Raw genomic sequence first — 57,671 nt, 5'->3', positions numbered from 1 at the left:
TCTTTTTCCTGTTATAATAACACTGAAAAACTGATGGAGATTTGAATGTTTATAGGAAAGGTTAGCGGAACTGTTGTTGCCACAAGAAAAGACCCAAAACTTTACGGAAAAAAACTTCTTGTTGTAATTCCAGTGGACGAAAATCTTAAAGAAAAAAAGGATTACCTTGTTGCCGTTGACACAGTTAGCGCAGGCTATAAAGAGTATGTTTTGGTTGTTCAGGGAAGTTCAGCAAGAATGGCAGAGGGAATGAAAGACTGCCCTGTTGATTCAGCCATAATAGGCATTGTTGATAGTTTTGTTATAGATGGAAAGGAAATAAAATGAGCGTTATAGATAAAGTTAAAAATGCAGGAATTGTGGGAGCAGGCGGAGCAGGATTCCCCACCTATGTAAAACTAAACTCAAAACCTGACACCTATATTTGCAATGCAGCAGAATGCGAACCATTGCTCTACACAGACTACTATGTAATTAAAAATCAGATTACAGACATAATAAAAGGTTTAAAGATCGCAATGGAAACCACAGGTGCTAAAAATGGTTTCTTTGCAATAAAAAAGAAAAGAAGCAAGCTATTTCCACTAATAGAAGAAGAGATAAAAAGGCAAAAGGCTGATAATATCAAACTATTTCAATTAGGGGACTACTACCCGGCAGGGGATGAGCAATCCCTTGTTTACGATGTTACAGGAAGAATTGTGCCTCAAAAGGGGATTCCTATTGATGTAGGAGTTGTAGTAAACAATGCCCTTACACTTGCTCAAATTGCCAATGCTGTTGAAAACAATGTACCTGTTTATCAGAGGTATGTGTCAGTGGTTGGAGAGGTTGAAAATCCATTTGTGGCTATAGTCAATGTAGGAACTCCTTTCAAAGCATTAATTGAACACGCAAAACCAAAAGAAGACACTGTTTTAATTGAAGGCGGTGTTATGATGGGAAAGGTAAAAACACCTGAAGATGTCTTAACAAAAACAACAGGTGCTCTTGTGTTTTTAAATAAAAACAATCCAGCCGTAAGAGAGAAAACTGCATCATTTGATTCAGTGACAAGGTTTTCAAAAGCGGCTTGTTGCCAGTGTACAGAGTGTACAGTGCTTTGTCCAAGGCACAATTTAGGACACGATATTGAACCACACATGATTATGAGAACTTTAAACTACGGACTTGATTCAACCTCACACATTGCCCAGGCTGCTTATCTTTGCTGTCAATGCGGAGTATGCTCAATGTTTGCCTGCCCCTTTGGTTTATCCCCAAAAAGAGTTTATGCACACTTTCGCCAGAAACTTAAAGATTACGACATTCCACCAAAAGAGCATAGAGCAGACCCCTTTAATGAAGCTAAAAAGATTCCCACAAAAAGGCTAATGGCAAGGCTTTCAATTCTTCACCTTGATATAGAGCCTGAATTTATTGGAGAATTTGAATACAGTGGAGACTACATAATTCCCTTAACACAACACATTGGGGCACCGTCAATTCCAGTTGTAGAAGAAGGAGATAAGGTATCAAAGGGAGAACCAATTTCAAAGTGTGAAGAAAAATCACTATGTGTACCGGTTCATTCTCCCGTTAATGGAATAGTTAAAAAAGTAAACAATAACTTTGTTATAATAGGAAGTTGATATGAATAGTGCAATAGGAATGATTGAGTTAAACAGTATAGCAAGAGGATTCCAGGTTTGTGATAGAGTTTTAAAAACTGCAAAAGTGAAACTTGTAACATCACAGACAATATGTCCCGGAAAATACATAGTATTTGTTAACGGGGAAGTTGCAGAGGTTGAAGCAGCAATTGCAAACGGGATCGAAGAAGGGGATAGATATGTAGTTGATAGTCTTGTTATACCAAATGTTCACCCTGATGTTTTTCCCGCACTATACTCTACAAAAACAGTATCAAATGTAGAAGCGTTAGGGGTAATTGAAACATTTTCAGTTGTTTCATCTATCTATGCTGCTGACGCAGCGGTAAAAACCGCATCAATAGAGCTAATTGAAATAAGAATGGCGATGGGGTTAGGCGGAAAAGCTTTCACAGTTTTCACAGGTACAGTTGCGGATGTTGAAGCATCAGTTAAAAGCGGAGTTGATGCCGTAAAAGACAAAGCAATGCTTGTTTCCACAACTATAATCCCATCACCGCACCCTGATTTAAAAATTGAAATACTCTAAAAAAATTTCCTGTTAACAACTTTAAAATCCAACAAAAAATATTTTAAGAAAATGTGAAAAAAATCTTTATATTTTGTGAATAATATTATAAACTATTCAGCGAGTTGAAATGCAGGAGGAAGTTGATGAAAAAACTCGTAGTTTTACTGATGCTGATTACAGCAATTACGGTATTTGCGACAAACGGAGATAACATGATTGGAGTTACTCCGTCTTCAAGTGCGTTAGGTGGAGCAGGTGTTGGTGCCCCGGTTGGAGCAACTGATGAGATTTTTAGAAATCCAGCCTTTTTAGGGAATTATAAAGGCTTTAATATGAGTTTTGGCGCAGTATTGTTTTTCCCTGAAGTAAGAGGTAGATATTCTGATATGCAGCATGGCGATTCTGGGTTTATTAAAAGCCAGGCTGATACCTTTATGGTTCCAGAAATAGGAATCACATATCAGATAAATGAAAAATTTACTTTTGGTTTAGGAGCATTCGGTGTTTCCGGTATGGGAGTCGATTACAGAAATAGAGACCCGAGACTCTCAAATATGAACACAAACTTTCAGTTTATGAGAACAATTGCAGCACTCTCATACAAAGTAAATGAAAACTTAAGCCTTGGCTTTGCTCTTGATTTAGCCTGGGGTTCACTTGATATTGGAACATTTTTGCAGGATTTTCATACAGGAGATGCCTTTGAAGCAGGAGGCGGTGTCTCACAAGCATTCGGAGCAGGTGGACAATTCGGCCTTGCTTATCAAAAAAACAACTTTACATTTGGGATTTTATACCAGACATCCATTCCTATGAACTATGATAGAGTGCTTGACACAAATCATGACGGTATATTTGAAAAAATGAAGCTTGAACAGCCTGACGAATTGGCAATAGGTTTTGGATATAGACTTAATGCATGGAGGTTTATGTTTGATGTAAGGGAAATAGGCTGGGAAAACACAGACGGCTACGGACAGTTTTTGTGGAAAGACCAGACTGTTTATTGCCTTGGTATTGAATATACAATTTCAAAACAAACAACTTTAAAATTTGGGTACAATTATGCTAAATCCCCCATTAGAAATGCAGATAACCTTGATTTAATGACTCCTGAGCATAAGGTTTCTGAATTAAGTGCAACTTTTTCAGATTTTCAGGTTGCGTGGTTCAACCTATTAGGATTTCCAGCAATTACAGAAGACCATTATTCAATGGGAATTAGCCATAAATTTAATAAGACTTTCGGTATAGATTTTGGTTTTGTCTATCTCCTAAAAAGACTATTAAAGCTGTTTCTGTAAATAATTTTGCAGAAGTTGAGGCATCAAATAAACAGTATTCGTTTGCATTTGGTCTTAAATGGCATTTTTAAGACCATATCCCCTCCCACTTTCACAATAAAAAAGGGGGCTTAAAGCCCCCTCTTTTTTATTCTTTAATCACCTACCCTGCACTCCATAAATCTATTTCCAAAAACTGTTAATACTGGAGAGCCTTTTAACCTCAACCCTTTAAATGGCGTATTCCTTGCCTTTGATTTAAAATAGTCAGGGTTTATAGTTACCTCTTTATCGGGATTTAAAACAGTTAAATCAGCTTTCTTACCTTCCATAATTCTGCCCTCTTCAAGTTTTACTATTTTTGCGGGATTTATTGACATTAATTCAATAATCCTCTCCATTGGAATACCATGTTTATGGTATAAAAGGTCAATAATTACTGGAATTGCAGTTTCAAAACCAATAATCCCAAAAGCAGCAATGTCTATTTCACAATTTTTATGTTCGTTAGGGTGAGGAGCATGGTCTGTTGCAATTGCATCAATAGTGCCGTCTTTTATCCCCTCAATAAGTGCAAGTCTGTCTTTCTCACTCCTTAAAGGTGGTTTCATAATGTAATTGGTGTCAAAGGATTCAAGGTAAGAGTCGTTTAAATATAGGTGGTGCGGTGTTACCTCACAGGTTACCCTCTCACCCCTTGATTTAGCTTCCCTGACAAGGTTGAGGCTAAATTCAGTTGAAAGGTGCTGAATATGCAACCATCCTTTTACATAAGAGTTAACAATAATATCCCTTGCAACAATTATATCTTCAGCAATAGAAGGTATTCCTTTAAGCCCTAATTTTGTTGAGTAAAACCCTTCATTCATTACCGCTTTTTTAGTTAAAGTTAAATCTTCTGCATGCTCCATTAGAGGGATATTAAACGGAATACAGTATTCAAGTGCTTTTTTAACTAAATCACTTGTAGCAACAGGCAACCCGTCATCTGAGATTGCAACTATACCCTTTTGAACCATTTCACCTATTGACGCAAGTTCTTTTCCCTCTCTTTTCTTACTTACTGCGCCAACAGGAAGCACTTCGGCATACCCGGCATCCCTTGCTTTATCAAGAACAAGGGTTATAATGGCAGCATTGTCCATACAGGGAGAGGTATTGGGCATAGCACAAACATGGGTAAATCCCCCATTCATTGCCGACATAGCCCCTGTTTCAATCGTCTCTGCCCTCTCCCCTCCCGGCTCTCTCAAGTGTGCATGCAAATCAACAAAACCTGGAGCAACAATGCATCCCTTAACATCATAAATTTTATCCGCTTTACTTTCTTCTATTGATTCTGAAATCTCAGTAATCATTCCATCTTCAATTAAAATATCAAGATTTTTATTTAAACCTATTGACGGGTCTAAAACCTGTCCGTTTTTAATTAGATATTTCATTTATTCTTCCTCCTGCAAGCAAAAATAAAACAGCCATTCTTACATAAATACCATTGCTAACCTGCTCTAAAATTACAGAGCGTTTAGAATCTGCAACCTCTGAGTTTATTTCAACCCCCCTGTTAATTGGACCGGGATGCATAACTATTGCACCATTTTTAAGATTTTCCATTCTCTTTTTTGTTAACCCATACAGCATATTAAATTCCTGCAATGAGGGGAAAAAGCTCTCAACCATTCTCTCTCTTTGAATTCTCAACATCATTACAACATCTGCATCCTTTATTGCATTATCAAAATTGTATTCAACATTTACCCCTAATTTTTCAATTCCTGGAGGTATAAGTGTGGGAGGACCGGATAAAGTAACATTATTCCCCATTTTTTTCAAAAGCCAGATATTTGAGCGCACTACCCTTGAATGCTTTATATCCCCTGCAATAACAATATTTAACCCTTCAAGGGTACCCAAGGCTTCCCTAATTGTATATGCATCAAGTAGAGCCTGAGTTGGATGCTCATGGGCGCCATCCCCTGCGTTGACAACGGAAGCGTTAAGGTTGTTAGCAAGAAATTTTGAAGAACCGGGAGAAGAATGCCTTATAACCACTATGTGAGGCTCCATAGATTCAAGAGTTTTAATTGTGTCATAAAAAGACTCCCCCTTTGAAAGAGAACTTGCTGAAGCAGAAAAATTTAAAGTATCAGCCCCCAATCTCTTTTCAGCAATCTCAAAGGAAGACCTTGTCCTTGTTGAATTCTCCATAAAAAGGTTAAGTATTAATTTCCCCTTTAAAGCAGGAAACTTTTTATTTGTTCCTTTACATATACCCTTGAAAATTTTGGCTGTATCAAGGATTTGAGTGATATCCTCTTTTGAAAGAGGCTCTATCCCAAGTAAGTGTCTGTGTTTAAAATTTTTCATATTTCACCTCAATTTTTTTTCTTTAAAACAACCATATCTTTACCGTCTTCTTCGGCAACATATACCTGAACCATTTCATCTTTTGAAGTGGGAATGTTTTTCCCAACAATATCAGCCCTTATTGGCAACTCTCTATGTCCCCTATCAACCAAAACTGCAAGTTTTATATACCTTGGCCTACCAAAATCAAGTATTCCCTCTATTGCAGCCCTAACAGTCCTTCCTGTGTAAAGAACATCGTCAATTAGAACAACCTTTTTATCTGTAACAGGAAAGGGAATTTCCGTTTCTTTAAGGTAAGCATTTGTAACATTTGTAATTAAATCATCCCTGTAAAGTGTGATGTCAAGAAGCCCCACAGGTACCTCAACTCCTTCAAACTCTTTGATGTACCGTGCTATTCTCTTTGCTATGTGATCTCCCCTTGTCCTGATCCCAATTAACAACAAATCGTCTGTTCCCTTGGTTGCCTCTAAAATCTCATGGGTCATTCTCTTAATTGTTCTTTCCATAAGTTTTTCATCCATAATGACCTTTTCTTTAGACATACTTCCCCCTTACAAAAAAAGAGGCTGAATACCCAGCCTCTCATTTATAGATTATTAAATTGTAACCTGATTGTAATTTCTATCATCATCCCTCACCTCTTACCGGCATCGCTGTACCGGTTTAAAGAGTCAATTTATTTTACCTTCATTAAAAATATAAATCAAATATTTTTTAATTTTAATTTAACCTGTTAATCTTTCTAAGAATTAAGCAGATAACAAAAACCTCTTCTCCATATCTTTGCCTTAACTTAATTTTGTTTGACAAAATCTTTTTTATTTTGTATATTTTAAATAGAGATAACCATGCTGTAAAAATATAAGAGGAGGTGGAATGTTTAGTTATCCTCATAAGCACAAATTGCCTAACGGCGAGGAATTAACTATTGATTTGCTGAAAAGTGATCAATACAAAGAGTATTTTGATTTTCTTAACAGGTTAACCGATGATGACAAATTATATTTAAAGTATGATGTCACAAATATCGGATTTGTTGAAGAAAGGGTAAAAGCAATTGAAAAAGGCAACAGAGTATCAATTGTTGCCTGGAATAAAGACAAAAAAATAGTAGGTTCATCAACCCTTTACTGGACAAATTTTGGATGGAAATCTCATATCGGGAAATTAAGAATTATAGTTGATCCTAATTACAGAAACTTAGGGCTATCAAAGTATCTTGCTCAACAGATTTTCTTTAAAGCTCAAGAAATGAGAAACCTTGACCTTGTGGAAGCAGAGGTAATGGAAGAGCAAAAAGCTGCAATCCATATTCTTGAAGAATTAGGATTCAAAAAGACTGCAACCCTTCCAAATTACATTGTTGACACCAAGGGCAAAAAACACAATTTAATTATTATGGTAGCAGACCTTGAAAGTTTAATTGACAAATTTGAAAACATGGTATGGGACGAAGAGTTTAAAGGCGGTTAATACGAAAACTACAGCATGGTTATCTCTTATTTCAACCTGCTTAAAAAAGTTTTTAATTCTTCAGAACTAATCATTTTAAAGGATTCAATAATTTCAGGATAGTATTTACTTCCCGCAAGTGATATTATCTCTTCTTTTGCAGTTTCAAGGGATTTTGGTTTTTTGTATTTTCTATTTGATGTTGTCATTGCCTCAAAAGAATCCGCCAATGATATTATGTTTGCCTCAACAGAAACATTTTTTATCCCCTCTGGATAACCTGCTCCATCAGGACTCTCATGGTGTTGATAGATAATTCTCGCTATTGAATAAAAGTTTAAGTCTTCAAGAATATCTCTCCCAAAAACAACATGTTTCATTAGATAGTCAACCTCAAATTCCTCAAGTTTGGTTATTTTATTTATTAAAAGCCAGGGAATTTTAACCTTTCCTATATCGTGTACATACCCAGCAAGGTAAACTGATTGAATATCAATAAAATTCTTCATATACGGGAAAACTGTAACCAGCTTTTTTGCAATTAAATGGCTCAACCCTGCAACCTTTGCAGAGTGGTTTTTCCCTGTATACCAATCTTTTTCTTCAAGAAAATTTACAAATTGTTTTAAAAGAGAATTACCCTGCATATAAAATTCGCTTGTTTGCTGCCTTAAAGAAGGGTCTGATATGGAAAACTGTCTTGCAGTTTCTAAAAATATGTTGATTACATCTAATTCATCGTAAACATCAGAAACATTGAAAGAAGCACGATAGGCAAGTTTAATCTGTTTATAGGCTTCTGAAAAATCACCTTTTTGAGTAAAGTAATTGGCTTTAGTAAGGTAGTAGATATAGCTATATTTATTAAAAGCCTTTTTGCTTGCTTTTATTAAATCAAATGCACTATTCAATGCTTTTTCTGCTTTAGGGAAACTATGCATTGATGAGTGTAAGTTTGCTAATTCACAGTAATAAAAAAAATCAAATGGCTTACTATCCATTTTTTTTATCTCTTTAAGTATTTCTAACATAGTGTCAAAATATCTTTTTCTCTTTTCAGAGCCAACTTTTTCATTTTGAGCAAGTTTTTGCGCCGAGCGATTTGTAACCCTTGTTAAAATCCCCAAAAGGTGAAATTTAGGTTGAAACGTAAAAACTCCATGAGAAGAATCAAGGCCTGAAATAGCTGTAATTATCCTCTTTCCATTTAAATATGAAGATAAATAGTTTCCATTATCATAATCGTTTAACATTGAGGCAATGCTAAACCACCTGTAAGCAATATCTTTATCTGTTTTTTTTAAATCGGAAATTAAAGAAATATAACGCATAGATATTTCAGTATCACCAGAAAAAGAAAAAAGCAGGGCAAGAGCAGAATAAACAATTGATAAATCTTCTTCAGATAAACTCTCAAACAATTCTGTGGCAATTCTTCTCGCAAGTATAATTGATGATAAAAAATCTCCAGCAAGATAGAAATTACCGAGATACCTTCTAAAAACCTCTCTATTAAAAAATCCTTTCTTTAAATCTCTGTATACCTCTTTAAAAATAGAATCAATTAGAAAAGGAGATTTTTGCGAATACAGTTCAAAATCCCTCTTGGAGAGGGTTTTAATATTCTTCGATTTTCCAAGTTTAATCTTTTTCATATACTATAACCTAATTTTAAATTAAAAAAAATCAAGTTTTTTTAATCCTTCTCCCTTTTTATTGATGCACCTAATTTTATTAATTTTTCCTCAAATTTTTCATATCCTCTATCAAGGTGGTATATTCTATGCACCCTTGTTACACCTTTCGCAAATAGCCCGGCAAGAACCAGTGAAGCGCTTGCTCTTAAATCTGTAGCCATAACATCTGCTCCAGTTAAAGGTTTTCCCCCCTTAACTATGGCAGTATTCCCATCAAGTTTTATATCTGCTCCAAGCCTTACCAATTCCTGAACATGCTGAAACCTGTTTTCAAATATATTTTCTTTTATGTGGGAAACCCCCTTTGCTTTTAGCATTAAAACCATAAACTGTGCCTGCAAATCAGTTGGAAATCCAGGGTAAGGAGATGTTTCAATATCTACAGGATTAATTGTTGAACCCCCATCAACAATAAGTGAATCTTCTTTAACTTCAACATTAACCCCTGCATCTTTTACCTTTGATAAAAATGTGTCAAGATGGGAAGGAATAACACTTTCAATTTCAACCCTTCCCTTTGTTACTGCTGCTGCAATAACAAAAGTCCCTGCTTCAATTCTATCCGGAATAACTGTATGATTAATTTTTTTAAGGCTTTCAACCCCTTTTATTCTTAAACTTTTTGTTCCAATTCCTTCAATCTTTGCACCCATTTTTAGAAGGCAGTTACACAAATCAACAACCTCTGGCTCAATAGCAGCATTTTCAATTATCGTTTCTCCAGCAGCAAAAACAGAAGCCATAATTACATTTTCAGTACCTGTTACAGTAACTTTATCAAAATAAATAAAATTGCCCTTTAACTTTTTAGCTTTAAGAATTGAATAGCCTTCTTTAACCTTATAATCTGCTCCTAATTTTTTAAAAGCCTCAATATGCAAATCTATTGGCCTTGCCCCTATGGCGCAACCCCCCGGAGTGTACACATAAGCCTTTTTAAACCTCGCAAGTAAAGGGCCCATCAATAGAACGGAAGCCCTCATCCTTCTTATAATGTCGTATGGAATTTCACAAGGCTTAACATTTGAAGAATCAATATCTATTATGCCATTTTCTTTTTTAAAGTTATACTTTACCCCTAAAAGCTCCAATGCTTTAAGCATTGTTCTTACATCGGCAACATCAGGCACATTTTCAAGGGTTAAGCCATTCTCTGACAGAATAGATGCAGCAAGCAAAGGCAATGCTGAATTTTTTGCCCCTGAAATTCTAACCTTCCCCTTCAGGCTTTTCCCGCCTTTAATAACAAACTTTTCAAGCATTCTCTATAACTCCAACTCTGAAATGGCCATTTAAATCCTTCAAAAAATAAATATCTGATTTTTTGAATATCTCTCTTGTAAGGGATTCAACTTCTTTTCTTTGATTATACCCTATCTCAAAAACTATTATACCTTTTTCCTTTACAATTAAAACAGCCTTATTTAAAAACTCCTCCAAAAACTCATATCCTTTATCCCCGCCAAAAAGGGCAATGTGAGGTTCATTCAAAACCTCTCTTTCAAGGGAATATTTTTCACTTAATCCAATATAGGGTGGATTAGCCAGAATTATGTCTATTGAATGTGCTTTTAAACAATTCAATTTATCACAATTAATTAATGAAATATTTGCATTTAGATTTTCAGCATTTTTTCTTGCAATATTTAATGCCTTTATTGATATATCTGAAGCAAAAACAACAGCTTCTGGCATTTCTAAAGCTAAAGAAATAGCAATATTTCCACTTCCAGTGCAGCAGTCAAGAATTTTCCCTTTAAACCCATTTCCAAACTTTTTTAATACAAAGTCAACAATAACCTCTGTTTCAGGCCTTGGAATTAAAACATCAGGTGAGACAAAAAATTTTCTTCCCCAAAAATGTGTAAAGCCTAAAATATATGCGTAAGGAATACCATCTGCCCTTTTTTTAACAAAGGTTTCTAATTCTTTAGCAATTTCCGGCGTAAATTCAAAATCTCCAGTTATAACATCAACAAGAGGAATTGAGAATTTTTCCGAAATAAACCTTTGAATCTCCAAAAGAGGCTCTTTTATCCCCTTTTTTTTCAAAGAATCAATATATTTTAGAAACTTTCTTTTCATCAAATTTTAGTTTTGAAGTGATTTTAAAGCCTCAGCCTGATAATGAGCAATTAAAGCATCAACCATTTCATCAATATCACCGTCAAGAAATTGCTGAAGCTGGTATATTGTCTTTCCTATTCTATGGTCAGTTACCCTGCTTTGCGGATAGTTGTAAGTTCTTATTTTTTCACTTCTGTCTCCACTTCCAACCTGGTTTTTTCTATCTTCCGCCACCTCTTTCAACTGTTTCTCTTTCTCCATTTCATAAAGCCTTGATCTCAACACCTTCATAGCCTTCTCTTTGTTTTTCAATTGAGACCTTTCATCATGGCAGGTTACAACAAGCCCTGTTGGAATGTGAGTAATCCTTATTGCTGAATCTGTTGTGTTTACATGCTGGCCGCCAGCACCACTTGCTCTGAAGGTATCAATCCTTAAATCTTTTTCGTCTATGTGAATTTCCACATCGTCAATTTCAGGAAGTATTGCTACTGTTATAGCGGAAGTATGAATTCTGCCTCCAGATTCTGTTTGAGGCACCCTTTGTACCCTGTGCACTCCGCTTTCGTATTTAAGCCTTGAATATGCACCTTTACCTTCAATCATTGCAACAACTTCTTTAATTCCTCCTACTCCTGTCTGATGTATCTCCATAACCTCTAATTTCCACCTTTTTCTTTCAGCATACCTTGAATACATCCTGAAAATCTCTGCTGCAAACAAGGCGGCTTCTTCTCCCCCTGTGCCTGCCCTAATCTCCAGAATAACATTTTTCTCATCATTGGGGTCTTTTGGGAGCAGTAGCAATTTTAGCCTTTCTTCACTTTCTTTAATCTTCTCTCTGTATTCCTCAATCTCTTCTTCGGCTAATTGCTTTAATTCCTTATCCCCGGTTTCTTTAAGAAGGGATTTGGCGTCTTCAAGCCCCTGTTTATAACTTTTATACTTTTTATATTCATTTACAATAGGCTCAAGTTCAGAGTGATGCTTAGATAACTTTGTAAACGCATCCCTATCTTTAATAAGCTCAGGGTCGCTTAATTTTGCAGTAATCTCCTCAAACTCTTTTTCAATACCTTCTAATTTGTCAAACATACTTTAGTTAGAAAATTACTTTTTATTCTGATATTTTCTTTTAAATTTTTCTACTCTACCTGCGGTATCAACAAGCTTTTCCTTACCTGTGAAGAAAGGATGGCAGGCTGAACAGATTTCAACTCTGATTTCTTTTTTGGTTGAACCAGCTTTAAACCTGTTTCCGCAAGCGCAAATTATTTCTGCTTCGTAGTATTCAGGGTGAATTCCTTTTTTCATTATATCCTCCTCAAGTATTTTCCCATCAGGTTATAGATTATACTTTAATATCTCAAAACTGCAAAATATTTTTTTACGAATAAAACCTCAAAATTGTATCTACAACATACTGTTTTTGCTCTTCAGTTAACTCAGGGTAAATCGGCAATGCTATGGTTTCTTTTGCCGCTTTTTCAGCCTCAGGTAAATCACCTTCTTTATATCCTAAGTATTCAAAGCATTTCTGCAAATGTAAAGGTACTGGGTAATAAATAGCACAGCCTACATTGTTCTCCCTTAAATAATCAACAAGTTTATCCCTGTCCTTTACCCTTAAAATATACTGATTAAAAATGTGTCTATTGTTTCTTAAAACCTGAGGTGTGGCTAAAATCCCATCGCAATTTGCTTCATTAAACGCTTTATTGTAAAAATCGGCGTTTTTCTGCCTACCCCTATGCCATTCTTCAAGGTACTTCAATTTAATTTCAAGCACTGCAGCCTGAATGGCGTCAAGCCTTGAATTAAAGCCTACCTCATCGTGATAGTACCTCTTTGATTCACCGTGAACCCTTAAAGATTTAAGCCTTTTTGCCACATTTTCATCGTTTGTGGTTAAAGCCCCACCGTCTCCAAAAGCACCTAAATTCTTTGAAGGAAAGAATGAAAAGCAGCCTATCTTCCCCATATTCCCCGCTTTTTTATTCAAATTTCCGTCAATAGAACCAATTGACTGGGCAGAGTCTTCAATAACAGGAAGCCCCCACTTTTCTGCAATTGCAAGAATAGCCTTCATATCTGCTGTCTGTCCGTAAAGGTGAACTGGCAGTATTGCTTTAATTTTTCTTCCAGTTTTTTTGTTGTAAACCTCTCCATCTTTCTTTTCAGCATTTTCTTCAAGGAATTTTTCAAGAAGTTGAGGGTTTAAATTAAAATCGTCAGGATTAATATCAATGAAAACAGGTATTGCACATATCCTTGCAATTGCCCCTGCTGTTGCAAAAAATGTATAGGGGGTTGTTAAAACCTCATCATTCTGTTTAACATCGCAGGCCATTAAAGCAAGCACAAGGGCGTCTGAACCTGATGCACACCCTATGGCGTATTTTGTCCCACAGTATTCAGCCATCTTTTCTTCAAAAGACTGGACGTCTGGCCCTAAAATAAAATACTGTTTTTCATAGATTTCTCTCAACTTAGGTTCAATTTCTTCTTTAAGCGCTCTATACTGAATTTTCAGGTCAAGTAAAGGTACTTGCATAGTTTACTCCTTTTATAAAATCTCCAGATAAAACTTTACTCTATTTTTTATTAAAAATCCATAAAAATGAGCGTATAGAAGAAACTTTAAGGTAATCTTTAAATGCTTTTTGTATATAAGGCGGGGTATTTTCAAATTTATATTCAAGGAAAAACTGTAATTTACCCATTTTATGAAAAGATCGAAAAAGCCTTTTGTAAATTTTATACCTTTTCTCCTCTGGCAAACTTTTAGCATAGAAAAAGGCTTTGTCAAAATCTATAAAGTAAACTTCACCCTCTTTTAAAAGAATATTTTTTATATTCATATCAGGGTGATAAAGCCCTGTATCAAACAACTTTTCCATACTTTTAAATACACCTTCCACAACCTTGTTATTCAAATCAACCTCTGACAAATCCCTTGCGTTTTCAATCTTCTCTGTGGCAATAAACTGGGTATAAAAAAAGTCCTGCGTTTTTCCAGCAAACAATGGTTCAGGGACATTTATTCCCTTTTCGTTTAGTTTTAAAAGGATAAGTATTTCTCTAAAAGCTCTGGGGTTTTTACTCCAGTATTTATTTTTTAAGACATTTCTCAGAATCCCACCGTGATGGTATTCCCTTAATACATAGTTTTTCATTAAAAAAGAAAACTCTTTTAAATTTTTTCGCCCTTTTAAAGGGGAATCTTTTAAAGACGAGAAGATAAACCTTAAATCTCCGCAATTAATTTTTACTTTGGGATTTACCGCCAATGTTATATTTTTGCATTTAATGTGATAGTAATTGACTGACATAATTTTTTAAAATTGGAATATCTTTTTTTAGAATTGTCCTGAAATCTATTAAAAACCTCTCACCCTTTATTCTTCCTATTACAGGAATTTCTCTGCTTCTAAAATACTGCTCAATCTCCTCAGGAGATTTGTTTAAATTAAAGGTTAAAGCAAAGCTCCCTATCTCACGCTCAGGGGTTGTGCCACCGCCTATTTTTGAACTTGTCTCAACAATTTCAAGTTCACTATTCTCTAATTTAAAACCTGAAATAAACTCCTCAATCTCTTTCCTTATTGCTTCCGCTTGCTTAAAAATCATATTGTAAACAGGGATTTCATGGTATTTTTCTCTCAAAAGCAATTCCATATGTTTTTCTATTGCTGCATAGGTTATTTTATCCACCCTTAAAGCCCTTAAAAGGTGGTTTTTTCTAATTCTTCCAATGTATTCTTTTTTACCTATAATAATTCCAGCCTGAACACAGCCTAACAATTTATCCCCTGAAAAGGATATAAGATCAATTCCTGCATTCACACTCTCCTTAACAGTTGGTTCATCATTTATCCCTAATTCACTTAAATCGTAAATATTCCCGCTTCCCATGTCTTCAGCAAAAACAACCCCTTTTTGCTTACATAATTTTGCAATATCCTTTGCAGGCACACTTTTTGTAAATCCTGTAATCCTGTAATTTGACGGGTGCACTTTTAAAACAAGTCCTGTGTTTTCGTTAATTGCATTTGCGTAATCCTCAAGGTGGGTTTTGTTTGTGGTGCCAACTTCAACAAGCTTTGCCCCTGCCTTTTTCATAATCTCAGGTATTCTAAAAGAACCGCCTATTTCAATTAACTCTCCCCTTGAAACAACAACCTCTTTTCCTTCTGCAAAGGTGTTAATAATAAGCATAACCGCTGCTGCGTTGTTATTTACAACTGTTGCAGCTTCCACATTAAAGAAGGTTGATAATAGCCTTTCTGCATGGGAGTCCCTATGCCCTCTTTTGCCCTTTTCTATATCATATTCAAGGTTGGAATAACAGGTTGAAAGAGATTTAATATAATCTGCAACACTTTCAGGTAAAACTGCCCTACCTAAATTTGTATGGATAATTATCCCAGTACCGTTAATAACCTTTTTTAAGGAAGGCTTAATTACCTCCTCAACTTTTAGGGGAATTAATTCAAAAACCATTTCCGGAATTTTCTCTTTCAATTTCCCCGATTTAATTTCATCCCTTACCTTTTCAATAGATTTCCTGACAGAATCTTTTACAAGGGGGTATCCAAATTTATCTATTAAATCTTTTATTTCTTTTTTTGAGAGTATTTGATCAACAGAGGGGATTTGTTTAAACAACTCTTTCATGAACCAAATACCTCTCTGTAAACTTTATCAAATTTATCTTTCCCGCAGGCTAACATAAAGGTTAAAGGCGCCACCTGTTTTACATGAATTAAAATTTGCTCTGCCAGACTCCTTATATCCCATTGGGCATGTTTGTCTTCTCTAAGCCTTACAAAGTGATAAAGTTCTCTTGCGTTAACTGTAAATAAAACTCTTCTCTTATGAGCATTTGTAAGAATGTAATAGCATGCAGCATCGTTTATGTCCATAAACCTGTAGAATATTTCATTTGTTTTAGCAATTAAATTCTCAAACTCTTTAACAAGGTTTGCTTTTTCAAATGTTTCAGGGATTGTAACACCGTGAGATGGTGAGTAATTTTGTTTTAAAATTGTTGCTATTCTATGCCTTTTTAACTGAGCAAAGGCACTTGCAGAAAGGGTAATTTGAAAGGTAAAACTTGCCCTTTCAAACTCACGCAATAAACTGTGATACGGCTTTAAATTCCTGTAAATTTCAAGGAATAAACTTTTTTTTTCGTCAAATGAAAGAAGAGAGACAACTGTTTTGGCAGTTTGGTAACTTACATTGTAGTGAGAAAAAAGTATTGATGTTAAAATCTCCTCGTCAGGGTTAGGAGTGTTATCCACCATATAAACATCAGTTTTGGCAAAAATTATTGGAAAATTTTTCTCACTAACAAGAGATACCACCTTTTTCTTTAATTCTGGATAAAGTTTGTGATACTCCTCTGGCTCGGTGTATTTTATTAAAGAGGGTGCTATATAGTATGCCTCTTCATAAAGTTTTTTTCCTAATTCCTTCACTTCTTCAACTCTCTCAGCCTGTAGCCTTTGAATAATATATTCAAGCTCTCTTCCATTAACAGTCATACCAAGCTGTCCCTTTGTAGCAAGGGGAAGAGCATACCTTGCATCCTCTTTTGCCATTAAAAAGGCTTCTTTTCTGTCGTACCCTTCTTCAATTAACACTGTTTCAATTGCCTGATATGCTTTGTTGTAAAAATCATACTGCATATTCACGATTGAAGTAAATAACTCATTAAAGGGAGATTTAGAAAATTCTTTAGGAACAATCTTCTCATCTCCTATCTTTACATACCTCTGGGATTTTTCAGTATAGGAGGCAAGCCTGAAATTTTCCAAAAATTCTGTTGCATACCTTGAAATACCTATAATATCAAAGTTAAAGCACGCATGCTCTGCTACTGAAGAATGACCAAGGCCAAAAACAATATTTTCATTTGATTTTCGCGCCTTCTCAACATCTTCCCTTGCTTCTTTCCTTAATAGATTCACATCCTTTGAACTTCTGCTAATCCTTGCATAAGCGGCAGAAATAGTTTCAGGAGTTAACTGTTCTGGTGCAATTTTCCTGCTTTTTTTGGCACTCTCAATTAAATCAATATCAACATTGTATCCAGCAAGTATTACTTTCATGGTTCAATTATATCCTTTCACATCTTTTTATTCAACAAACCCAACTATTCGGCCAATGCTCCTCCTATAATAGCCCCTATTAGCAAAGGGCCAATACCTGTTAAAGCAAGCATAAATCCCCCTAACCCTGCCACAAATCCTAAACCAGGGATACCGCTTAACACAGTTCCAAAAAAGAAAAGAAAAATCCCTATTAAAATCGCTGGCAAAAATACAGCTAAAATAGCTGAACCTACCGAGCCAGCTTTCTTTCCTCCCACAAATCCAGCTATTAATGGGCCAAAAAATGGTAGCCAGAAAAGGAGAATGGAAATCAGTATCATCCAGAGCATACCCCTCATTGCAGAAGGCTCTTTTTTCATAACTTCCTCCAGCTAAATCGTTTGATTTATTTTAATTTAAGAATTTATTTTTATCAACTTAAAAGAGTTTACAGATTGTTTTTTAAATTTTATTTTTCCCTTTTATTTTAAAATCTCTTCAATTATGTCAAATCTGTTAAATGGTGGCATAAAGTAAGCACCGTCAACATATTGCTTTGCTTTTATTAAAATTTCTCTCGCTATCTCAATCCCTTTTTCAAAGTTTTTCCCTGAATTTTCAAGGGATTTTAGTATATCCTGAGGAATATTAATCCCTGGAAATTCATTATTTAAAAACCTTGCATGTGCATAGCTTTTTAAAGGCAGTATTCCAACTAAAATGGGGATAGAAAATTTTTCCCTGATTTCTGCAAGGTATTCAAGCACATCTTCTGAATAAACAGGCTGGGTTTGAAGAAATTTTGCCCCTGCCTCAATTTTTTGCTCAAGTTTTTTCAACTCTTTATCTCTATCATATGCAAGGGGATTGAAAGCTACTCCCGGGAACAAATTTGTTCTTCCCTTAATCTCATTCATTCCAAAATCAAAGCCTTTGTTCATTCTTGAGACCATCTCAACAATACCAACAGAATTAATATCAAAAACACCGGTTGCTTCGGGAAATTCACCAACAGATGTTGGGTCTCCAGTTAAAGCAAGTATTCCCCTCACCCCCAAAGCATAGGCGCCTAAAAGGTCTGACTGCAAGCCTATTAAATTTCTATCTCTGCATGTTACATGCAAAATAGGTTCAAGGCCTAAAATAGTTTTTATGTAAAAGGAATAGACCATTGCGCTCATTCTAACCCTTGCAAGCGGGTTTTCTGCAATGTTTACTGCATCAACACCTAACTCTTTTAAATGCTTAATTTTCTTTAATTGCCTTTCAGGTGATGGGCTTTTAGGTGGATTTGCCTCAACACTTATAACAAATTCTTTGCCTAATTTTTTAAATACTTCAGGAAGGGAATCATCAAAAAGGCCTTCATCAATGTCTTCTTCGGCTGCAAAAGCAGTCTCAAGAAAAGATATTGAGGATTTTTTCTGTTAATATCAGCCTCTTTCACCGTATCAGCAAGCTTCTTTATGTGAGATGGAGTTGTTCCGCAACAGCCACCAACAAGTTTTACCCCATTTTCAAGGAATAACAATCCATACTCTTTGAAATAGTCTTCTGACACAGGGTAAACAACCCTATCTCCAACTGTAACAGGATAACCAGAATTGGGCATTGCACTTAAAAGTGTGTCTTTAAATTTATTGAAATATGGCAAATAGTGATTAAAAAGCTCAGCGGGGCCAAGGGTACAGTTTATGCCAACAACATTTGCACCTGCATTAAGCAATGTTTCAAAGCAAGTATCCGGCCTGTCACCAAATTTAGTTAATCCATCTTCAAGTATTGTTATTTCTGCCACAATAGGAATTGAACTATCAATCTTTCTTATTCCCTTTACCGCATTTTCAATTTCAAGTAGGGAAGAAAAGGTTTCAAGGATTAGCAAATCCACCCCTTCCTCTATTAAAATTTTTGCTTGAGATGAAAAAATGTCTTTAAAATCTTCTTCTGTTAAATTTCCATAAGGTTTTAAAAGAGCATTTGTTGGCCCAATTGAGCCTGCAACATAAACATCATAACCCTTTGCCGCTTTTTTTGCATTCTGAACAGCAAGCTTGTTTAAAAGCTCGAATCTATCTTCAAGTTCAAATTGAGAAAGTTTAAGTATATTTCCGTCAAAGGTATTTGTCTCTATTATCTTTGCACCTGCTTCAATATACTCTTTATGTATTTGAATTACAAGCTCTGGATTTTTTAGATTTTCCTCGCTTCGACAAATATTTGCAGGCCTCCCCTTCTGATTAAGGTATGTGCCAAATGCTCCGTCTGCAATTAAAAAATTTTCTTTTAAAGCAGTTAAAAAATCTTTCATTGTTTATCGTGCAGGGTTTGAATCTCCACTATTTCAAAGTTTCTCTCCCCTGATGGCACCCTGACGGTAACCTCGTCTCCCTCTCTCTTTCCAACCAACGCTTTACCTATTGGAGAGGTAATCGAAATCTTGTCGCTTCCTTCCTCTGTTTCCTCAGGCATTACAAGGGTGTATGTAATCTCTTCGTCCTTGTCAAGGTCATAGAGAACAACTGTTGTCCCATAGCTTACCCTGTCCTTAGGAAGCCTTGAAACATCTATCTGGGCAATCTCAGCCCTCCTCTTTTTTAAATTCATCAACTTTGTCTGTAAAAGCCTCTGCTTTTCAAGAGCCGCTTCGTATTCTGCGTTTTCTGATAAATCCCCCTGTGCAGCTGCCTTTGCAATTTCTTTAGGCAAAGTTACTGTCAACTCATACTCAAGTTCTTTAATCTCTTTGGTGAGTTTGTCAAGAATTTCCTTTGTCATTTAATTTCCCCTCCAAGTATTTTAAAAAGTCATTTTCTCTGCTTAAAAGCATATTAGAAACACAAATTATCAACTTTTCCCCAAAAATTTCAAGCACTTTTTCCTCTTTTAGTTTGACCCAGTCCTTTTCCGTTGCAACAATATAATCCACTTTCAACTCATTTGCAACAGCATTTAATTTTTCAAGCTTTTCTTCGCTGGGCACAACATGGTCTCTGAATGAAAATGATTTTACCACATTTAAGCCTGCTGTAACCAAATCTGCTTTAAAAGAAAGGGGATTACCTATTGCGGAAAAACTTAAAACCTTCTTTTCCTGCATATCTTCAAGTGCGATAATTTTGTCTCTAACAGGTTGATAAAAATGGCTGATTTCAAGGTTTGCTTCAAAAATCAAAGCACTGTTGTTTATCTTTTCAATAGTTTTTCTCAAAAGTGTTATATTTTTTGCATACTTTGCCCTTGTTAAAACTATAATATCCGCCCTTTTTAACTCATAGACAGGCTCTCTTAGAATGCCATAGGGTATTATCTTCCCATTTCCAAAAGGATTTGAACAGTCAATAAGGCAAATATCTATATCTCTGAATAGTTTTCTATGCTGATACCCGTCATCAAGGATATAAACATGGCAACCACACTGTTCGCCAAATTTTTTTGCACTTTCGTATCTATTTTTCCCGACAATCACACATCCCTTATCTTTCAACCTCTGTTTTATAAGCAATGGCTCATCTCCACACTTTACAAATGAACACCCTTCCTCAACAACCCTTATTTCCCCCTCATTGTTTCTTTTATACCCCCTTGAAAGCACACAGGGTTTTAATCCAAACTCATTAATAATTAATTCAGCAAGGGTAATTGTAAAAGGGGTTTTTCCTGTCCCCCCGGCGGTTATGTTTCCAACTGAGATTACCTTCTTTCCCAATTTTTTTGACTTTAAATACCCTGCAGAATAAAGAAAATTCCTTAAATTTACCAAAAAAACATAAATCAAATATAAAGGAAAGAGTAAAATCTTCAATAAAGTGCTGTTTAGCATTTTATTTCCCCTAAAACACATTCAAGGCTTTGAGAGTTACTTTCAAGATAAGCTGCTGCCTCCATTGCCTTTTTAATAAAATATTGCCTATTTTCAAAGAAATTTTCAATAAAAAACTTTAATTCTTTGCCATTTTCGGCCACTGTAAAGTAATTACCAAGTGCATCTCTCAAATCCTCAAAGTTTGAAAGAAATTTTCCAGTTACAGTCGGCTTACCTAAAAACAAAGGCTCTGCAAAGTTTTGCCCACCAAAATTTACAAGGCTACCCCCCACAAAGCACAAATCCGCTATAGCGTAGTAACTTACCAATTTTCCTGTCTCATTAACAATTAAAACCTCATTATCTTTAAGTTTAAAATCAACCTCTCCATTGCTTAAAACAGGCTCAAAACCGAAATTTTTAACAACCTCAATAATCTCACCTGTTCTTTCAATGTGTCTTGGCACAAATATAGGTAAAAACAAGCCTTTTTTTATTAAGTCGTTTAAGTAATGAAGAATAACCTCTTCTTCACCATCCCTTGTTGAACCGAAGACAACAACAGGTTTTTTAGTTTCTATTTTTACATTGTGTTTTACTTCAGGTTTATTTGTTAATTTTAGATTGCCACACACCTTAACTTTATTTTCAGGACAACCAATAGCCACAAACCTTTCAAAATCCTTTTCACTTCTCACAACAACCTTTTCAAAAAACTTAAAGAGATTTTTTAAGAAAAAGGATAATTTTTTATATGAAAGATAAGACTTGTCTGATATTCTTCCGTTAATCAGGAATATTTTTATTCCGTTTTTATGTGCAAAGTAAATTATGTTAGGCCAGATTTCAGTTTCTACAAGAATTAAAGACTTTGCCTTTACATTTTTAAAAAATGCCTTTAAAGATGACGGAAAATCAAATGGAAGATAAGAGATTGAAACCAATTCTTCTCCTCCAAAGTTGTCCTTTGCCTTTTGAAACCCTGTATCAGTGGCACAGGTAATCAAAACCTTTTTACCATTTTTTATAAACTCTTTTACAAGAGGAATAATCAAAACCTGTTCTCCAACGCTTGCTGCGTGAATTATACAGTCAAAATTTCCTTTTATTTTAGTTTTCTTTCTCTGTTTAATATACTCTTTGCCAAATCTTTTTTTTAACTTAAAATACAAAAAAGGATAAGAAAGATATAGCAAAAAAGTATATAGTATGCGCATTTTTAGTATTCCCTGATTGTGTTGTAAAGCGTATCCCTTTCAACAGGTTTTCTCTTTGCAGTTTTTATTAAATTCACTATTTCAGGAATTGTGGCCTTCCTCTCTGTTTTATAGCCTGCCATATAGGTAACAGTCTCCTCAACAACTGTGCCGTCTAAATCGTTTGCCCCAAACCACAGTGCGGTTTGAGCAAGTTTTTTGCCTAACATAACCCAGTAAGCCTTTATGTGCTTAAAGTTGTCAAGGAAAATCCTTGATACTGCAATAACCTTTAAATCGTCTATCCCTGTTGAGCCTTTAATGTTTAGCCTTTTTTCAAGTTCAGTGTTTTCTGGATGATAGGACAACGGAATAAATGCATTAAATCCGCCTGTTTTATCCTGTAACTTTCTCAACCTATCAAGGTGGTCTATCCTCTCTTCATAGGTTTCTATGTGTCCGTAGAGCATTGTGGCATTCGATTTTAGCCCTTTTTGGTGGATTTTTTCAGCAATCTCAAGCCACCTTTCCCCTGAAATCTTGTTTCTGCATAAAATTCTTCTAACCCTCTGGCTGAAGACCTCTGCCCCACCGCCAGGTACAGAACCCAACCCTGCCTCTTTTAATTTATCAATCACCTCTTCTATTGAAAGGCCTGAAATTCTTGAAAAATGGTCAAACTCAACGCAGGTAAAAGCCTTTATATGCAATTCAGGAAAATTCTCTTTTATTCCCCTGATAATTGCTAAATAATCTTCAAACTTCCATTCAGGATGCAATCCCCCAACAATGTGCACCTCTTTGCAGCCATTTTCAACTTCAGGTTTCAAGGTTTTAATTATCTGCTCAACGCTCATTTCATAAGCACCAGGCTCATCTAACGAGTTTCTGTAAAAAGCACAGAATTGGCACTTATTTATACACAAATTAGTCGGATTTATGTGCCTGTTTATGTTAAAGTAAACAATGTTTCCGTTTTTCTTTCTGTTTACAAAATCCGCAATATAGCCTAACCCAATTAAATCCTCTGTTTCGAAAAGCCTTACCCCTTCGTCAAAGGTAACCCTTTCGCCCCTTTTTACCTTATCAAAAATCTTTTCAAGAAAACTATCACTAAACATACAAAATCCTTACAAATAAAAGTCTAATGTTGCAAATATCAAAATAATAACACTGAAAAACCCGTTAACTGTAAAAAACGCCTGGTCTATTTTAGACAAATCATTTTCCTTTACAAGAGTATGTTCGTAAAAAAGCAATAATGATGCAATTGAAAGCCCTATCCAGTACCACATACCAGCTTTAACAATGTATCCAAAGTAAAAAAGACACACCACAACAATAAAGTGAAAAAACCTTGAAATATACAGGGCTTTTTTTACCCCAATCCTTGAGGGAAGGGAATAAAGCCCTTCACTTCTATCAAACTCTATATCCTGAAGTGAATAGAAGATATCAAAACCTGCAACCCACAGCATAACGGCAAGGGAGAGAAAGATAATTTTAAAATCAAATTTTCCAGTAACAGCAATCCAGCCGCCTGCCGGGGCAATTCCGTCTGCAAGCCCTAAAACAAGGTGAGAAAATGAGGTAAACCTTTTTGTGTATGAGTAAAAAAGAACAATAAAAATAGCAATAGGGGATAATTTAAAGGCAAGGGAATTTAAGAAATAGGTTGTTCCAATAAAGAGAATTGAATTTACAATAACAAAAACCAAAACAAAAAACCTTGATAGTCTCCCAGCAGGGATAGACCTATCCTTTGTTCTTGGATTTTTTGCATCTATGTCTGCATCAAGGTATCTGTTGAAAGCCATAGCAGCATTTCTTGCAAACAAGGTGCACAAGATTACCAGAGTAAATGTTTTTAAATCAGGAATACCCTTTGCGGCAAAAATCATCCCAAGCAATGCAAAAGGAAGAGCAAAAACAGTGTGTTCAATCTTTATCATTCTCAAAATTTCCATAAATTTATTCATCAATTTTCCACCTTCTTTCATCTTTTAAAGAAATTCCCAGTAAATCAAGTATCCTTAAGGAAAAGAAATCAAGCATATCTTCAATAGATTCAGGTTTGTTGTAAAAAGAGGGGATAAACGGCGCAATTATAGCCCCTGCAAGCGATAATTTGTGCATATTTTCAAGGTGTATTGGGGATAAGGGAGTCTCCCTCGGCACTAAAATAAGCTTCCTTCTCTCTTTTAAGCATACATCTGCAGCACGGTGAATAAGGTTTATTCCCACACCTGTTGCAATTGAGGCAAGAGAAGAAACTGAGCAGGGAATTATAACCATTCCGTCAAGGGGATAGGAACCACTTGCTATTGGAGACGCAAAATCTCTATCGTTTAACAAATCAAAATGCTTTTTATAAAAATCAAAATCAAGGCTAAACCCTTCAGACTGGGCAACATATTTCGCATTTTCTGAAAAAATAACGAAAATCTTTTCAAAATACTCACTATGTATTGCAAGTTTTCTCAAAAAATAATCCCCTAATTTTAACCCACTTGCGCCTGTTACAGCTACAGCAATTCTCTTTTTCATAGCAGTTTAGTATTTTATCACAAAATAAAAAGGTTAAAAGGTTTTGGGTTCAAGGTCGTTAAAGGTTTAGAGTTGGGGAGTAAAGTTATAAGGAGATTTTGAATTATAGATTTTGAATGTTGAATTGAGGAAGGGATTTTTTAAATTAAAGTTTTTCCTCAATCAAGAATTCAGAATTCATTTATAAACAAAGTCAAGTGGGGAAATAATTTTTTTGTTTCACCTCCTTTCTTGAATTCAGGTTAAAGGTTATATATCTATCGGTTCACCTTTGCTTTTTAGCATTATCAGGGATTCTTCATTCATTTATCCGAGGTCATTGCCTCACTTTGCTTTCCATAAGCCGGTTCCTAAACAAAATTTAGTGCTTATATGCACATGAATTCTGACAGGGTGTCCCGGCTTAAATGGAATCGCCTGATTGAAAGGCGAACCGCTCCCTGCTTTAAGTTGTTATCAATGGTTTCTCACATTTGTTTTCTCCCGTTACAAGCATTGGGTTATACGGCCTTTTATGTATAAGTACCCCGTAGCATATTGCCGCTATTTTTCTTGATAGTGCCACTCTTGCTTTTTTCCAGCCTTTTCTTCTTTTTATGTTTTCATACCATTTTTTTAGCGGTATGGAGTTACAACTTTTTGATCTTAAAACAGCTATTGCCACCTGTGAGAGGTATCCCCTGAGCATTCCGTTTCCCTGTTTGGTTATTCCCTGATTGCCTATTGTTTTGCCTCCGCTTTCTCTTATTTTAGGGCATTGACCGAAGTAGGATATGAGTTTGCGTACGTTTTTAAATCTTTCTATGTTTTTTCCTACCCTTGAGATAAATGCGGCAGAAGTTATTTTCCCCATTCCGGGGACGGTTAATAGCAGATTGTACATTTCTTTAAAGTCGGCATCTTTGTTTATTTGAGAGTGTATTAATTGTTCCGTTTGTTCTATTTGCTTTTCAAGTAGTTTGAATTGTTCAAACATGTGGGATATTTCAAAGTGGAGTATAGGTTGTGTTTCAGATGATATGCTTTTTAGAACAGATTCAATCTTTTTAGCTTTATTGAGTGTTCTTAAAGGTATTTTTATTTCTTTTTCCCTTAATCTTTGCCTTATTCTGTTTATTAGCCTTGTTCTGCTTTTTACAAGGTCAGCACGGTGGGATATGAGTTTGCGTAAACTATGTTCTTTTTCCGACGGGATATATACAGGTTCTGGAAGGATTTCTTTCCATAAGCTTATTGCAAGCCGTTTTGCATCTTCTTTGTCTGTTTTTTTCATTGACTTTGAGATGTAGGCGTTTTTTAAGGTGTTTACCACATATACAGATATTCCTATGGCTTTGAGTATGTTGCAGTATTGAAAGGTTAATGAACTGATTTCAATTGCCGAATAGATTTCGTTTTCTTCAATTAGGCTTTCAAAAAAGGTAATAAATGTTTGCTCTTCAGTGTCAATTTCTTTGCTTTTAACCTTTGTTCCCTGCTCGTTTATAATGTAGATGTAACTTTTTTTAGTGTGCAGGTCAATTCCGCAGTATAATTTCGGTTTTTTTGAGGTACAATGTTTCATGTCAAGCCTCCTTTCTGTAAGGGTTTCTTAGGGCCTATTTTATCAAAAGTGAGGCACAGACCTCGTGAAAGAAATAGTGAGGCATAGACCTCGAAGAATAGGCCCCGGGGGCTTGACTTTGTTTATAGCAACAAAATTTAAAATCTTTTTAAAAAGTAGGAAAAGACATTTTAAACCTCAAACTCAATAATTATGAATTATGGTATAATTGAATAAAAGAATTTTTAAGGATTTTGCTATGAAAAAGCTTCCGATTGGATTGAATAGTCTGGAAAAGATAATTAAAGGCAATTATGTTTATGTTGATAAAACAGATAAAATTCTTGAATTGATTGAGGGGGGAAGTTATTACTTTCTCTCTCGTCCAAGAAGGTTTGGCAAAACATTAACAGTTGACACATTGAAGAATATTTTTGAGGGGAACAAGGAGATATTTGAAGGCTTATACATTCACGATAAGTGGAATTGGGATAAGAGATATCCTGTAATAAGGATAGATTTTAGTACCGGTGAGATTGATAACACACAAAAACTATACAAGGTAATCTTTTCATTACTTGAAGAGCATGCAAAGAGGTATGGTTTAGCCATATCCAAGGATGAGCCGGGGCTTGCATTAAGGGAAATGGTGCTTAATTTGTATGAGACGCAAAGAGAGAGGGTGGTAATTTTAATAGATGAGTACGATAAGCCTATTTTAGATAACATTACAAAGCCAGAGGTTGCTGAAAAGATTAGAGACTCACTTGCAGACTTTTATGGAGTGCTAAAGGGATTGGATGAATACCTGAAGTTCGTTTTTCTTACAGGTGTAACCAAATTCAGCAAGGTAAATCTATTTAGCAAACTCAACAATCTTGAAGATATAACCCTTGATCCCCGATACTCAACACTTTGTGGTTACACAGATGAAGAGTTAGAAAGATACTTTTCCGAATACCTGAAAAATGTTGACAGAGAACAGGTAAAACTCTGGTACAACGGCTATTCCTGGCTTGGAGAAAAGGTATATAATCCCTTTGATATACTTCTCTTTATCTCAAAAGGTTTTCAATTCCGCCCCTATTGGTTTGAAACAGGTACACCGACATTCTTAATGAAGCTATTAAAAAAGGAAAAATACTATATCCCAAACCTTGACACTGTGGAAGCATCAGACGAATTATTAAGCAGTTTTGATGTATACACAATGGAGATTGAATCACTTTTATGGCAGACAGGTTATCTTACAATTACAGGCACAAAAATGCTTGGAATAAAGCAAATTTACAAATTAAGCTATCCGAATTTAGAGGTAAAAATCTCCCTGAACGAGAGAATCTTAAGGTTTTTATCAGGAATAAACCAGCCATCCTATACAAGAACGCTAAACATAGTTTATCAAGGCCTTGTTGAGGGGAATGTTGATAAAATAATCTCTGGTTTAAAAACACTCTTTTCATCAATCTCATACACAAACTTTACGAAGAACGAGATAGCCTCTTACGAAGGATACTATGCAAGCGTAATATACACATACTTTCACTCACTTGGGGTACAACCGATAGCAGAAGATGTAACAAGCAGGGGAAGAATAGACTTAACCATAAAAATAGAAGACAAGGTTTATATCTTTGAATTCAAGGTAATAGAGGAAGAGAAGGACAACAAAAATCCCCTTGAACAGATAAAAGAGAAGAAATACTTTGAAAAACACAAAAATGAAGCTAATGAAATCTATCTTATAGGCATAAGTTTCAGCAAGGAAGAGAGAAATATAACTTCGTACAGTTGGGAGAAGATTTAAAGGTTTTAGGTATTTTATCCTGATATAGTTGACACAATTTAGTTAATTTTAAATTCTGGATGTTGGATTATGAATTTTAGATTTTAGATTTTAAATTTTGTTGCTATAAACAAAGTCAAGCCCCCGGGGCCTATTCTTCGAGGTCTATGCCTCACTATTTCTTTCACGAGGTCTGTGCCTCACTTTTGATAAAATAGGCCCTAAGAAACCCTTACAGAAAGGAGGCTTGACATGAAACATTGTACCTCAAAAAAACCGAAATTATACTGCGGAATTGACCTGCACACTAAAAAAAGTTACATCTACATTATAAACGAGCAGGGAACAAAGGTTAAAAGCAAAGAAATTGACACTGAAGAGCAAACATTTATTACCTTTTTTGAAAGCCTAATTGAAGAAAACGAAATCTATTCGGCAATTGAAATCAGTTCATTAACCTTTCAATACTGCAACATACTCAAAGCCATAGGAATATCTGTATATGTGGTAAACACCTTAAAAAACGCCTACATCTCAAAGTCAATGAAAAAAACAGACAAAGAAGATGCAAAACGGCTTGCAATAAGCTTATGGAAAGAAATCCTTCCAGAACCTGTATATATCCCGTCGGAAAAAGAACATAGTTTACGCAAACTCATATCCCACCGTGCTGACCTTGTAAAAAGCAGAACAAGGCTAATAAACAGAATAAGGCAAAGATTAAGGGAAAAAGAAATAAAAATACCTTTAAGAACACTCAATAAAGCTAAAAAGATTGAATCTGTTCTAAAAAGCATATCATCTGAAACACAACCTATACTCCACTTTGAAATATCCCACATGTTTGAACAATTCAAACTACTTGAAAAGCAAATAGAACAAACGGAACAATTAATACACTCTCAAATAAACAAAGATGCCGACTTTAAAGAAATGTACAATCTGCTATTAACCGTCCCCGGAATGGGGAAAATAACTTCTGCCGCATTTATCTCAAGGGTAGGAAAAAACATAGAAAGATTTAAAAACGTACGCAAACTCATATCCTACTTCGGTCAATGCCCTAAAATAAGAGAAAGCGGAGGCAAAACAATAGGCAATCAGGGAATAACCAAACAGGGAAACGGAATGCTCAGGGGATACCTCTCACAGGTGGCAATAGCTGTTTTAAGATCAAAAAGTTGTAACTCCATACCGCTAAAAAAATGGTATGAAAACATAAAAAGAAGAAAAGGCTGGAAAAAAGCAAGAGTGGCACTATCAAGAAAAATAGCGGCAATATGCTACGGGGTACTTATACATAAAAGGCCGTATAACCCAATGCTTGTAACGGGAGAAAACAAATGTGAGAAACCATTGATAACAACTTAAAGCAGGGAGCGGTTCGCCTTTCAATCAGGCGATTCCATTTAAGCCGGGACACCCTGTCAGAATTCATGTGCATATAAGCACTAAATTTTGTTTAGGAACCGGCTTATGGAAAGCAAAGTGAGGCAATGACCTCGGATAAATGAATGAAGAATCCCTGATAATGCTAAAAAGCAAAGGTGAACCGATAGATATATAACCTTTAACCTGAATTCAAGAAAGGAGGTGAAACAAAAAAATTATTTCCCCACTTGACTTTGTTTATAAATGGATTATGAATGCTGGATTGAGGAAGGGGTTCTTTTAAATTAAAAGTGTTTTCTTACTGACACAAATAATGTTAGATTGCCGAATAATTTACTTTTATTTATTACTGTTATTATAACTACCTACTTCATAAAACTTTTTCCACTTCTCCACTGTTGCTTCACTACTTGTGGAAAACCATTCAGGATGACCATCAGTACGCCAAATTTTTATTGCTCCTGCATTTGAGTTTTCAAAACCACCATGAGTATCAATAATTTCTATATGATCAGCTTCAAAATTACCTGCTTCCTCCTTTCCATCAAATAGCTTCTGGAAAGGACCATACAAGGTTTCATAGGAATAATGATTACCATCCATATAAACAACATCATCAAGACTAATAAGCTTACAAAATTCATCAAAATTACTCTTACTCTTTAGATAACTCCATCCTTCTCCTTTCAAAGAATCAACATCATAATCTTGCTCTGGGTTTCTGGTTATTTTAACTCCTGGTAATCGGTAATACCACCATTTTTCTACGCCGTTAATTCTGGTATAAACCTTTATTCCAACATTATAAGTACCATAAGGACAAGTATCAGAATCAACAATATCCTGTGGAGTTGTATTATTAACACGGAACTTATTATAATCAGGACCATCTCTTAGCCTAACATAAGCAGCAATAGTTCCTACTCTGTTCCAATCATCATCAAAAGCTATAATATCATAACCAGTAATCTCTCCTAACTTCGTATTCTTCAATGTTGCTATGACATGAGCTAATATTTCATCATTATCCTCAACTATTAAATGATTAGAATTAATAATGTCACTCATACTATCTAAACCAACGGTTTTATTACCTAAAACAACATGTAAATCAATTGGGCTTGTAGTTACAGCATCTTCTCCTATCATAAAAGTATGTATTAACTCATTATTCTTTACTTCCAAACCACCGTATAGCGCATAGGCTAAAATTCCTAAGTTGTCAAGAGTATTGTTAGTATTAACATATTTTGACTTTATTTTTAAATAACTTACTTCTTCTCTTATATCGCTTAAGTTAGCTTCTTTTAACATATCTTCTAAGGTTTTTACATACTTGTTCATCGCATTTATTCTTATCTTTTGCTCTCCAAGGGTTTCTCCTTTATCATTGTTGTAATAAATTATTACTTCGTCATCTACAAGATGATTGTTTAATAATGCTAAGCCAGTCCATTCAGTGTTTTCCTTGCTTTTAGCAACTGGTATTATATAAGCTTGAGGTACAGGCCTCATATCTTCTACGCTGTAAAAAATACCTTTATTGCCTGGTAATAATAAGCTTACGCCGGCCATTATCGGCCAGTTCTTTCCGCTTGGTTCTCCGCCAAACAATTCTCCGCCAATTATTGGAGCAGTTGCTATTACTCTCGCATAAGCAGCGTTTTCAGGCATTCCTAAGTTGCTGATTAAATCAACGATTTTTCCTCCTGCAGGTATTGTTAATTCATAATCATTTCTTCCTTCTTTTTCAGGATTAACATCTAAGTGAAAACCATTAGCTTTATAATATTCTATCCTTACCTTAACATCTTCAGAGTTAGGATTAACCAAAACCAAACCAGTCCACCAATACCTCTTGTTAGGATCAGGATTTTTAGTATCATCATCAATATGAGGTATTATTAACTCTTCAAAAGCATCTTGATTAGAAAAAGCACCGCCGCTCTCTCTATTTCGTTTCATAAACAAAGTATTACCTACTAAACTAGCTAATGATTCAGGTTTAGAAAAAGGATCATTAGATTCTTTCTCACTAGTTATTTCCATCCAACCAGCATCTTCAGGTACAGAACCAAAAATTTGGTCTTTAATATTAATACTAGCCCCTCTAATCACGCTCAAATCAGGCATTAAAAAACCATAAGCATTAGTAGTTCCGTCAAAAAAGATTAATTCATTATTAGGTAATATTTTTGCTTTAACAACTGCTCCTGGTTCTAAATTAGCAATGTTTAATAAGAAATTCCAATAATCATTATTAGTAAAATGAATATCATAAACTTTAGTTCTTAAAAACTCAGGAGCCAAAACCATAGCTTTTTGAACATTATCACCATCTTTTTTACTATAAGTAATCCAAACACGGTTCTTATTAGTACCAAGAACTTCTACTAAACTTATGTTATTAGGATCAATAGAAGGAAATAAATCAGTTAATGAATACTCTTTTTTATTAACAAAATTAAGATACTCACCAACTTCATCAAGAACATTTCCTTTATCATCATAAGCTCTAAATCTAATAACATATTGATAATTACTATCTAAAACATCATCATTAATTGCTGTAAATTTAGTTTCATAACCTTTAGCAGGAATTACATAATTCTTAAACCAATCATTAGCAGTTGCGTTTATTGATGTTAGTAGTGTTAGTGATAATAGTCCTAAAGCAATTTTTTTTCTTATTTTCTTGCTTACTTTGTTGAATAATCCTTTTGTTTTTTCTTCTGCGGCTTCTTTTTTATTTTTTAATATTTCCTTTTTGAAGAATAAAATCTTCATTTAACTTTCTCCTGCTTTTTTATAGATTTTACACCTTCTCCCCCAACTTTTCAAAGCAACAAATTGCGACATTTAGAGACAAAATTTTTTTATTAAAAGATGTTGAATGTTGAATGTTGGATTGAGGTAAAAATCCTTTTTTAAAAGATTTTGAATGTTGAATGATAGATTATGGATTGAGGTAAAAATCCTTTTTTAAAAGATTTTGAATTTTGAATGATAGATTATGGATTGAGGTAAAAATCCTTTTATTTAAAAAATCCCTTCCTCAATCCAGCATTCAGAATCCATAATCTAAAATCCATAATTTATAATCCATAATCTAAAATTCATAATCCAACATCCAATACCCCTTTTCTAATCTTTCTATTTACTATTTAAACGAGTTATGATATTTTCTTTTCAGGAGGAATTATGAGGAAATTAGGTTTTATTCTTGTTTTAATATCCATTTTTTCAATATCCTGCAAAGTTCATCTTTCAAAATACGATAAAAAGTGCAAAAAAACCAATACTTTTATTTTTCTGTTTAACAAAACAGTAAAATATCCCTTAAAGTTAATAGTTGATGGAAAAGAAATCCCAATAATCCATAAAAAAGGAGACAAACTTTACATTTACAATTTAAAAGACGGAGAGCATGAAATAGACTTTATCTCTGATTTTTACATCTTTAACCGCCCGGTAAAGAGGATTAAAAAGGGCAAGGGGCTTTTATGTTATCAGGTTGTGCTGGTTACAAAATATCCAAAAGATTTTTACAAGGATAAACTTAAAAAACCGCCAATTGGAAAGAGGATTGTAAACTTTTTTAAATTCTGGAAAAGCAGAAAAGAAGAAAAACAGATAAATAAAAATGAGGTTTATGCAGTTTTAAAGGATTAAATTAAATAGCATTTTCTTTTAAAAAAGATTCAAGATATTCTCTATCTTCTGTGTTTATAGCTTTAAACTTTATAAAAATTCCTGGCACATTCCACTTCCCTGTTTCTTCCACTCCTTCCTTAACCTTTTCAACAATTTCACCTACAGCTTCAACAACTTTATCAAATTGAGGTAAATAAAAACGAACAACAACATTTGCCCCTATTGGATAATCTATTGTTGTTTCAGCAAACATTCCTCTCATGCTTAAAAAAGAAACAGGCAAAATTTCAACATCCTGGTCAAGTGAATACTCAATAGAAATAGGAATCTTCAATTGTTTAAGTTCTAATTTATTTTTAAAATTATCCATATCTTTCCTTATGCCTTTTTATCAAAAGGTTTTGAAAGTTTTTTTTTAAAATTATCTGCTTCCCTGAAGCAATTATCATCCCTTTATCAACCATTTCTTTAATAGCCCTTGTTACCGTTTCCCTTGAACTTCCTACAATTGAAGCAATTTCACTCTGGGGAAGCCTTTCAAATACAACACTACCGTCTATAAGTTCTCTTCCCTTAACACTTGCCTCTTTCTGAAAGTATTCTGCCAATCTATCAAAAACATCTTTGCTCATTAAACCTAAAATTCTTTCATTTGCCTCCCTTAACCTCATGCTTAACACCTTTAAAATAGCACCTGCAATATGTTTATTGGAAACAATTTCATTAAGAAAACTCTCCCTTGAAAGCTCAAGCAATTCAGTATCGGTTAAAGCAATTACATTTGCAGAACGAGGTTCACCATCAAGAAGGCTCATCTCCCCAAAACAGTCTCCCTTTCTTAAAGTAGAAAGGATAATCTCCTTCCCTTCCTCTGACATTAAACTAACCTTTACCTCACCTTCAAGTATAAGATACATTGAATCACCTAATTCATTTTCACTGACTATAATTTCCCCTTTTGTCACTCTTTTTTCTTTACAATGTATAAGTATCTCTTTAAGGTGCTTTTCTGAAACCTCGGAAAAGATGTAAACCTTTTTTAACAAATCAATTTTAATCTCCAGATTCATCCATACCTTCCTTATCTGCAATTAAAATTGTTTGAATAGCATGTTTAAAGACCAATTGCTCTACTCCCCTGTTTACCAGAAGTATTGTAAACTTGTCAAACGATTTAATCTTGCCTATTAACCTTTTACCACTTACAAGAAAGATGTGAATTAAAAGCTTTTCCCTTCTAACCCTGTTTAAAAAATCATCCTGAATATTAATGGATTTTTCTGTCATAATTACTCCTTATTTTTTGCTAATTCAATTTTAATATAATCTTTGATTTCATCAAAAGGTATTTTTTTATTTAACGGGTCAACCTCAAACCATTTTATAGGCTTATTTTTAAACCATGTCATCTGCCTTTTAGCAAACCTTCTTGTGTTTTTCTTAATGTCGTTGATTGCTTTTGTTAGGGTTATCTCCCCCTCTATATAAGAGATTAATTCCCTGTAACCTATTGCTTTAAAAGGGTGAAGTTCTCTATCAGAATATTGAGAGTAAAGTGTTTTAACCTCATTTAGCAATCCTGCCGTTATCATTCTGTCCACCCTCAAATTTATTGCTTCATACAGTTTTTCTCTATCCGCTTTTAAGCCTATAACTATAAATTCAACATTATCAAGCAAGGGTTTTGTTTTCTCCCACATTGAAGAAAGAGGCCTGCCTGTTGAAAAATAAAAAGTTAACCCCCTTAAAATCCTTTGAGTATCCGATGGATTTATCCTTTGTGCAAAGTCAGGGTCAATCTTTTCAAGAAAAGAATAGAGGTATTCAGTGCCCATAATTGAAATTGTCTTTTTTAGACTCTTTTCTGCAGATTTATCCACATTATCCTCTTCAAAAAAACCGAATATTAAAGCCTGCGTATAAAGCCCTGTCCCTCCTACAACAACAGGCAATTTCCCCCTTGATAATATTTCTTTTATAGTTTTAGAAGCCCTTTTGGCATACTCACCAGCAGAAAACCTCTCTGTTAAATCGCATATGTCAAAAAGGTGATGGGGAACTTTTTCAAAGTCTTCCCTTGTCGGTTTTGCCGTTCCTATATCCATACCCCTATAAACCTGCATTGAATCTGCATTAACAATTTCCCCATTTAACTCTTCCGCAAGTTTTATAGCAATGTCAGACTTTCCAGTTGATGTTGGGCCAACAATTACTACAACTTTATCCATTTCTCCTCCGTTAATATTAATTTAACAGAAAAGACTGATTTTTACATTAAAAATGTTGACAATCTATGGAAAATAAAATAAACTTTCAATCTGACAGATAAATTATGTGGAGGTTTTAATGGCAAACACAAAATCAGCAGCCAAGAGAGCCAGACAGGCTTTAAAAAGAAGAATGAGAAATAGAATGGCAAAATCCCAGATTAGAACTGCTATGAAAAAAATTAGAAGATGGGTTGAAGAAAATAAGGTTGAAGAAGCAAAAAAATTCTTACCTGAAGCTGTTTCTCTCATTCAGAGAAAGGCTGATAAAGGAATTATTCACAAAAACACTGCAGCAAGGTATGTATCAAAACTTACCAGACTTATCAACAAAGCTTCTGCAAACGCGTAAGTTTGAAAGAAACTTGAGATTAAACGGCGGGTTTATCCCGCCTTTTTTTTTTAAAATTCCCTCAAAAATGCTAAAATTTACAGGAAATAAAAAAAGGGAGTAATTATGGAAAATAAAATAAGAGTAAGGTTTGCGCCAAGCCCAACAGGGCATTTACATGTAGGGGGCGCAAGGACTGCACTTTTCAATTTCCTTTACGCAAGAAAAACAGGCGGTAAATTTATTTTAAGGGTTGAAGATACAGACTTAGAGCGTTCAACAAAAGAATCTGAAGAGATGGTTTTAAACGATTTAAGATGGTTAAACCTTCAATGGGATGAAGGACCGGATATTGGCGGAGATTACGGCCCTTACAGGCAGAGTGAAAGACTTGATTTATATAAAAAATACGCATATCAACTCCTTGAAGAGGGCAAGGCTTACAGATGCTTTTGCACCGATGAAGAGTTAGAAGAAATGAGAAAAAAGGCTGAAGAGGAAAAAAGGCCTCCCCACTATGACAGAAGGTGTTTGCGCTTAAGCGAGAAGGAAATTAAAGAAAAATTGGATAAGGGAATTCCATACACAATAAGGTTTAAGGTGCCTGAAAAAGATTATGTTCTTTACGATTTGGTAAGGGGAAAGGTTGAGTGGAAAAGCGGTGTTTTGGGAGACTTTGTTATTCTCCGTTCAAACGGTATGCCTGTTTACAACTTCTGCGTTGTTGTGGATGACCACCTTATGGAAATTTCCCATGTAATAAGGGCTGAAGAGCACCTTCCAAATACATTGAGACAGATGATGCTATATGAGGCATTAGGCTGGAAGCCTCCTAAATTTGCCCATGTATCCCTTATTTTAGGAAAAGATAGAAGCAAGTTAAGCAAAAGACACGGTGCAACAAGTGTTTCTCAATTTAAGAAAGAGGGATATTTGCCTGAAGCAATGACAAATTACCTTGCACTTTTAGGCTGGAATGACGGCACAGATAGGGAAGAATTTACTTTAAAAGAGTTAATTGAAAAGTTTTCATTAAAGAGGGTATCAAAATCCCCTGCTGTTTTTGATACAGATAAACTAAACTGGATTAACTCTCTTCATATTAAAAAGTTATCAGATGACAAATACCTTGAATTATCAAAGGAATTTGTACTGGACAAATACCCGTTTCTTGAAAAGGCATACACAGAAAAGAAAGACTGGATTCTTAAAGTGATTAATATGGTTAAAAAGGGGTTAACTGTTTTAAAAGAAATTCCAGATGAAGTTTCATTTCTCTTTGAATACAAGCCGTGGGAAGAAAAAGAGATTTTAGAGTTGTTTGAAAATGATAAAAAACAACTTGAAGCATCAAAGGTTATTGCAGAAAAACTCTCCGAACTTGAAGAAATTACAATTGAAAACCTTTGGGAAACAGTAAACAATGTTAAAAAGGAAGGCTTTAAGGGAAAATATCTATTCCACCCTTTAAGAGTTGTTGTTTCAGGCAAAAATTCAGGCCCTGAAATTGATGTGTTAACTGAATCCCTTATTGAAGGAAGAGGGATTGAACAGGTTATTCCAATTGAAAAAAGGGTTAAACTCTTTTTAGAGCATTTTTAAAAATGATAATTTACGGAGTAAACGCAGTAAAAGAATGCGTTAAAGCAAACAAAAAAAACATTGAGTACATTTACTTTTCAAGGAAAAAGTTAGGCTTTGAGGTAAGAGGGATACCTGTAATTAGAAAAGACAAAAACATTTTAACAAAGATTGCAAAAACAAATGAGCATCAGGGTGTTATTGCAAAACTTAAATCCTTTGAATACGCCAAGTTAGAAAGTGTTATTTCTGATAAAGAAAATATAAATCTGGTTTATTTGGACAGGGTCAACGACCCCCACAATTTAGGGGCGGCAATAAGGGTTTGTGAGTGTGCGGGAATTGATGCACTAATAATTGGTGAAAAATTTGGGGCAAAGGTAAGCCCTGCAGTTTTCAAAACCTCCACAGGTGCTGTGTGTTATCTTCCTGTGTGCCTTTCTGAAAATATTGGGGAAGATATTGAATTTTTAAGAAGAAATGGGTTTTCACTCTATTCAGTGGAAAACACAGAAAACGCCATCAACCTCAATGAATTTACCCTAAAAACAGATAAAAACCTCTTTATTTTTGGCAGTGAGGGAGAGGGGATTTCAAAGGATATATTGAAGAAAAGCACGGTAATTACAATCCCTATGAAGGGAAAGATAAACTCATTAAACCTTTCAACTTCGGTTGCAGCCTTTTTGTTCAGGGTATTAATTTAAATGTTTTTTGTTGTGAAAAGAATATTTTTTAATAGAATATATGTATAAAATTTAAAAGGAGAAAATTATGAATGAAGAAAAAAAAGAATTAACATTGGAAGAATTAGGGGAATATGTTGTTGATACAGCATACGGCATTCTTCAAAACCTTTTCGCAAACAAGGAAGAGATTAAGAAAAACTTTGAAACAGATGACCCGGACTGGGAAAAGGCATTAGACAGGTTTATAGAATTTTACAAAAAAGATGAAAAGGCTGCATTAACAGGAATTGTAATTTCAGCACTTGTAACAAGTGATTTATTTGTTGAAATTCTATCTGAAAATGCTGAAGAAGAACACGAACACAATCACGAATAAAAGTTAAAGGGGAAAAAAGTTGCCTCAATCTCTCCTTGTTGGGATAACAGTTGGAATTTCCGCTTTAGCCTTTGTGTTAGAAAAAAAGACAAAGTGGGGAAAGCAAATATCAGGGGTTGTCATAGGAATGTTTACAATGATACTCCTTGCAAACCTAAAAATAGTTCCTGAAAAAAGCAGTGTTTACGACTTTGTCTATTCCTGGATTGTACCTATTGCAATACCAATGTTTCTATTTAAGGCAAACCTTGTTTCAATATTTAAAGAAACAGGAAAGGTTCTAATTGCCTTTATTTTAGGGGGGATTGGAACAATTATAGGCGCAATAACAATGTTTTTTGCATTAGGCGGCACAAAAGCATTGCTTAAACCTCTCGGGCTTTTCAGCGCAACATACATAGGTGGCACAATAAACTTTGTGGCTATTTCAGAATTACTAAAGATTGAGGGAGATACACTTGCAGCAGCGGTTGCTGCAGACAATGTTGTTATGGCTTTCCTCATTATGGGATTATTTTTCATATCAGTAAGTAAATTTTTTAGAAAATTCTTTAAATTTGAAGACAGAGATTACCTTGAAGAGATTGAAATTGAAGACAATGGTGCAATCTATCCCCTTGACATTGTTTATACTGTATCAATTGCAACAGTTATTGCCACAGTTTCAATGTTTTTAAGCACATTTACAAAGGGAATCCCGCATATTCTAATTTCAACAGTAATTACGGTAATCCTTGCAACAGCATTTCCTTCATTCTTTGGGAAAATTAGAGGCAGCGAAGAAATAGGAATATTCTTTATGTATATGTTTTTCACCGTTGTTGGGGCAAGTGCAAACATTCACACAATTATTCAAAAAGGGCTATACCTTTTTGTATTTGCCGGGGGGACAATTTTAATTCACCTGATTTTTATTTTAATCACAGGATACCTTTTCAAAATTCCCCTTCCTGAAATTCTCATAGCCTCAAACGCAAACATAGGAGGGCCAACAACAGCATGCGGAATGGCAATGGCAAAGAAGTGGGAAAAGTTGGTTGTTCCTTCTGTTTTAGTTGGACTGTTTGGCTATGTTATTGCAACAATTCTTGCATACAACATAGTTCAAATTGTTGGCTATTTAATTAAATAAAATCTATTTTGAAATTAAATTCTCCAATGATTCTTTGTAAACATTAAAGTCATTGTTTGAAAATAAAACCATTTCAACCAATTCCGGCTTACCATTTTCCTTTAAAAAATCAATAATTGTCTTTAAAGCCACATTTGAGGCTTCTCTTACAGGATAACCAAAGATGCCTGTTGAAATTGAGGGAAAAGCAATTGATTTCAAGTTGTTTTTCACAGCCAACTTTAAAGAGTTTTTATAGCAATTTGAAAGATATTTTGCATCCTCTTCCCTTCCAGAATAAACAGGCCCAACAGTGTGTATAACATAGTTTGTAGGAAGATTGTATCCATTTGTAATAACAGCTTCTCCTGTGTCGCAAAAGCCTATCTCCCTGCACTCTTTTGCAAGCCCCTCCCCTGCTGCCCTGTGTATTGCGCCGCAAACTCCACCACCAGGCAACAACTGCCTGTTTGCAGCGTTAACAATAGCATCCACCCTCTCTTTAGTGATATCACCTTTTACAAGCCTTAAAGTGCAATTGTTCACTTTTACTTCCATATACCCCCCTTAACAGAAAAATAAAATTATTCATCTATAAATTTAATCCCCTTATTCTCAACTGCAAGCAAGAATAAAATATACCTCTACTTTTTATTCACAAATTACACCATTAACCATCAAGAAAATAGATTTGGCTTCAACATTTTTCACTTTTTAAATTTTAAATGAAATTAAATATCAAATGAAGGCATAAAAAAAATGGTGGCGGTGGAGGGACTCGAACCCCCGACACTGCGGATATGAGCCGCATGCTCTAACCACCTGAGCTACACCGCCACACGCAAAGAGAATTATATTGAAAAAGCCCTTGAAAATCAAGAAAAAAAATAATGCAAAAAAATCTTACTCATTCCCTTTTCTTACAATGATAAACATAAAGTGTGGGCACATTTGAAGAGCAATTGCAGAGGAATATCTTTTTACAGCACTTGCACACCTTATCCTTTGAAGTTATTAAATAAAAATCATTTGGTTTTATTACATTTTCAGAATATACAAACTCCCCTGTAATCCTCTCCAAATTCAATGCCAATGACACAAACTCAGGCTTTAAAGTGTTATCCACAACAACTGGCAATCTCTTATCAGGAAACAGAGTGTATATTCGGTAAGCAATCTGCTTGTAATTCTTTTTTGTGTTTGCCCTGTACAAATATAAACCGTGGATGTAAAAGAGAAAGAGAAACATTGAAAAAACAACGAGGAAATCAAAAACATAGTACTTAAATCTCAAAAATAATAGAAGCAGAACACCTAAAATAATCAGGACAATTCCCTGGAAAACAAACCCATGCTTAATAACATAAAATGAAAAAATGAAATAAATTGCACTTAAAAACAGTATTGAAAACCACTTAATACTATCCTTTAAAAGATACCCTTTAGGGCATAAAAATGATAAAGTTATGGCAAAAAAAGGTGCGGCTGGCATAAAGTATCTTCCCTTTCCCCCTGGAAATACTGTCATAATTAGAAAGGAAGTAATAAAAATCAAAAAAGAAGTCATAAAAAGTTCATTTTCTTTCAACTCTTTTGTCAACTTTTTGTCAAAGATAAAAATAAACACTATACTCCAGGGGAAAAGGGCTAAAAATGCCCTCAAGGGAAAGGTTATTAGATGCAAAACTACAAATGAAAAAGAACCAACCATTCTGCTTGAAACCTCATTTGAAAAAACTAAAAGAAGAGAATTTAGATTTGCTTTCTCTGCAAATAAAAATAGCCATAAAATAGGAAAAATTAGAGAAAGAACAAAGTGAAAAACCAACTTTAAAAAATTTTTGCTAAAATTATCTCTTTTAAAAGCATAGAACAAAACCAAACCTGGATAGAAAAATATAGGAGAAATTCCTTTTGTTAACATTGCAAGCCCCATAAAGATTGAAGAAATAATAAAAAAACTTAATGACTTTGACTTTTGCCAGAAATAATATGACAAAAAGATTAATGAGGTAAATAGAATATCCGGCTCTGCTTTGTTTGCATACGAAATCAAGGTAACATAGCTTGTTAGAAAAATTAGTGAAGCAATAAAGCCCTGTTTTCTGTCATCAAAAAGAAAAAAAAGAAAAAAACCTGTCAAAAGAAAAGAGAGAACAGAAGGTAACCTTGCATCAAAATTTGTTATTTTCCCGGTTATTTTCCCGAGAAAAAGGATAATCCAGTTTTGTAATGGAGGCTTTTTAAAGTATGTTTCATAACAAACGGTTGGAACTATATAACTTCCCCTTAACAGCATTTCATTTGCAATTATCGTTCTTCGAGGCTCTTCGTGGTATAGAGGCATTTTATTTGTGTAAACCAATAAATTTGCTGCTAAAAAGAGGATTAAAAGCAATAAGGTTTTAAAATTCCTTTTCAATGAAAACATAATAACCTCTCTCTTTCCTTTCACTTAATAGGATAATTCTTTTTAAAAAAGGTAACAATTAAAAACAGGATTTGATGTAATCTTTGAAAAAATTTAATATTTCATTAACAGATTTTGAGGACTGCACTTTTGAGGCAAAATGATGGCCAAATTTCAAATTTTTAGAAAAATACCAGGTAAACTCTTTAATTCTTCCTAAAGCTTTTTCAGGGGGGAAGAATTCTTTGTATAATTCAAGCATTCTTTGATAAAGATTTATTAAAAAATCAGGGGTAATTTCATACTCCTTCTCCGAAATTTCCCCGAAAATCCAGGGTTTCTGCACAGCTGCCCTTCCTATCATCACTCCGTCACAACCTGTTTCTTCAAGCATTCTAAAAAAATCTTCCCTTGTTTTAACATCTCCGTTTCCAATAACAGGAATGCCTGCAATTTCCTTTACAAAAGCAATATACTCCCACTTTGATTTTCCCTTTAACTTCTGCTTAACAAGCCTTGGGTGAACAGTTATTGCATCTGCCCCCGCCTCTTCAACCATTGAAATCAAATCTTTTAATAATTCCCTGTCCTCTTTCATCCCAATTCTAACCTTTACTGTAAAAGGTTTTGTTAACCCCCTTTTAACCGCTTTTAAAATTTTAAATGCAAGGTCTAAATCGGAAAGCAAAAAAGCTCCAGCCTTTCTCTTTTTAGCAATCTCAGGTGCAGGACAGGAAAGGTTAAAATCAATAATGTCTATATATTCTTCCTTGTTAAGCCTCTTTGCAGCAAGAAAAGCAGATTCTTCATCAGATGCAAAAATCTGATAGGCAATAGGCCTTTCTCTAACACTATCAATACACCTTAAGTATATTGATTGAGAAAAATCTTCGTACAAAACACTTTTAGAGCTTAACATTTCAGAAAAAAACAAACCAGGTTTTTGATATAAAAGGATTAAATTTCTGAAAGGGGAATGAGTAATCCCCGCCATAGGAGCAAGTATGGCGGGGAAGTCTATCGTTAAATTTGCAATTTTAAGCGGTTTCAATAAACTCATAAGAGTTTATCTGCAAATACCTCTCTGGCTTTGCTCAATAAAGTCTGCAAAATAAAGAGCCTCAGGAATATGGGGAAATTCCCTTCTAATTTCTTCAAGGGCTTCTTTAAGTTTAAGCCCTCTTCTCACAAGAATTCTATAAGATTTTTTCAATGCATCAATTGTTTCCCTTGGAAATCCCTTCCTCTCAAGGCCTATAACATTTATGTCGTAAGTTTTAGCCCTGTTTCCAACAGTTTTAACAAAAGGAAGTGCATCTTGAGTAATAACAGAATAACCACCAATAAAAGCATGGTCCCCTATTCTGCAAAACTGGTGAACACCTGAATAAGCACCAATATAAACTCCATTTCCAACAGTAACATGCCCTCCTAATGTTGCACCGTTAACAAAAATATTGTTATCACCTACAATACAGTCGTGGGCAATATGGCTATAAGCCATTATGAAGTTTTTTGAACCTACTATTGTTTCGCTTCTGCCTGTAACAGTGCCTCTGTGAACAGTTGTGTATTCACGAATAACATTTTCATCCCCTATTACAGTTTTAGTCTCTTCTCCATGGTACTTTAAATCCTGTGGAGGGTAACCTAAAACACAAAAGGGGTAAATAACATTGTTTTTCCCAATTTCAGTATTTGAATCAATTTGCACATGGGAAATCAACTTTGTACCATCACCTATTTTTACATTATCGTTGATCACGCAAAAGGGGCCGATCTCAACATTTTCCCCTATCTCTACATTTTTACCGACAATTGCGGTCGGGTGAATCATAATTCCTCCTGTTTACATTTCTGCAAGTGCCGAAGAAAAAGTTGCTTCGGCAACCATTGTTCCATCAACAAATGCCTTACCGTGCAATTTGCAAAATCTTTTTTTTAGGTTTAACACCTCAACTTCAAATGTTATTGTATCACCCGGCACGACAGGTTTTCTAAATTTTGCCTTTTCAATACCGGCAAACACAAGTGTGCCTTTTACCTCTCTCTCAACTAAAAGGCAAATAGCACCTGCCTGAGCCATTGCTTCAACAATTAAAACACCTGGCATTACCGCATGATGTGGGAAATGCCCCTGAAAAAAAGGCTCGTTACCTGTAACATTTTTAATTGCTTTAATTTTTTTATCAGCCTCAACTTCCAAAACTCTATCAATTAAAAGAAATGGGTATCTGTGAGGCAGAATTTTTTTTATTTCTTCAAACAAAATAGCCATTCTCTCCATCCTCCTCTTACTCTTATCTAATCTTCCTCTTTTATTTTCTTTAATTTTTTATACATTTCAGGAAGTTTGGATATATATGCCTGTAACCTTTTCCACTCTCTGTCATTTATAGCAGGGTATCCAACAACAAACTCACCGTCTTTAACAGACTTTAAGACAACAGAGCCTCCTCCTATTGTCACTCCCTTGCCAATTTTAATGTGGCCTGTTATACCTGCTTTCCCTGCTATAACAGTGTAATCGCCAATTTCAGTACTTCCGGCAATACCAACCATTGCAACTAAAATACAGTTTTTCCCTATTTTTACATTGTGTCCTATCTGGACAAGGTTATCAATCTTTGTCCCTTCTCCAATTACCGTTTCTCCAAAGGTCGCCCTATCAATTGCAACATTGCTTCCAATCTCAACATTATCTTCAATCCTGACAATCCCTATTTGAGGCACCTTATTGTGCACTCCATTTGCAAAGTGGAAACCAAAACCGTCCCCTCCGATTGAGGTGTTTGCTCCTATTTGACAGTTTTTTCCGACTTTACAATTTTCAAAAACAGTAACATTTGAATAGATAACAGTATTGTCTCCAATTTCAACATTATCAAGGATTTTAACCCCCGGGAAAAGCCTTACATTGTCCCCTATTTTTGTTCCTGCACCTATATAACAAAAAGGGGCAATTTCAACATTTTCACCTACTTCTGCGTCAGGATGAACAAAACTTTTTGATAAATCTAAATGTATCTTTGGTGGCTCAATAAATAATTTTTCAATCTCAATAAACGCAAGGTAAGGGTCTTTTGCTATTAAAACAGGCTTTTTAAAATCTGCGTCAATCCCCTCAGGGATAATTATCGCTCCAGCATTTGAGTTTAATGCCTTTTCAAGGAAAGATTTATCCCTGATATAACAAAGTGAAAAGGGAGTGGCACTCTCGATAGAAGCCACTTCCCTTATCTCTTTATCTTCCCCTTTTAAAACAAGGTTAAATTTTTTAGCCAGTTCTGAAAGTTTGAAAACTTTACTTTGTAGCATCAAACCTCTTGATTACTTCCTGTGTAATGTCAACAGCGGGAGAGTGGTAAGCAATACCGCTCTGAGCCCTTGAAAAAACAATATCAATTCCCTTTTCTTTTGCAATTTGTTCAACAATAGGCTGCAAGATTTTTCTAAATTTTTCAAAACCCTTTGTCTGTTTTAATTGAAATTCTCTCTTTGCATCATCCTGCATTCTCTTAATCTCAATCTGCATATCAGAAAGTTTCTTCTGCATTTCCATTGCCTTATCCTCAGAAAGAGACGGAGCCTTTGCCTTGTACTCTTTCTGCAACTGCTGGAATTCAGCAACCTTCTTTTTAATTTGTTCATCTTTCTGCTTTGCAAAAGCATCCAACTCTTTCAGAAAAGCCTTTCCCTTCTGGGATCTTAAAATCACCTGATCAGCATCTAAAACAGCTACCTTTGTCTGAGCAAAAACAGACCCTGCAAAAAGAATCCCAAATACAATCGCACAAAAAACTCCAAATTTTTTCATAACACCTCTCCTTTTTAAATTTATTTAGAAGAACTTTAAAATATAGTCCCTATGGTAAACTCAATATTTCCCTTCTTTTCAACTCCAGGTATCTCATCAAGCGGGAATCCATAAATAACTCTCATAGGCATTTGAAATACCGGGAGATTAAACCTTGCCTCAAAACCCCACGAACGCTTAAGTGAGTATTCATTAGAAAACCAGCCCATATCTTCTGTCCAGACACCTCCCATATCGTAGAAAACTGCAAATTGAAACCTGTTTTCAACAGGTATAACATATTCAAGGTTAGCAACAAACATCTTTGTACCACCAATTAACTGGTTTGTATCAGGGTCAACAGGAGCAATTCTTCTGTAATCATATCCCCTTACAGTGTTTGTACCACCTATAAAGTATCTGTCATAATAAGGAATTACATTACCCTCAAGTCCCTTTTGATAGTACGCGGTTATGTTCACATCAAAGAAACTCTTTTTGTAAGCCGGAATCAGCTTTAACGCTTTTAATCCTATTGTATACTTAAAATTATCTCCACCTAACTGCCAGCCTGCATACTCAAAACTCAAAGAATACTTTTGCCCCTCTGTAGGCATAAATGGATGGTTTAAAGTGTTGTAGGTAAGTGCCTGGAATATTGAAGATGTTAATCTGTTTGAAATAGGTTTAAAGATTGAGTTTTGTTGTAATGAAGAACCAGGAACATCAACTAACTCATACTTATACCCGATAGAGTAAGTTAAAAAAGTGGTTAATCTAAATCCAAAACTAAAGCTAAAACCACTTGCCTTTCTCGAAAAGTTATAGTATTCAGACTCACTATTAAATATATTAACCGTAAAAGAATGGGGATAATCAAATATCCATGGTTCGGTAAACATAATATTATAGTAAGTAATTCTTGCACCTGTTGTTGCTGAAACACTTAACTGTTCACCTCTGCCTAAAAAGTTTCTCGTTGAATATGAACCCTGTAAGAAAAACCCTGAAAATTCGCTGTAACCACCACCAAAATTCAATTCATTAACACCACTTTCTTCCCCCTCTACAACAACATTAACCTTGTTTTCTCCAGGAACCAATTTAATATGTGGTTCATGCTGAGTTATATCAAAAAATCCCAATTGGTTTATTTTAAGCATACTGTTTTTGAAAGCATCAATCCTGAAGACAGAACCCTCAGGGATGAGGAATTCTCTTCTTAACACCTTATCTCTTGTTACATCGTTTCCTTTAAATTCGAGCCTGTGTAAAACAAACCTTTTCCCTTCATTAATTTTAAAAGTCAAATCAACAATGTTACCATCCCTGATTTTTGTAATTTTCTCCATTGTAAACTGCAAATACCCAAAATTGTTATATGTTTCAGAAATATCTTTTACAAATTCGTTAATTTTATCAAGATTGTATGGCTTCCCTTCTTCCAATTCCCATTTTTTTACAAGATAAGTGTCAGGTAAAACCTTGTTACCTACAAAGGAAACCCTACCAATAAAGTACTGTTTCCCTTCGTGAATTGGGATGGTTATATACATTCTTAAATCCTGTTTAATCTTTTTGTGCTCCTTTAATCTCTCTTTATTCTTCTTTTTTTGCTTTTCAGAGGTAAAGTCCTTAACTTCTATTTTTGGTTCTCCAACATATATGTCTTTATAACCATGTTTCCAGTAAAACTTTTTCAGATTTTCTATTGCTTCATTGTACTTCTTTTCTGAATAAATATCAGTTGCCGAAATCCATGAAAACATCCAGTGCTCTTTAAGTTTTTTAAGCTTTTTCTTCAACTTTCTATCCGAATAAACTTTATTACCTTCAAAATCAATCTTATAAACATGAACCTTTGAGCCCTCATAAATTGTAAAAGTCAAATTTATAATATTGTTTCCCACCGAGGTGTATGCGTGCTCAACTTTTGTGTATTGATAACCTTTTTCTTTATATATATCAATTATAGCCTTCTTTATCCTTGCTATCTCTTCATAATCAAGCTGGCTGTTTTTTCGTAAGACAACCCCTTTTTCTTTTAATTTATCAAGAAGGGCATTGGGACCTACTGCGTGATTGCCTAAAAATTCATAGTCTTTAACTATCGGTCTTTCCTTAACGGCAAAGATAACTATCTTCCCATTTTTCCCATCTTCAACATCAACCTTAATATCTGAAAAAACCTTTAAATCCCATAGCCTTTTTATATCCTGAGATATTGTATCAAGGTCTAACTCCTGTCCCTCTTCGCTATGAATCCTGAATAATATAGATTGAGTGGAAATCCTAACATTTCCAACAACCTTTATCTTTTCAATAACCTCAGCCCTTACTGTCAAAGAACAAAAGACAACCAGAAAAATAACCAAATTTCGGATTTTTAACATTTAACCTCCACACCCTTCCCCTTTTTCTTTATGATAATTCCATTGTTCTGCACATCTATTGTGTATTCTCCTTCGCTGTTCTTGTAGTTTTCTATAATTGCATCAGATAATTTATCCTGCACATATTCCTGAACAGCTCTTTTCAAAGGCCTTGCTCCGTAGTTCAAGTCTTTGCAAGCAATATCAACAATCCAGTCTACAGCCTTCTCTGTAAGTTTAACCTGAATTTTTTTCTCTCTTAAAAACTCGTTTAAATCGTTAATAAGTATATAAACTATCTTCTTTAAATCATCCTTCCCTAACGGGTTGAATACAATAATTTCGTCTATTCTGTTCAGAAACTCTGGTGTAAAAAATCTTTTAACCTCCCCCATAATGTCAGATTTTTTATCCATTGGTTTAAGGTTCTCGTCTTTCACTTTAAATCCAGGATGTTTCCCATGGTGAATAATTCTTGAGCCTACATTTGATGTCATAATTATAATTGTATTTGAGAAATCTATTGTCTCTCCAAAAGCATCTGTAACTCTTCCGTCATCAAAAATCTGTAGGAGTATATTTATCAAGTCTGGGTGAGCCTTTTCTATCTCGTCAAGAAGTATAACTGAATATGGCTGTTTTTTTACCGCCTCAGTTAACTGACCACCCTCTTCATATCCCACATAACCGGGAGGGGCGCCTATAAGCCTTGATACCGAATGCTTTTCCATAAACTCTGACATATCAAATCTTATAAGAGACTTTTCACTTCTAAAAAGATAAACAGCAAGCTGCTTTGAAAGCTCGGTTTTACCCACTCCAGTTGGGCCTAAAAACATAAATACTCCTGACGGCCTATTGGGAGAAGACATCCCAAGCCTTGCTCTTTTTATGGCTTTAACAAGAATCTCAATTGCCTTGTTTTGCCCAACAATTCTTGAGTAAAGGTAATCTTTTAAATTTAACAGCCTCTCCCTTTCTCCTTCTGTTATTGACGACACAGGAATTCCTGTCCAATTGGCAACAGCTTCTTCTATATGCTTTGGTTCAACCTTAGGTTTCTCTTCAACCTCGCTTTTTGATATCCCTTTTTCTTCAAGGCTCTTTAAAAATTCTATTTTGACCTTAGCCCCCGCCTCATCTATTAAATCTATAGACTTGTCAGGCTGCATTCTCCCTGGAATAAACCTTTCCGAAAGACTTACCGCTTTTTTTAATGCTTCATAAGTATATTCAACACCGTGAAAATCCTCATACCTATCCTTAATCTCTCTTAATATATGCAGAGTTTCTTCAAAATCAGGCTGAACAACCTTTACTACCTGAAACCTTCTCATTAAAGATTTGTCTTTTTCTATATGTTTTGAAAATTCTTTATAGGTGGTAGCACCTATACACTGTAATTCCCCTCTGGCGAGAGATGGTTTAAGCATATTGGCAGCATCAAGAGAGCCTTCAGCAGAACCTGCGCCTACAATTGTATGAAATTCATCTATAAATAAAATTGCCTTTTCCTGCACAGCCTCTTTAATAATATCCCTTAATCTTTCCTCAAACTGTCCCCTATACTTTGTGCCAGCAACAATGCTTGCAAGGTCAAGGGCAAACAATGACCTGTTTTTTAAGCTATCAGGGATATTTCCTTCAACAATTCTCTGGGCAAGCCCTTCAACAATTGCTGTTTTCCCAACACCAGCATCCCCTAAAAGCAAAGGATTATTTTTCCTTCTTCTTGAAAGTATGTGAATTATCCTCTGAATCTCTACTTCCCTTCCAACACACTTATCAAGCTTACCCTGTTTTGCAAGCAAAGTTAAATCTTTGCCGTACTTTGAAAGATTTGGGAACTTTTCCTCTATATCTTCTTCATCTTCAATATCTGAGAAGAAATCAATATCCTTGTTTAACTCGTCTGTAAGGTAATTTCTTGCTTCAATTACACTTCTAAGTCCCGCATTTCTCAAAACAGTAACAGCGGAAGATGAAGGAAAATGTAATATAGCAAGGAATATATGCTCAACATCAACCTTATCGCTTTCAAAGGCAAAAGACTCTCTTATTGCCTGTTTTAGCATATTCTGAACTGTCTCGGTTAAAGGGATCTCTCCTCCATAACCTGACCTTCCCAATTTTACACACATTACATCTATTTCTTTTCTAAGAAGAATTGTATCTACTTTGCAGTATTTTAAAGTGGACATTACAAGAGAGTCTTCTTCCATTAAAACACCGTGAAGAAGATGCACTGAATCAACAAAGGGGTTTTGAAATTGCCCCGCTTTGTTTCTGGCAAAGAATAATACTCTCCGTGCCCTGTCCGTAAAGTTTTCAAACATAATTACACTCCAGCGTTTCCATAGAAAAGATTTTATCACATCTTTTGGCTATTTCTATATTATGAGTAACAATAATACAACTTAAATTATAAGTATTTCTTAATTGGAAAACATAGTCCATTACCATCTTTCCAGTTTTAGGGTCAAGGTTTCCTGTCGGCTCATCCATCAACAATAAATCCGGATTATTAACTATTGCCCTTGCAACAGCAACCCTTTGCTGTTCACCTCCTGAAAGCATTGTAGGAAAGTGCTCAAGCCTTTCTCCCAGCCCTACCGCTTTTGCAAGCATTTCAGCCTTTTTAAATCCTTTATCAAAATCCCCATTTCCTATAACAAAAGGCATTGCTATATTTTCTATGACGGTGAATTCTGGTAAAAGGTGGTGGAATTGAAAAACAAATCCTAAATGCTTATTTCTGAAAGTGCTTTTCTGGTCTTCTGTTAATGAAGAATACTTAACATTACCTAATTCAATTTCGCCTGAATCAGGCTTGTCTAATAATCCAACAAGGTTAAGCAAAGTACTTTTCCCTACCCCGGAAACACCTGTTATTGCCAGAAATTCACCTTTATTCAAATCAAAGGATATATTTTCCAATACTTTTAATACTTTATTTCCTGTTTTATAACTTTTTGAAATAGAATCTACCTTTAAGAGTTTACTCATACCTTACCGCCTTAGCAGGGTCTAACTCTGCAGCTCTTTTAGCAGGATAGATTGTTGCAAGATATGTTATTAATACAGTACAAAGAAAAACCAGCGCAACATCGGTGAACCTTACATCAAAGGGAATAAAAGAGAGAAAGTCGTAAACATCAGGGGGTAGTTTTATCAACTGGTATTTATTCCCAAAATATGCTGTTATAACTCCCAATGAACACCCCAAAAATGAACCTACAAAACCTATAACAATTCCCTGAAATTTAAAAATCTTCATTATTTGCTTATTTTTCATGCCCATAGCCTTTAAAATACCTATGTCTTTTCTCTTCTCCATAACCATCAAAATTAGAGAAGAGGTAATATTCAAGGCAGCAACGAGTACAATTAAACCTATAATCAAAGATACTATAATCTTTTCAATCTTAATTGCTGCAAAAAGTTTTTTGTTTGTATCCCTTAAATCAATAATAAAAAATTTAGGACTTAACACCTTTTTCAATTCGCTTTTAAACTTATCGATTTTATCAATTGAAGAACACCTGAACTGAACAAAATCAACTTTGTTTTTCAGGTTTAAAACACTTTGAAGATTCTTCAAATTTACAAAAACCCAGTTTTTGTCATACTCGTAAATACCACTTGAAAAAATACCTGAAACAGTGTAAGTCCTTATCCTTGGCATAATCCCCAGAGGAGTTTGGGTTGGTTTAAAAAACAAAACAGTAACCTTATCCCCTATTGTTAATCCCTGCCTCTTTGCAAGCTCCTCGCCTATTACGACACCGTTTAAGGGAATGGTCTTTAAATTAATTGAATCTAAAATTGTAGTGACCTTTTTTTCCTCATTTAAAAGAACCCCTTTAACAACAACAGGCTTGGATTCTGAGGATAACCCTCCTCTTAACAACCCCTGTGTCAATACGGCATAAGAGCCTGCTTTAAAATAGTGCAATTTTGACGCTTTTTTTATAATTTCTTCAGCCTCTTTAATCTCCATTGTGTCGCTAAGACTGTGCACAGACAGGTGTGAATTTGCATCAAGCAAATTTTCCTTCATTTTGTTGTGAAACCCTGTCATTAGTGAGAGGGCTATAATAAGAGAAAAAGTGCCTATAATTATTCCAAGAACGGAAATAATTGTAATTATTCCTATAAAAGTTTGATGTCTCTTTGCTTTAAGGTACCTTAAAGCAATAAAGGTTTCAGCTTTCATTAACCTATTTTTCTTGCTTTTCCTCTTTTTTAGGCCTCATATAAGGGAATAAAATTACATCCCTGATTGAAGGTGAATTTGTAAAAATCATTACAAGCCTGTCAATTCCTATTCCTTCTCCCCCTGTTGGCGGCATTCCATGCTCCATTGCAACGAGGAAATCTTCGTCCATCATCTGTGCCTCATCGTCTCCCTTTTCCCTCTCTTTTAACTGCATTTTAAACCTTCTCAACTGCTCATCAGGGTCATTTAACTCACTGTATGCATTAGCAAGTTCCATGCCGGCAATAAACAACTCAAACCTGTCAACAAATCTATCGTCTCCCTCAATAGTTTTTGTCAGGGGGGAAACCTCAATCGGATACTCAGTTATAAATGTTGGTTGTATAAGCTTTTCCTCTGCCACTGCCTCAAAAACTTCAGACAATAATTTACCGTAATTTAATTTTTCAGCATCTTCTATCTCCAACCTTTTTGCAATTGGCAAGAGGGTTTCTTTGGAGTTTAAATCCTCGTACTTTATATCCTTCCCAAACTCAACAATAGCCTCTCTCATTGTCATTTTCCTGAAAGGTGTTGAAAAATCTATCTCATGGTCAAGGTATTTAATCTTTCTTTTACCTATTACATTATCACAAATTGTGGTAAACAACTCCTCTGTAATCCTCATCATATCCCTTAAATCAGCATAAGCTTCGTAAAACTCAATCATAGTAAATTCAGGGTTGTGCTGGGTATCAACACCTTCATTTCTAAAATTCCTGTTAATCTCAAAAACTTTGTTAAATCCACCAATAATCAGCCTTTTAAGGTACAATTCAGGGGCAATTCGCAAATATAAATCAATATCAAGGGCATTGTGGTGGGTAATAAATGGTCTTGCGGCGGCACCACCTGGAATTAACTGCATCATTGGTGTTTCAACCTCTATGTACCCCCTTGATTCAAAGAATTTTCTGATTTCAGAAATAATCCTGCTTCTTAAAACAAAAGTTTTCCTTACTTCCTCGTTTGTAAGCAAATCAAGGTATCTCTGTCTATACCTTAATTCCTTGTCCTGAAGCCCATGCCACTTTTCAGGAAGAGGCCTTATCGCTTTCGCAAGAAATGTATAGCTTTCAACATTTACAGTTAACTCATTTGTCTTTGTTCTGAACAAAACACCTTCAACCCCTATAAAATCACCTACTTCAATCTTTTTTAAAAGTTTATAGCTGGGTTTTCCTATTTTGTCCTGTGCAAAAAATAGCTGGAGTTTTACCCCTTCGTCAAAAATATGCATAAAGGTAACCTTGCCCATAACCCTTTTGGCCACAATTCTCCCACAGGTTTTAACCTTTTTGTTTAATTCAGCAAGTTGCTCTGTATCGTATTTTTCAAAAACCTCTTTAATCTCTGCAGGGGTAATATCGTACTCAAATTTAACGGGATAAGGGTTGATTCCTGCATCAACCAATGCCTTTAAATTATTACGCCTGTTAGCAATATATTCGTTTACCTGTTTTTCGTTTGTCATAACAAACCTCTTCCTTTATTTAATTTTAAACAAATTGAATTATAGGAGAATTAACCACTTCAGTCAACGGAAAGCAAAAGAAGAATTGAAATCGGCAAAAATATTTTAAAAAAATTCTTGATTTTAGATTATGGATTTTAAATTGAGGAAAAATAACTTTAAAATAAAAAACACTCCTCAATCTATAATTCATAATTCATCATTCATAATTTTCCCCTAAAACATTTACCCCCACCCTAAACCGCTAATTACCTTTAACCCAATACCTTCTCCCTCCCTGAATTTTAAAATCCACCTCCACCGCCTCCGCCGCCGCCTCCGCCGGCACCACCTCCACCTGAAAAGCCAGAGGATGAGTCAGGAGCACTTGAAGATGAGGATATTGCGGAAGACATTGAAGATGCAAAGGTTGAAGAAAAGTTTGTAGCAAAAAATCCACCTGCATAAAACCTGCTACCTTCAAAATGTTCAGAAAGTGCGGCCTTATCAATTGCCCCTTCAAACTTTTCACTCCATTTTTTCTCTACCCCTAATGCAATGGCATAAGGGAGAAACCATTTAAAAGTATTTACATCTTTTGTGAATTTCAATTTATACTTAATGTAATCGTCTTCTGCCATTGAGAGATATAGTTTTAATCCTTCAATTTTATCCATTACCCTTCTGCCGTATCTGGTTGGTGCTTTAATCAGGTAAAAGAAAAGTATGTTGACAATTGCTAAAGCCACAACAATAAATCCTGCCTCAACAGATGCTGCTTTTGTAAGCATAAAAAATCCACCAAATTCACCTAATGTAAAAAGAATGGAAACTAAGCCTAACCCTATAATATTTACAATAGAAGTTCTTGATTTTAAGCTACTGATAAATTGGCTCCAGATAGCCACAACTCCAAATGTCCAGAATGAAAGCCAGAAAAGAATAAAACCGGCAACCGGAGGAATCCTTGAATAAATAGCAATAACAAAGAGTGTAAATAAGGAAAGAATAATCCCTGGAATTAAAAATTTAGAGTTTGAATGAAAATAAGTCCCCTCAAGCGTGTTTTTTAAAATCTTTTTAAAACCCTTAATTCCGTCTTGAATTTCAGCGTAGTTTGACTGTTTAAACTTAAAATAGCCACCTATAGCCAGCCAGCTTCCAAAAAGTTTTAACTCTTCAGGCGAGAGGTTTGAAGTATCGGTGGATTTTCTTTTCAAAGCAAAAATATTATCCTCTTCTTTAATTTTTAACACACCCTTTATTGCCATATTAACCAAAGCAGCAAGTAAACATTTTATTGAATAACCCATGTGTGCTATATAACAAACCTGTGCCGGGGAGAGATTATCAGGTGGTTCAAATTGAGGAACAATTGGCCCTTTTTCAGGGTCTCTTCCAACATAAAACCATACAATTAAATAATAAAGCAAAACTATAAGCAACCCTATTAACCCACCTAAAATATTTTTATTATCCTCTAAAATAAACATCATCTTTTCTTTAGCTGAAGGTTCGTGAACAATCCCCTTTCTAAATGCAACAACAATCGTCATTCCCTCATTGGAAGACAAAGGCCTTGTGCTTTCAAAAACAAGCCTTCCCATTGTGTCAAAATAAGCCTTAAAAGACTTTTCCCTTGAACCTCTATAACCTGTATAAGCAGTCCACTTTAAAAAATCATCAGTTTTGCACCCCTCAGGCAAAGAAACATAAGCAGTAACCTGTTTTATAGGGAAAATCCAGCCCTGCCCTGTAACATTCCAGTACAATTCATCGTGGTCTTTAAAAAAGCCAATCTGTCTGTCTGTAATATAGGTTAATCTAAAGGTATAAACCCCTGGTTTAAGGTAATAATTTTTTGAACCCATATAAACCCTGTAACCGTTTACCCTTCTCTCAACCCAGTAATTAATTCTTTCTCCATTTCTCTCAACAGACTCAACCTTAAATCTAACCTTTACCCTTCTTCCCATGCTATCCACATAATCAGTGGGAAACTCTCTGTAAATACCCCTCTTTATCTTTTTCCCCTCTGCCCTTACCGTTATACTCTCTATAACTAAAAGTGTATTATCTCTCCCAATTGTAATATCACTTTGATAATCAAGAATCTCTTCAGAGGCAAAGAGAGATAATGCTAAAAAACATAAAAGCAAAACTGAAAAAAGATGCTTCATATTAAGCCTCCTTAAAATCAAAGTATTTAAGCGGTTTTAAATTAAAAACCTTTGCAACAATTATATTTGGAAACTTCTCAATAAAGGTGTTGTAAGACTGAACAACACCGTTATAAAACCTTCTTGCCTTTTGCAAATCCTCTTCAATGTCTGTAATTTCCTTTTGCAATTCAAGATAGTTCTCATTTGCCTTTAAATCAGGATAGTTTTCAACGAGGGCAAACAGGGATTTTATACCCTCTCTAATTTCTCCCTCTAACTCTCCAGCATTTTTAACATTCTGCTTAAATGCAAGGTTTCTTACCTCAACAATTCTTTTAAGGGTTGATTTTTCAAAATCAGAATACCCCTTAACAACATCAATTAATTTCCCAAGTAAATCGTGCCTTTTCTTTAAAAAAACATCAATATCAGCCTCAGCCTGCTTTGCAAGGTTTTTGAAATAAATAATTTTGTTATAGATAAAAATCAGGTAAAAAAGAATAACCAGACAAAAAATAATTAAAACTGTACTCATAAAACCATCCTTATTTTTTAAAATAACTTTTCTATAATTTTACTATATTGGAGGATGACAATTTTAATTAAATTAAAATTTTTCTGATTCTTTTATCCACAAATTCAGCCTTTCTTCACCGTAAATCTCTTTCCAGCTTTCAATAATTTCCTGAAACGGCACTTCAAAGTATATTCCGTGATGTTTTTTGTATTCAATAAACTTTTCCCCATTTTCAAGATATTCAGGGAAAATAACATCATTCTCCCCATCAAAATCAAGAATAGGATACCCTGCCTTTAAACAGGTATTTTTATCAAAAGTTGGAGTTACTTTAATCCATTTTCCATTTAAATTTAAAACAACAAATCCATGGTATGAAAAGTAATTTGTTCCAAGAAACTCAAGTGCATCTTCAGGAATTTTGTAATTTACAATATCAGCAAAAGCAATTGCAGAAGGGATGCCAGCACACCTTAACATTGCAACAAGGAGTATAGCCTTTTGAATGCAAAAACCCTTTCTTCGTTTTAAAATAACGCTTGCCTTATAGTTTTTTTCAGGGAAAAAACCTGTGTACATTGTGTAAGTTATCTCATCTCTAACAAAATTAAAAAGCTTAACAGCCTTTTCTCTTTCGTTTTTGCATCCATTTATAATTGAGTTTGTTTTTTCAGCAACAACAGGATCCCCAAAATCAAAAAAGAAGTTCTCCTCTAAAAACTTATCAATACTGACAGACAAAATTTCTTCCATTTTTATTCCCTTAACTCTCATAAATAAATTTTAACAAAAATATAAAAATTCTTATTGAACAAATATCCTAATAATTTAAAATAGAAGCTTAATTTATTTAAGGAGGATTTTTAATGAGGCTTAAAAAAGTTTTTTCACTTTTTCTGGCAACAATTCTTTTTATTCCATCACTATGGGCACTTGAACCGCCAACAAGAGAAATGATACAAAAATACAAAAAAGATGGAACATTAGCTGAAAGAATTCAAAGGGCAAAATCGTACGGAAATTACAAAATGCCTGAGGGTGCAGGAGCCTATCTTCACTATAAGTTGCTTAAAGCAGTGTATAAGGCAAAAGGAGAAACAGATAAATTAAAAAACCTGAAAACCCCACCTTTAGGCTGGAGAAATATGCCAACCACAGGAGATGTTAATGTTTTAATTATATGCGTGGAATTTCAGGATTATCCTCATTACACAGACATTGACACGGTGAGAAATAAGGTTTTTGGAAATGGAAACCCTGATGAATACCCATATGAAAGTTTACACAACTAT

Annotated in this window: 56 protein-coding genes and 1 tRNA gene (1 of these 57 only partly in view); 14 read left to right on the top strand and 43 right to left on the bottom strand. The window is 34.8% G+C overall.

The features are described 5' to 3' along the window. The first annotated feature begins 45 nt into the window (after positions 1-45). From TTHT_RS02870 to TTHT_RS02855, 4 genes are all read left to right on the top strand, one after another. The gene (locus tag TTHT_RS02870) at positions 46-327 is read left to right on the top strand and encodes a EutN/CcmL family microcompartment protein (protein WP_201328534.1); all 282 of its coding nucleotides are present in this window, start codon (positions 46-48) and stop codon (positions 325-327) included. Then, a complete protein-coding gene (locus tag TTHT_RS02865) occupies positions 324-1,631 on the top strand; it encodes a 4Fe-4S dicluster domain-containing protein (protein WP_201328533.1) in 1,308 nt (435 codons plus the stop codon). Before TTHT_RS02870 ends, TTHT_RS02865 begins: the two co-directional genes overlap by 4 nt. A gap of 1 nt (position 1,632) precedes the next feature. Then, positions 1,633-2,181, top strand: coding sequence for a BMC domain-containing protein (locus tag TTHT_RS02860; protein ID WP_201328532.1), 549 nt, complete (start codon positions 1,633-1,635; stop codon positions 2,179-2,181). A gap of 125 nt (positions 2,182-2,306) precedes the next feature. Then, positions 2,307-3,467 (top strand): OmpP1/FadL family transporter, encoded by a 1,161-nt coding sequence (locus TTHT_RS02855; protein ID WP_201328531.1) that lies wholly within the window; start codon positions 2,307-2,309, stop codon positions 3,465-3,467. Positions 3,468-3,601: 134 nt separating this feature from the next. On the opposite strand, the gene TTHT_RS02850 is transcribed toward TTHT_RS02855, so the two are convergent. Genes TTHT_RS02850 through pyrR form a run of 3 tightly spaced genes read right to left on the bottom strand, consistent with a single transcriptional unit; the run spans position 3,602 to position 6,361 of the window. After that, on the bottom strand, positions 3,602-4,888 hold the full coding sequence (locus TTHT_RS02850) for a dihydroorotase (protein WP_201328530.1): 1,287 nt from the start codon (positions 4,886-4,888) through the stop codon (positions 3,602-3,604). Beyond that, positions 4,872-5,813 (bottom strand): aspartate carbamoyltransferase catalytic subunit, encoded by a 942-nt coding sequence (locus TTHT_RS02845; RefSeq protein ID WP_201328529.1) that lies wholly within the window; start codon positions 5,811-5,813, stop codon positions 4,872-4,874. The genes TTHT_RS02850 and TTHT_RS02845 overlap by 17 nt, the downstream gene beginning before the upstream one ends. Positions 5,814-5,821: 8 nt before the next feature. Further along, the gene (gene pyrR, locus TTHT_RS02840; RefSeq protein WP_201328528.1) at positions 5,822-6,361 is read right to left on the bottom strand and encodes a bifunctional pyr operon transcriptional regulator/uracil phosphoribosyltransferase PyrR; all 540 of its coding nucleotides are present in this window, start codon (positions 6,359-6,361) and stop codon (positions 5,822-5,824) included. A gap of 334 nt (positions 6,362-6,695) precedes the next feature. Here pyrR and TTHT_RS02835 point away from each other — a divergent pair, with 334 nt between their 5' ends. Further along, positions 6,696-7,292 carry a GNAT family N-acetyltransferase gene (locus tag TTHT_RS02835; protein ID WP_201328527.1) on the top strand — a complete coding sequence of 199 codons (597 nt, stop codon included), beginning with the start codon at positions 6,696-6,698 and terminating at the stop codon, positions 7,290-7,292. A 26-nt stretch (positions 7,293-7,318) separates the two neighbouring features. Here the strand turns inward: TTHT_RS02835 and TTHT_RS02830 are convergent, their stop codons facing one another. The 19 genes from TTHT_RS02830 to TTHT_RS02740 form a co-directional block, all read right to left on the bottom strand. Beyond that, positions 7,319-8,926, bottom strand: a complete 1,608-nt coding sequence (locus TTHT_RS02830) for an HD domain-containing phosphohydrolase (RefSeq protein WP_201328526.1) — start codon at positions 8,924-8,926, stop codon at positions 7,319-7,321. A 41-nt stretch (positions 8,927-8,967) separates the two neighbouring features. Continuing rightward, positions 8,968-10,230, bottom strand: a complete 1,263-nt coding sequence (gene murA, locus TTHT_RS02825) for a UDP-N-acetylglucosamine 1-carboxyvinyltransferase (protein ID WP_201328525.1) — start codon at positions 10,228-10,230, stop codon at positions 8,968-8,970. Then, positions 10,223-11,053, bottom strand: coding sequence for a peptide chain release factor N(5)-glutamine methyltransferase (gene prmC, locus TTHT_RS02820; RefSeq protein ID WP_201328524.1), 831 nt, complete (start codon positions 11,051-11,053; stop codon positions 10,223-10,225). The genes murA and prmC overlap by 8 nt, the downstream gene beginning before the upstream one ends. Before the next feature lie 6 nt (positions 11,054-11,059). Then, the gene (gene prfA, locus TTHT_RS02815) at positions 11,060-12,130 is read right to left on the bottom strand and encodes a peptide chain release factor 1 (protein WP_201328523.1); all 1,071 of its coding nucleotides are present in this window, start codon (positions 12,128-12,130) and stop codon (positions 11,060-11,062) included. A gap of 15 nt (positions 12,131-12,145) precedes the next feature. Next, complete coding sequence (gene rpmE, locus TTHT_RS02810) at positions 12,146-12,349, bottom strand: 50S ribosomal protein L31 (RefSeq protein ID WP_201328522.1); 204 nt, start codon at positions 12,347-12,349, stop codon at positions 12,146-12,148. Positions 12,350-12,422: 73 nt separating this feature from the next. Continuing rightward, a complete protein-coding gene (locus TTHT_RS02805) occupies positions 12,423-13,589 on the bottom strand; it encodes a DegT/DnrJ/EryC1/StrS family aminotransferase (RefSeq protein WP_201328521.1) in 1,167 nt (388 codons plus the stop codon). Positions 13,590-13,629: 40 nt separating this feature from the next. Then, on the bottom strand, positions 13,630-14,367 hold the full coding sequence (locus TTHT_RS02800) for a lipopolysaccharide kinase InaA family protein (RefSeq protein WP_269089398.1): 738 nt from the start codon (positions 14,365-14,367) through the stop codon (positions 13,630-13,632). Further along, the gene (gene selA, locus TTHT_RS02795) at positions 14,342-15,712 is read right to left on the bottom strand and encodes an L-seryl-tRNA(Sec) selenium transferase (protein WP_201328519.1); all 1,371 of its coding nucleotides are present in this window, start codon (positions 15,710-15,712) and stop codon (positions 14,342-14,344) included. The genes TTHT_RS02800 and selA overlap by 26 nt, the downstream gene beginning before the upstream one ends. Then, positions 15,709-17,151, bottom strand: a complete 1,443-nt coding sequence (locus TTHT_RS02790; protein WP_201328518.1) for an FAD-dependent thymidylate synthase — start codon at positions 17,149-17,151, stop codon at positions 15,709-15,711. The genes selA and TTHT_RS02790 overlap by 4 nt, the downstream gene beginning before the upstream one ends. Positions 17,152-17,195: 44 nt before the next feature. Beyond that, positions 17,196-17,513, bottom strand: a complete 318-nt coding sequence (locus tag TTHT_RS02785) for a hypothetical protein (protein ID WP_201328517.1) — start codon at positions 17,511-17,513, stop codon at positions 17,196-17,198. Positions 17,514-17,615: 102 nt separating this feature from the next. Continuing rightward, positions 17,616-18,440: a methylenetetrahydrofolate reductase gene (locus TTHT_RS02780; RefSeq protein ID WP_236578205.1), complete on the bottom strand. Its 825-nt coding sequence runs from the start codon at positions 18,438-18,440 to the stop codon at positions 17,616-17,618. Positions 18,441-18,454: 14 nt separating this feature from the next. Next, the gene (locus tag TTHT_RS02775; RefSeq protein WP_201328516.1) at positions 18,455-19,444 is read right to left on the bottom strand and encodes a homocysteine S-methyltransferase family protein; all 990 of its coding nucleotides are present in this window, start codon (positions 19,442-19,444) and stop codon (positions 18,455-18,457) included. After that, positions 19,441-19,911: a GreA/GreB family elongation factor gene (locus TTHT_RS02770; protein ID WP_201328515.1), complete on the bottom strand. Its 471-nt coding sequence runs from the start codon at positions 19,909-19,911 to the stop codon at positions 19,441-19,443. Before TTHT_RS02770 ends, TTHT_RS02775 begins: the two co-directional genes overlap by 4 nt. Further along, a complete protein-coding gene (lpxK, locus tag TTHT_RS02765) occupies positions 19,892-20,956 on the bottom strand; it encodes a tetraacyldisaccharide 4'-kinase (RefSeq protein WP_201328514.1) in 1,065 nt (354 codons plus the stop codon). The genes TTHT_RS02770 and lpxK overlap by 20 nt, the downstream gene beginning before the upstream one ends. Further along, positions 20,950-22,155 (bottom strand): 3-deoxy-D-manno-octulosonic acid transferase, encoded by a 1,206-nt coding sequence (locus TTHT_RS02760; RefSeq protein ID WP_201328513.1) that lies wholly within the window; start codon positions 22,153-22,155, stop codon positions 20,950-20,952. The genes lpxK and TTHT_RS02760 overlap by 7 nt, the downstream gene beginning before the upstream one ends. Before the next feature lie 2 nt (positions 22,156-22,157). Then, positions 22,158-23,255 (bottom strand): aminofutalosine synthase MqnE, encoded by a 1,098-nt coding sequence (gene mqnE / locus TTHT_RS02755; RefSeq protein ID WP_201328512.1) that lies wholly within the window; start codon positions 23,253-23,255, stop codon positions 22,158-22,160. Between the two features lie 9 nt (positions 23,256-23,264). Continuing rightward, a complete protein-coding gene (locus TTHT_RS02750) occupies positions 23,265-24,113 on the bottom strand; it encodes a UbiA-like polyprenyltransferase (RefSeq protein WP_201328511.1) in 849 nt (282 codons plus the stop codon). Beyond that, complete coding sequence (locus TTHT_RS02745; RefSeq protein ID WP_201328510.1) at positions 24,106-24,681, bottom strand: UbiX family flavin prenyltransferase; 576 nt, start codon at positions 24,679-24,681, stop codon at positions 24,106-24,108. The genes TTHT_RS02750 and TTHT_RS02745 overlap by 8 nt, the downstream gene beginning before the upstream one ends. Before the next feature lie 445 nt (positions 24,682-25,126). Next, positions 25,127-26,245, bottom strand: coding sequence for an IS110 family RNA-guided transposase (locus tag TTHT_RS02740; protein WP_201327034.1), 1,119 nt, complete (start codon positions 26,243-26,245; stop codon positions 25,127-25,129). 238 nt (positions 26,246-26,483) lie between these two features. On the opposite strand from TTHT_RS02740, the gene TTHT_RS02735 reads away from it, so the two are divergent. Both TTHT_RS02735 and TTHT_RS02730 read left to right on the top strand, forming a co-directional pair. After that, positions 26,484-28,031: an ATP-binding protein gene (locus TTHT_RS02735; protein WP_201328509.1), complete on the top strand. Its 1,548-nt coding sequence runs from the start codon at positions 26,484-26,486 to the stop codon at positions 28,029-28,031. 231 nt (positions 28,032-28,262) lie between these two features. Further along, complete coding sequence (locus TTHT_RS02730) at positions 28,263-29,381, top strand: IS110 family RNA-guided transposase (RefSeq protein ID WP_201327034.1); 1,119 nt, start codon at positions 28,263-28,265, stop codon at positions 29,379-29,381. A gap of 360 nt (positions 29,382-29,741) precedes the next feature. Here TTHT_RS02730 and TTHT_RS02725 read toward each other — a convergent pair whose 3' ends face one another. Then, positions 29,742-32,189, bottom strand: a complete 2,448-nt coding sequence (locus tag TTHT_RS02725) for a hypothetical protein (RefSeq protein ID WP_201328508.1) — start codon at positions 32,187-32,189, stop codon at positions 29,742-29,744. Between the two features lie 414 nt (positions 32,190-32,603). On the opposite strand from TTHT_RS02725, the gene TTHT_RS02720 reads away from it, so the two are divergent. Beyond that, the gene (locus TTHT_RS02720; RefSeq protein WP_201328507.1) at positions 32,604-33,074 is read left to right on the top strand and encodes a hypothetical protein; all 471 of its coding nucleotides are present in this window, start codon (positions 32,604-32,606) and stop codon (positions 33,072-33,074) included. Position 33,075: 1 nt separating this feature from the next. On the opposite strand, the gene TTHT_RS02715 is transcribed toward TTHT_RS02720, so the two are convergent. The 4 genes from TTHT_RS02715 to miaA are packed head-to-tail and all read right to left on the bottom strand — an operon-like array spanning position 33,076 to position 35,284. After that, a complete protein-coding gene (locus TTHT_RS02715) occupies positions 33,076-33,426 on the bottom strand; it encodes a PilZ domain-containing protein (protein ID WP_201328506.1) in 351 nt (116 codons plus the stop codon). Next, the gene (locus tag TTHT_RS02710) at positions 33,419-34,126 is read right to left on the bottom strand and encodes a Crp/Fnr family transcriptional regulator (RefSeq protein WP_201328505.1); all 708 of its coding nucleotides are present in this window, start codon (positions 34,124-34,126) and stop codon (positions 33,419-33,421) included. The genes TTHT_RS02715 and TTHT_RS02710 overlap by 8 nt, the downstream gene beginning before the upstream one ends. Beyond that, complete coding sequence (gene hfq / locus TTHT_RS02705) at positions 34,110-34,343, bottom strand: RNA chaperone Hfq (RefSeq protein WP_236578197.1); 234 nt, start codon at positions 34,341-34,343, stop codon at positions 34,110-34,112. Before hfq ends, TTHT_RS02710 begins: the two co-directional genes overlap by 17 nt. Positions 34,344-34,345: 2 nt before the next feature. Continuing rightward, on the bottom strand, positions 34,346-35,284 hold the full coding sequence (gene miaA, locus TTHT_RS02700) for a tRNA (adenosine(37)-N6)-dimethylallyltransferase MiaA (protein WP_201328504.1): 939 nt from the start codon (positions 35,282-35,284) through the stop codon (positions 34,346-34,348). 118 nt (positions 35,285-35,402) lie between these two features. Between miaA and rpsT the strand changes: the two genes are divergently transcribed. The 5 genes from rpsT to TTHT_RS02675 all read left to right on the top strand — a co-directional run bounded on the left by rpsT (position 35,403) and on the right by TTHT_RS02675 (position 39,432). Further along, entirely contained in the window at positions 35,403-35,675 is a 273-nt protein-coding gene (gene rpsT / locus TTHT_RS02695; protein ID WP_201328503.1) for a 30S ribosomal protein S20, read from the top strand. A 105-nt stretch (positions 35,676-35,780) separates the two neighbouring features. Further along, positions 35,781-37,256 carry a glutamate--tRNA ligase gene (gltX, locus tag TTHT_RS02690; protein WP_201328502.1) on the top strand — a complete coding sequence of 492 codons (1,476 nt, stop codon included), beginning with the start codon at positions 35,781-35,783 and terminating at the stop codon, positions 37,254-37,256. 2 nt (positions 37,257-37,258) lie between these two features. Further along, positions 37,259-37,942: a TrmH family RNA methyltransferase gene (locus TTHT_RS02685; protein ID WP_201328501.1), complete on the top strand. Its 684-nt coding sequence runs from the start codon at positions 37,259-37,261 to the stop codon at positions 37,940-37,942. A 67-nt stretch (positions 37,943-38,009) separates the two neighbouring features. Then, entirely contained in the window at positions 38,010-38,300 is a 291-nt protein-coding gene (locus tag TTHT_RS02680) for a hypothetical protein (protein WP_201328500.1), read from the top strand. 19 nt (positions 38,301-38,319) lie between these two features. After that, on the top strand, positions 38,320-39,432 hold the full coding sequence (locus tag TTHT_RS02675; RefSeq protein WP_201328499.1) for a DUF819 family protein: 1,113 nt from the start codon (positions 38,320-38,322) through the stop codon (positions 39,430-39,432). Between the two features lie 3 nt (positions 39,433-39,435). On the opposite strand, the gene TTHT_RS02670 is transcribed toward TTHT_RS02675, so the two are convergent. The 16 genes from TTHT_RS02670 to TTHT_RS02595 form a co-directional block, all read right to left on the bottom strand. Then, complete coding sequence (locus TTHT_RS02670; protein ID WP_201328498.1) at positions 39,436-39,969, bottom strand: O-acetyl-ADP-ribose deacetylase; 534 nt, start codon at positions 39,967-39,969, stop codon at positions 39,436-39,438. A 202-nt stretch (positions 39,970-40,171) separates the two neighbouring features. Next, positions 40,172-40,248, bottom strand: a tRNA-Met gene (locus TTHT_RS02665). 70 nt (positions 40,249-40,318) lie between these two features. Next, entirely contained in the window at positions 40,319-41,842 is a 1,524-nt protein-coding gene (locus TTHT_RS02660) for an ArnT family glycosyltransferase (protein WP_201328497.1), read from the bottom strand. Positions 41,843-41,900: 58 nt separating this feature from the next. Beyond that, entirely contained in the window at positions 41,901-42,881 is a 981-nt protein-coding gene (locus TTHT_RS02655) for a tRNA dihydrouridine synthase (RefSeq protein ID WP_201328496.1), read from the bottom strand. Between the two features lie 6 nt (positions 42,882-42,887). Beyond that, positions 42,888-43,658: an acyl-ACP--UDP-N-acetylglucosamine O-acyltransferase gene (gene lpxA / locus TTHT_RS02650; RefSeq protein WP_201328495.1), complete on the bottom strand. Its 771-nt coding sequence runs from the start codon at positions 43,656-43,658 to the stop codon at positions 42,888-42,890. A gap of 12 nt (positions 43,659-43,670) precedes the next feature. Then, on the bottom strand, positions 43,671-44,099 hold the full coding sequence (fabZ, locus tag TTHT_RS02645) for a 3-hydroxyacyl-ACP dehydratase FabZ (protein WP_201328494.1): 429 nt from the start codon (positions 44,097-44,099) through the stop codon (positions 43,671-43,673). A 26-nt stretch (positions 44,100-44,125) separates the two neighbouring features. After that, a complete protein-coding gene (gene lpxD / locus TTHT_RS02640) occupies positions 44,126-45,139 on the bottom strand; it encodes a UDP-3-O-(3-hydroxymyristoyl)glucosamine N-acyltransferase (RefSeq protein WP_201328493.1) in 1,014 nt (337 codons plus the stop codon). After that, positions 45,126-45,638 carry an OmpH family outer membrane protein gene (locus tag TTHT_RS02635; RefSeq protein ID WP_201328492.1) on the bottom strand — a complete coding sequence of 171 codons (513 nt, stop codon included), beginning with the start codon at positions 45,636-45,638 and terminating at the stop codon, positions 45,126-45,128. Before TTHT_RS02635 ends, lpxD begins: the two co-directional genes overlap by 14 nt. A 35-nt stretch (positions 45,639-45,673) precedes the next feature. Continuing rightward, positions 45,674-48,010 carry an outer membrane protein assembly factor BamA gene (gene bamA, locus TTHT_RS02630; RefSeq protein ID WP_201328491.1) on the bottom strand — a complete coding sequence of 779 codons (2,337 nt, stop codon included), beginning with the start codon at positions 48,008-48,010 and terminating at the stop codon, positions 45,674-45,676. Continuing rightward, on the bottom strand, positions 48,004-50,325 hold the full coding sequence (locus TTHT_RS02625) for an ATP-dependent Clp protease ATP-binding subunit (RefSeq protein ID WP_201328490.1): 2,322 nt from the start codon (positions 50,323-50,325) through the stop codon (positions 48,004-48,006). The genes bamA and TTHT_RS02625 overlap by 7 nt, the downstream gene beginning before the upstream one ends. Beyond that, on the bottom strand, positions 50,318-50,995 hold the full coding sequence (locus TTHT_RS02620; protein WP_201328489.1) for an ABC transporter ATP-binding protein: 678 nt from the start codon (positions 50,993-50,995) through the stop codon (positions 50,318-50,320). Before TTHT_RS02620 ends, TTHT_RS02625 begins: the two co-directional genes overlap by 8 nt. Continuing rightward, positions 50,988-52,205 carry an FtsX-like permease family protein gene (locus TTHT_RS02615; protein WP_201328488.1) on the bottom strand — a complete coding sequence of 406 codons (1,218 nt, stop codon included), beginning with the start codon at positions 52,203-52,205 and terminating at the stop codon, positions 50,988-50,990. The genes TTHT_RS02620 and TTHT_RS02615 overlap by 8 nt, the downstream gene beginning before the upstream one ends. A 4-nt stretch (positions 52,206-52,209) precedes the next feature. Continuing rightward, positions 52,210-53,721, bottom strand: coding sequence for a lysine--tRNA ligase (gene lysS / locus TTHT_RS02610; protein WP_201328487.1), 1,512 nt, complete (start codon positions 53,719-53,721; stop codon positions 52,210-52,212). A 284-nt stretch (positions 53,722-54,005) separates the two neighbouring features. After that, positions 54,006-55,880 (bottom strand): DUF2207 domain-containing protein, encoded by a 1,875-nt coding sequence (locus tag TTHT_RS02605; protein ID WP_201328486.1) that lies wholly within the window; start codon positions 55,878-55,880, stop codon positions 54,006-54,008. A gap of 1 nt (position 55,881) precedes the next feature. Beyond that, complete coding sequence (locus tag TTHT_RS02600) at positions 55,882-56,397, bottom strand: LemA family protein (protein WP_201328485.1); 516 nt, start codon at positions 56,395-56,397, stop codon at positions 55,882-55,884. 72 nt (positions 56,398-56,469) lie between these two features. Beyond that, entirely contained in the window at positions 56,470-57,132 is a 663-nt protein-coding gene (locus tag TTHT_RS02595) for a transglutaminase-like domain-containing protein (RefSeq protein ID WP_201328484.1), read from the bottom strand. Between the two features lie 113 nt (positions 57,133-57,245). Between TTHT_RS02595 and TTHT_RS02590 the strand changes: the two genes are divergently transcribed. Next, on the top strand, positions 57,246-57,671 hold the 5' end (the start) of the coding sequence (locus tag TTHT_RS02590) for a M6 family metalloprotease domain-containing protein (RefSeq protein WP_201328483.1). Its footprint extends 1,647 nt past the window's final position; 426 of the gene's 2,073 nt are visible here — the first part of the coding sequence; it begins with the start codon at positions 57,246-57,248; its stop codon lies off the right edge, out of view.

The sequence above is a fragment of the Thermotomaculum hydrothermale genome (genome assembly GCF_016592575.1).
In the GTDB taxonomy this organism is placed as follows: Bacteria; Acidobacteriota; Holophagae; order Thermotomaculales; family Thermotomaculaceae; genus Thermotomaculum; species Thermotomaculum hydrothermale.
Note: the sequence above shows the minus strand (reverse complement) of the source record. Positions and strands in the feature narration are given on the sequence as shown.

What these genes read in the sequence shown, in the direction of transcription:
- TTHT_RS02750 (WP_201328511.1), bottom strand. Translation starts at nt 24,113, where the DNA reads ATGAATAAATTTATGGAAATTTTGAGAATGATAAAGATTGAACACACT.
- rpsT (WP_201328503.1), top strand. Translation starts at nt 35,403, where the DNA reads ATGGCAAACACAAAATCAGCAGCCAAGAGAGCCAGACAGGCTTTAAAA.
- miaA (WP_201328504.1), bottom strand. Translation starts at nt 35,284, where the DNA reads ATGGATAAAGTTGTAGTAATTGTTGGCCCAACATCAACTGGAAAGTCT.
- TTHT_RS02620 (WP_201328489.1), bottom strand. Translation starts at nt 50,995, where the DNA reads ATGAGTAAACTCTTAAAGGTAGATTCTATTTCAAAAAGTTATAAAACA.
- TTHT_RS02725 (WP_201328508.1), bottom strand. Translation starts at nt 32,189, where the DNA reads ATGAAGATTTTATTCTTCAAAAAGGAAATATTAAAAAATAAAAAAGAA.
- TTHT_RS02635 (WP_201328492.1), bottom strand. Translation starts at nt 45,638, where the DNA reads ATGAAAAAATTTGGAGTTTTTTGTGCGATTGTATTTGGGATTCTTTTT.
- prmC (WP_201328524.1), bottom strand. Translation starts at nt 11,053, where the DNA reads ATGAAAAGAAAGTTTCTAAAATATATTGATTCTTTGAAAAAAAAGGGG.
- TTHT_RS02730 (WP_201327034.1), top strand. Translation starts at nt 28,263, where the DNA reads ATGAAACATTGTACCTCAAAAAAACCGAAATTATACTGCGGAATTGAC.
- gltX (WP_201328502.1), top strand. Translation starts at nt 35,781, where the DNA reads ATGGAAAATAAAATAAGAGTAAGGTTTGCGCCAAGCCCAACAGGGCAT.
- lpxK (WP_201328514.1), bottom strand. Translation starts at nt 20,956, where the DNA reads ATGCTAAACAGCACTTTATTGAAGATTTTACTCTTTCCTTTATATTTG.
- murA (WP_201328525.1), bottom strand. Translation starts at nt 10,230, where the DNA reads ATGCTTGAAAAGTTTGTTATTAAAGGCGGGAAAAGCCTGAAGGGGAAG.
- TTHT_RS02785 (WP_201328517.1), bottom strand. Translation starts at nt 17,513, where the DNA reads ATGAAAAAAGAGCCTTCTGCAATGAGGGGTATGCTCTGGATGATACTG.
- TTHT_RS02680 (WP_201328500.1), top strand. Translation starts at nt 38,010, where the DNA reads ATGAATGAAGAAAAAAAAGAATTAACATTGGAAGAATTAGGGGAATAT.
- TTHT_RS02870 (WP_201328534.1), top strand. Translation starts at nt 46, where the DNA reads ATGTTTATAGGAAAGGTTAGCGGAACTGTTGTTGCCACAAGAAAAGAC.
- TTHT_RS02760 (WP_201328513.1), bottom strand. Translation starts at nt 22,155, where the DNA reads ATGCGCATACTATATACTTTTTTGCTATATCTTTCTTATCCTTTTTTG.
- TTHT_RS02865 (WP_201328533.1), top strand. Translation starts at nt 324, where the DNA reads ATGAGCGTTATAGATAAAGTTAAAAATGCAGGAATTGTGGGAGCAGGC.
- TTHT_RS02800 (WP_269089398.1), bottom strand. Translation starts at nt 14,367, where the DNA reads ATGTCAGTCAATTACTATCACATTAAATGCAAAAATATAACATTGGCG.
- TTHT_RS02655 (WP_201328496.1), bottom strand. Translation starts at nt 42,881, where the DNA reads ATGAGTTTATTGAAACCGCTTAAAATTGCAAATTTAACGATAGACTTC.
- TTHT_RS02685 (WP_201328501.1), top strand. Translation starts at nt 37,259, where the DNA reads ATGATAATTTACGGAGTAAACGCAGTAAAAGAATGCGTTAAAGCAAAC.
- selA (WP_201328519.1), bottom strand. Translation starts at nt 15,712, where the DNA reads ATGAAAGAGTTGTTTAAACAAATCCCCTCTGTTGATCAAATACTCTCA.
- TTHT_RS02770 (WP_201328515.1), bottom strand. Translation starts at nt 19,911, where the DNA reads ATGACAAAGGAAATTCTTGACAAACTCACCAAAGAGATTAAAGAACTT.
- lpxD (WP_201328493.1), bottom strand. Translation starts at nt 45,139, where the DNA reads ATGCTACAAAGTAAAGTTTTCAAACTTTCAGAACTGGCTAAAAAATTT.
- TTHT_RS02715 (WP_201328506.1), bottom strand. Translation starts at nt 33,426, where the DNA reads ATGGATAATTTTAAAAATAAATTAGAACTTAAACAATTGAAGATTCCT.
- TTHT_RS02745 (WP_201328510.1), bottom strand. Translation starts at nt 24,681, where the DNA reads ATGAAAAAGAGAATTGCTGTAGCTGTAACAGGCGCAAGTGGGTTAAAA.
- TTHT_RS02740 (WP_201327034.1), bottom strand. Translation starts at nt 26,245, where the DNA reads ATGAAACATTGTACCTCAAAAAAACCGAAATTATACTGCGGAATTGAC.
- TTHT_RS02805 (WP_201328521.1), bottom strand. Translation starts at nt 13,589, where the DNA reads ATGCAAGTACCTTTACTTGACCTGAAAATTCAGTATAGAGCGCTTAAA.
- TTHT_RS02850 (WP_201328530.1), bottom strand. Translation starts at nt 4,888, where the DNA reads ATGAAATATCTAATTAAAAACGGACAGGTTTTAGACCCGTCAATAGGT.
- TTHT_RS02625 (WP_201328490.1), bottom strand. Translation starts at nt 50,325, where the DNA reads ATGTTTGAAAACTTTACGGACAGGGCACGGAGAGTATTATTCTTTGCC.
- TTHT_RS02710 (WP_201328505.1), bottom strand. Translation starts at nt 34,126, where the DNA reads ATGAATCTGGAGATTAAAATTGATTTGTTAAAAAAGGTTTACATCTTT.
- TTHT_RS02670 (WP_201328498.1), bottom strand. Translation starts at nt 39,969, where the DNA reads ATGGAAGTAAAAGTGAACAATTGCACTTTAAGGCTTGTAAAAGGTGAT.
- TTHT_RS02735 (WP_201328509.1), top strand. Translation starts at nt 26,484, where the DNA reads ATGAAAAAGCTTCCGATTGGATTGAATAGTCTGGAAAAGATAATTAAA.
- rpmE (WP_201328522.1), bottom strand. Translation starts at nt 12,349, where the DNA reads ATGAAAAAAGGAATTCACCCTGAATACTACGAAGCAGAAATAATTTGC.
- TTHT_RS02845 (WP_201328529.1), bottom strand. Translation starts at nt 5,813, where the DNA reads ATGAAAAATTTTAAACACAGACACTTACTTGGGATAGAGCCTCTTTCA.
- TTHT_RS02615 (WP_201328488.1), bottom strand. Translation starts at nt 52,205, where the DNA reads ATGAAAGCTGAAACCTTTATTGCTTTAAGGTACCTTAAAGCAAAGAGA.
- TTHT_RS02660 (WP_201328497.1), bottom strand. Translation starts at nt 41,842, where the DNA reads ATGTTTTCATTGAAAAGGAATTTTAAAACCTTATTGCTTTTAATCCTC.
- TTHT_RS02720 (WP_201328507.1), top strand. Translation starts at nt 32,604, where the DNA reads ATGAGGAAATTAGGTTTTATTCTTGTTTTAATATCCATTTTTTCAATA.
- prfA (WP_201328523.1), bottom strand. Translation starts at nt 12,130, where the DNA reads ATGTTTGACAAATTAGAAGGTATTGAAAAAGAGTTTGAGGAGATTACT.
- TTHT_RS02855 (WP_201328531.1), top strand. Translation starts at nt 2,307, where the DNA reads ATGAAAAAACTCGTAGTTTTACTGATGCTGATTACAGCAATTACGGTA.
- lpxA (WP_201328495.1), bottom strand. Translation starts at nt 43,658, where the DNA reads ATGATTCACCCGACCGCAATTGTCGGTAAAAATGTAGAGATAGGGGAA.
- TTHT_RS02595 (WP_201328484.1), bottom strand. Translation starts at nt 57,132, where the DNA reads ATGGAAGAAATTTTGTCTGTCAGTATTGATAAGTTTTTAGAGGAGAAC.
- TTHT_RS02790 (WP_201328518.1), bottom strand. Translation starts at nt 17,151, where the DNA reads ATGAAAGTAATACTTGCTGGATACAATGTTGATATTGATTTAATTGAG.
- TTHT_RS02860 (WP_201328532.1), top strand. Translation starts at nt 1,633, where the DNA reads ATGAATAGTGCAATAGGAATGATTGAGTTAAACAGTATAGCAAGAGGA.
- bamA (WP_201328491.1), bottom strand. Translation starts at nt 48,010, where the DNA reads ATGTTAAAAATCCGAAATTTGGTTATTTTTCTGGTTGTCTTTTGTTCT.
- lysS (WP_201328487.1), bottom strand. Translation starts at nt 53,721, where the DNA reads ATGACAAACGAAAAACAGGTAAACGAATATATTGCTAACAGGCGTAAT.
- TTHT_RS02605 (WP_201328486.1), bottom strand. Translation starts at nt 55,880, where the DNA reads ATGAAGCATCTTTTTTCAGTTTTGCTTTTATGTTTTTTAGCATTATCT.
- fabZ (WP_201328494.1), bottom strand. Translation starts at nt 44,099, where the DNA reads ATGGCTATTTTGTTTGAAGAAATAAAAAAAATTCTGCCTCACAGATAC.
- TTHT_RS02835 (WP_201328527.1), top strand. Translation starts at nt 6,696, where the DNA reads ATGTTTAGTTATCCTCATAAGCACAAATTGCCTAACGGCGAGGAATTA.
- hfq (WP_236578197.1), bottom strand. Translation starts at nt 34,343, where the DNA reads ATGACAGAAAAATCCATTAATATTCAGGATGATTTTTTAAACAGGGTT.
- TTHT_RS02775 (WP_201328516.1), bottom strand. Translation starts at nt 19,444, where the DNA reads ATGAAAGATTTTTTAACTGCTTTAAAAGAAAATTTTTTAATTGCAGAC.
- pyrR (WP_201328528.1), bottom strand. Translation starts at nt 6,361, where the DNA reads ATGTCTAAAGAAAAGGTCATTATGGATGAAAAACTTATGGAAAGAACA.
- TTHT_RS02600 (WP_201328485.1), bottom strand. Translation starts at nt 56,397, where the DNA reads ATGAGTACAGTTTTAATTATTTTTTGTCTGGTTATTCTTTTTTACCTG.
- TTHT_RS02830 (WP_201328526.1), bottom strand. Translation starts at nt 8,926, where the DNA reads ATGAAAAAGATTAAACTTGGAAAATCGAAGAATATTAAAACCCTCTCC.
- mqnE (WP_201328512.1), bottom strand. Translation starts at nt 23,255, where the DNA reads ATGTTTAGTGATAGTTTTCTTGAAAAGATTTTTGATAAGGTAAAAAGG.